The sequence below is a fragment of the Streptomyces sp. NPDC055962 genome (assembly GCF_042270185.1).
Taxonomy (GTDB): Bacteria; Actinomycetota; Actinomycetes; order Streptomycetales; family Streptomycetaceae; genus Streptomyces.
The window spans coordinates 72463-129848 of sequence record NZ_JBHJYN010000009.1; the positions used below are offsets into that span (position 1 = coordinate 72463).

A 57386-nucleotide genomic window follows, 5' to 3' on the forward strand; every position below is an offset into this window, starting at 1 on the left:
TGACGAACGTCCGCGATTCCGTCGAAGCCGAGACGGGGCAGTGCGCGCTGCACAGCCTGTCCCTGCGGGTCGAGGATCTCCGGCTTGAGCATGACGTCGACTACGACGCGTGCCACTGGCACTCCCGATGTGGTGTGGTGCGGCTGTGTCTCCGAGGGGTTCCCCAGATCCCCGCGGGTCCACTCAGCGTACCTGCCCTGAAATTCTACGCGGGTAGATATGCGACGGCCCACATCACGGCCCGATATCGGTACGCAAGAGCGCCGGGAAAAGTCCTGGGAAAAAAATCTTCGCCCTGATTGCACCCGGGCACACGGAGGCAACACGCGGACGCAATTGGCCGGGCTTCACAATGCGGCTCTTGCCGCTGTACAAATGAATACCGGGGAAAGCACGATTGCCCCGGAACAGTCGACACCAGTCGATCCGTATCCGCCCAGCCGCCGGAAGGCCGGCATCAGCGCATGTCAGGCGCGACGGTGCCGCAGGAAAGGACCGATATCCGTGGCTCAGCGCGTCGTAGTCACACTCTCCGACGACATCGACGGGGGAGAAGCGGCGGAAACGGTCACCTTCGCCCTGGACGGGAAGTCGTACGAGATCGATCTCAATCCCGCCAATGCAAAGAAGCTGCGCAAGACGCTGGCGCCGTACGTTTCGGCCGGCCGAAAGCAGACAAATACCGGCAAGCGCGGCAGGACTCAGGTGGCGTACCGCCACACCTCCCTGGCACCCGACCCGGCGGCCGTGCGCGCCTGGGCCCGCTCGCACCGGATGGAGGTGCCGGCCCGCGGCCGGATCCCCAAGAAGGTCTACGAGGCGTTCGACGCCGCCAGTTGAGGGCGACGCCCGGAATGTTCCATTCCGGTAAGGCGCCCGCAGGTGCCGCGCACGCCACCTCGGGGAGCCGACTTGCACAACACCCCTGCAGGTCGGCTAGAGTCTGGAGCACGCCGAAGGGCAAGGCCGAAAAGCCGGGTCCGACGCAGCGTGCGGGTGTAGTTCAGTAGTAGAACATCCCCCTTCCAGGGGGAAGGCGCAGTGTGCAATTCCTGTCACCCGCTCTGCACTGCCTTACCGGGCCACTCAGTGGATCAGGTAGAGTAGTGACCGCTCCGCCGGTGAAAGCCGAGTGGCAGCAATGCGGACGTAGCTCAGTTGGTAGAGCGCAACCTTGCCAAGGTTGAGGTCGCCAGTTCGAACCTGGTCGTCCGCTCATCGCGCAGAGGCCCCGGTCGATATCGACCGGGGCCTTTGACGTTTCCTGATGCCGACGGGCTTTCCGGCTGCCGACCCATGACGTTTGTCATGAGCAGTGATGACACCGCGCACTGCCCGCGCGCTCCGCCGGGCGGAAGCCTTGGACCATGACCGACGACAACTTCTCCCCGGCCGGCAGCGGGACGCCCGGCGCCGTGATCGAGGCGACCGAGGCCCGGCGGCTCTACGCCGGAGGCTTCGAGGCGGTGCGCGGGGTCTCGTTCTCCGTGGGACGCGGTGAGCTCTTCGCCCTGCTCGGGACCAACGGAGCCGGCAAGACCTCCACGGTCGAACTGCTGGAAGGACTGGCCCGCCCCGACAGCGGCTCGGTCCGCGTGCTCGGCCACGATCCCTGGCGCGAGCGGGCGGCCGTCCGGCCCCGCACCGGCGTGATGCTCCAGGAGGGCGGCTTCCCCTCCGATCTGACCGTCACCGAGACCCTGCGGATGTGGGCCGGCTGCACCGGTGGGGCCAGGCCTCCCGCCGAGGCGCTCGACCTGGTGGGCCTCACGGCGAGGGCACGGGTCCGGGTCAAGCAGCTCTCCGGCGGCGAACGCCGTCGTCTCGACCTGGCACTCGCCCTGCTCGGCCGGCCCGAGGTCCTCTTCCTGGACGAGCCGACGACAGGTCTCGACGCCGAGGGCAGGCGCGAAACATGGCGGCTGGTGCGGGAGTTGCGGGACGGTGGCACGACCGTCCTGCTGACCACGCACTACCTGGAGGAGGCCGAGGCGCTCGCCGACCGCCTGGCGATCATGCATCAGGGTCGGGTCGTCACCTCGGGCACGATCGCGGACGTGACGGCGGCCCGGCCCGCCCGGATCCGGTTCGGACTCCCGGAAGGGGTGTCGGCCCATCAGCTCCCTCCGGCGCTGCGCGGGGACGCCGACGGACGGCACGTCGACATCCGCACGCGGACGCTCCAGCAGTCGCTCCACGAACTGCTGCGCTGGGCGCACGAGTCGGGCGTGGAACTGCTGGGGCTCGACGCACGCTCCGCCTCCCTGGAGGAGGCGTTCCTCGAGATCGCGAAGACGCACACGGAGACGGAGAGGGTGACGGCGGCATGACGGGAACCACGGTCGCAGGGCGGCTCGGCGCACTCGGACGGGCCGAGGTGACACTCCTCGTGCGGAACAGGACGGCGGTGTTCGTCGCCCTGCTGATGCCGGCGGCGCTGATCCTCGTGATGAAGTCCACGCTGGAACAGATCGATCTCGGCGGATCGGGGCTGACCGTCGCCGGGGCGTCCCTGAGCGGTGGCATCGGCATGGTGTTGCTCCAGGTCGTCTACATGAACCTCGTCGCCGCCTATGTGGCCCGGCGCGAGGAGCTCGTCCTGAAGCGGCTCCGCACCGGGGAGGTCTCCGACCACGAGATCCTCACCGGCACGGCCCTCCCGGCGGCGCTGCTGGCCCTCGTCCAGTGCGTGCTGATCGTGGTGGCCGGCACGTTCGCCTTCGGTCTCTCCGCGCCGCGACGGCCCGGGCTGCTGGTCCTCGGCCTGCTGCTGGGGCTCGTGCTGATGGCCGTGCTGGCCGCGGCGACGTCCGTCCTGACCCGTTCGGTGCAGACGGCCCAGCTGACCACGCTGCCGCTCTTCCTCGTCTCGCTGCTGGGCTCCGGGCTCTTCGTGCCGCTGGAGATCCTCCCGGACCTGGCCGCGTCGCTGTGCGAACTGCTGCCGCTGACCGGGGTGATGACGCTCGTACGCGCGGGCTGGCTGGGCGGCGTTGCGGGCGGGGAGGTGTTCGGCGCGGTCATGACGGCCCTGGCCTGGACGGGGATCGCGGTGTTCGCCGTCCGGCGGTGGTTCCGATGGGATCCTCGTGACTGAGCCCGACGGGGCCGGGGAGGATACGGAGAATGTGGGTGTGGGGACAGGTGCGGCGCTGGAAGGGCCGCAGCGGGTACGACAAGATCGACCTCTACACGCGCGGCACCCTGCACACCCTGACGTGGATGTCGCTCGTGTGCCCGGTGCTGCTCTCGGTGACACGGCCGGTGCGCCATTCCGGCGCGCCCGTCGCGCTGATCGCCGGAACACTCCTGGCCGGGATCGCCCAGGGCGTCTGCTCGGTGCGCCTGATGGGCGGGTCCCTGGAGAGCTATCTGGGGCGCCGTCCGCTCGGACGGACCTGGCCGGCGCTCGGTGCCGGCCTGATGCTCACGAACACGGCGGGCCTGCTGGCACTCGGCACGTACACCGGGCCGGAAAAGTTTCCCGAGCTGACACTCGCCCTGGCCGCCGCGACCATGCCGCTCTTCGCCTCCCTCGCCCTGATCACACCCGTGTGGGTGTCGTCGGGGGCGCTGGCCGTCCTGGCGGCGGCGATGAGCGGCGGTGTCCGGCTGACCGGCGGCAGCGCGCCCCTCGTGCTCCAGACCTTCCTCGGGGTGTGTTTCAGCGCCGGTCTGTTCGCCGTCACCGCACGGCTCTCCGCCTGGACCCTGGACGTGATGGCGAAGCTCCGCGACGCCCAGGACGTGGAGACCCGGCTGGCCGTCGCCGAGGAACGGCTGCGGTTCGGACGGGACATGCATGACGTACTGGGCCGGAACCTGGCGGTGATCGCCCTGAAGAGCGAGCTGGCCGTCGAACTCGCGCAGCGCGGAAAGCCCACGGCCCTGGACCAGATGGTCGAGGTGCAGCGCATCGCGCGTGCCTCCCAGCAGGAGGTCCGTGACGTCGTACGGGGCTATCGTGAGGCCGACCTCGGCACGGAACTCCTGGGCGCCCAGGGCGTCCTGAAAGCCGCCGGTATCTCCGTCGCCGTCCACGGCGACGGCGGGCAGCAGCTTCCCTCCGCGGTGCAGTCCGCGCTCGGGTGGGCCGTGCGGGAGGCGGCCACCAACGTGCTGCGGCACGGGGATCCCCAGCGGTGCGCCATCCGGCTGGAGACCGGCCGGGACGAGGTCCGCCTGGTGGTGGAGAACGACGGGGTGACCCCCGGGCGGACCGTCCTCCCCGGTGGCGGCTCGGGTCTCACGGGGCTCCGGGAGCGGCTCGCCGCCGTCGGCGGCTCGCTGGAGGCGGGACCGACGGGGGACGGCCTCTTCCATCTGACCGCCGAGGTCCCGCTGCCCCCGCCGCGGAAGCCCGCACACCCCCCGCTGGAGACATGATGACGCCCGCTCCCGAGACCGTCCGCGTGCTGCTCGCCGACGACGAGCACCTGATCCGGGGCGCGCTGGCCGCGCTCCTCGCGCTGGAGGACGACATCGTGCTGGTCGCCGAGGCCGCGACCGGCCCCGAGGCGCTCGCGATGGCGCTGGCCCACCGTCCCGACGTGGCCGTCCTGGACCTGGAGATGCCGGGCGCCGACGGTGTGAAGGTCGCCACATCGCTGCGGGACGCGCTGCCCGGCTGCCGGACCATGATCGTGACGAGTCACGGGCGGCCGGGGAATCTGAAACGGGCGCTGGAGGCGGGCGTCCGCGGGTTCGTGCCGAAGACCGTCAGCGCCCGACGGCTGGCCGAGATCATCCGCACGGTGCACGCGGGGAACCGGTATGTGGACCCGGAGTTGGCGGCCGACGCGATCTCCGCCGGGGACTCCCCGCTGACCGCCCGTGAGGCCGAGGTGCTGGAACTGGCGGCGGACGGGGCGCCGGTCGCGGAGATCGCGCAGCGGGCGTCGCTCTCCCAGGGAACAGTGCGCAACTACCTGTCGGCCGCCGTCTCCAAGCTCGGTGCGGAGAACCGTCATGCGGCGGTGCGTCTCGCACGCGAGAGAGGTTGGGTATAGTAGGCAGCGCGCTGCGGCGCACGCGGACGTAGCTCAGTTGGTAGAGCGCAACCTTGCCAAGGTTGAGGTCGCCAGTTCGAACCTGGTCGTCCGCTCCAGAGAGAAGGCCCCGGTCCTCAGGACCGGGGCCTTCTTCCGTCACACTCCCTGGGCGGGCCAGCCGGTGCCGGTCAGAAGCTCGTACGCGTCCACGTACTTGGCCCGGGTGGCGTCGACGATCTCCTGCGGCAGCGGCGGGGGCGGCTGCTCGCTGCGGCGGTCCCAGCCCGAGGCCGGTGAGGTCAGCCAGTCCCGCACGAACTGCTTGTCGTACGAGGGCTGCGCCCTGCCGGGCTCCCAGCTCCCGGCCGGCCAGAAGCGCGACGAGTCCGGCGTCAGCACCTCGTCCGCGAGGATCAGCTCCTCACCGCCGTCCGCGGTGGGAGCGAAGCCGAACTCGAACTTCGTGTCGGCGAGGATGATGCCGCGCTCCCGGGCGATGTCGCGGGCGCGGCCGTAGACGTCCAGCGTCGTGCGGCGCAGCACGGCCGCCGTCTCGGGGCCGACCTCGCGGGCGACCTCCTCGTACGAGACGTTCTCGTCGTGATCGCCGACCGCGGCCTTCGTGGCCGGGGTGAAGATCGGGGCCGGGAGCTCGGAGCCGTCGACGAGACCCTCGGGCAGGCCGAGGCCGCAGACCGTGCGGGTCGCGTCGTACTCGACCAGGCCGGAGCCGGTCAGATAGCCGCGCGCCACGCACTCGACGGGGACCATCCGCAGCGAGCGGCAGACGAGGGTGCGGCCGGCCCAGTCGGCGGGGGCCCCGGCGGGGAGCTCCGTCGACAGCACGTGGTTGGGGACGAGATCGGCGAGCTGGTCGAACCACCACAGCGACAGCTGGGTGAGCACGCGGCCCTTGTCCGGGATCTCGGTGGGCAGGACCCAGTCGTACGCGGACATGCGGTCGCTGGCGACCATCACGAGGTCGCCCGCCTCGTTCCGGTACAGGTCGCGCACCTTGCCGGTGTGCAGGTGGGTGAGCCCCGGCACCTGCACGGGCTCGGGCTTTTCTACGAAACCGGACACGCTGCCTCCGCGTAGGTTGATCCAGGAGTCGTTCCGATTGTCCCGCATACGGAGGGGGCTCGACGACAGGGGTCGCCCGCATCGGGCGAGGGACGCCCCCGGGCCCCATCCGGTCCGCCATCGACGGCGCAGGCCTCCGTCTCCGCGGACGACACCGTTCCGTGCCGACGGGCAAGCGGGCCGGGGCAGTTGGATGCGGCCCGCACGCCTGTTCCCGCGGCCGGTGCGTGACAGCACCGAGGCCACGGCTCAGTCGCGCTTGCAGATCCGGTCGAGCAGGTTGGCCGTGGCCCTCTGGATACGGGGGTCGACGTGACCGGGGCGGTCCAGCGCAGGGGACCAGGCGAAGGTGCCGGAGGCGAAGACGAGCGCTCCGGACGGGGCGCGGTACAACGAGGTCTCCTGGTGCCGGGTGGCCCCGTCGCCGTCGGCGTAAGGGGAGTGCGCGAGCAGCATGCGGCTCTCGTGCTCGGGCAGCGCCGTACGCGGGAAGTAGCGGTCCGCCTCGCCGGCGACCAGCCCGTCGATCTCGTCGCCCTCGGCCGCACCGGTGGCCTCCCAGAGCCAGTGCGAGGCGTTCCGTACGACCAGGGGGTGGGGGTCGGGGACCCGGCCTGCGTACTGGATGCCGAGGAGCTGCTGCTCGGGCCGGTCGATCTCGCGCCAGAGCGCGGCTCTGCCCGGCCCACGGCGCTTGCGGCAGGTGAGCAGCCGGTCGGGGACGCCGGAGGCCGACGGGCCGAGGCCGACCTGCCAGTACATGGTGTTGGCCGAGAGGAAGACGAGCGAGGTGCCGGTGTCCCGGGCGAGCTCGGCCGTGCGGCGCATTGGCACCGACCAGTACTCGTCGTGGCCGGGGAAGACGAGGCCCCGGTAGCGGCTGGGGTCGACGCGCCCGGCGTGCAGGTCGCGGGCGTCGGCGTACGCGAGGTCGTAGCCGTAGCGCTCGGCCCAGCGGATGAAGTCGTAGGCGTGGCCGACGTGGAGGGGCAGGCCCGCACCCGCGTAGGGGCGGTCGAAGGAGAGGGTGACGGCGGCGTCCTCCTCGCCCAGCAGCCGGCCCTGCTCGTCCCAGGCGTGGTAGAGGCTCGCGCCGGTGCGGCCGTCCTCCGGGTACAGGTTGTACGCCTGCCAGGTCACGTCCGGCAGCAGGAGCAGCAGGTCCGCCGGGTGGTCGTCGCGGACGGTGAAGGGGACGTGGGAGCGGTGGCCGTCGGCGGTGGTGAGGACGGCGACATAGGCGCCGACCGACCAGTAGCTGGGGATCTGCAACCGCCAGGAGAGCCACCAGTGATGGCAGGAGACCGTCCGCTCCGCGGCCAGCGGCGCCGGCTGGACGATGCCGGAGAGGCGCGGACTCGTGGTGATCTTGGCGGCGCCGTCGCCCCCGTAGTGCCCGATGCGGTAGACGTCGACGGAGAACTGCTGGGGCGGGTCCACGGTGATGTGGAAGTCGATCGCCTCCCCGGGGGCCGCGGCACCGGGGGACACGAAGCCCTTGATCTGCTGGCGCACGTCGTCGGCGGTCCGTGTGCCGCCGCCGACTCCGCCGCGGCCGAGGTCGGGGTCGGCGTACCAGGGGACGACATGACCGGTGTCGTCGAAGTAGTTCTCACTGCCTCGCAGCCAGGGCAGGGGGCCCTGCCCGAAGGGGTCGCTGACGGCGTGCGCGAGGGCACCCGATTCCCATCGCCGGATCTGCTCCGCCCCCATCCCGCACCCCTCCCTCGTCCCCCGACACATCCGATCGCGCCGGACGCCGACGCCACCCCCAGCACATCACATTACGCACGCACACCGTCACCGTTCGTCGCGAATTGACGTGAACGGAGCCTGATCTTCCGCGCATTGAGGGGATATACGGGACATTTCACCATTCACGTGAACGCACGACCGTGCAACTCACGGAGTCCCCCGCCCCGGAGGCACCGTTCAGCCCAGGCGTACGGGTTTGTCGGTGCGGACCCCGACCGCGGTGAGCCAGGAGAGCAGGGGCTCGGCGTCCCCGTCCTCGACGAGCGTGAGCACGGGGGCACCGAGGTCGGACCTGCGGCCGCCGTCGACCAGCAGCGCGGGGCCGTCGAGCCAGTCGAGCCCGGGCGCGGCCCCCGCCGTGTCCACGGCCGCGCAGCACACCATCGCCACGACATGGTCGGTGAGCAGCTCGGTGCCCGTACGCGGCGGCTGGAGGGGGAAGAGCGGCAGCGGGACGGGCCCCCAGAGGTCGAGCGGGTCGGTGCCCGCTGCGGCCGGCCCGCCCTCCGGAGCGGAAGCGCCGCCCGTCCGGGGCCGTGGTGCCGCCTTCTCCTCGTCGTGGGCGAGGGCGGCGCCGATCCCCGCCGCGAGCGCCTCGCTGTCGGCGCCCGGCGTGGCCAGGTGGTCGATGACCCGCGCCAGGGTCGGGACCGCGGAGCCGTCGGCGCCCGCCGCGGCGCCCTGCGCCCCCACGGAGACGCTGGTGGCCACCCCCATGGCGTCGAGCACCCGGTGCAGCCGGGCGGCCTCCGTACGCCACTTCCGGTCCACGACCTCCTCCGGGTACTGCTGCCAGTCCACGGGGGACCAGCCGGGGCCTGCCTCCGCCGGTCCGCCGTGGAAGAGACGGGCGGCCAGCAGGGACGCCGCCTCGTCGGCCGCGCCCGGCTCCTCGATCAGATCGCAGGCGGGGCGCTCCCCCAGCCGGGAGGTGAAGCCCTCGGCGAGCCGGTCGCGCCGGGAGAGCTCCGTGAGCGCCGAGACGACGCCGGCGTCCAACCGGGAGGGCCAGCGCCCCATCCGCCAGGCGGGCAGCGCGACCCGGGTCAGCAGCCGGTCCCAGCCCGCGTAGGCCAGCCCGACCTGCTCCTGGGCGACGATCCGCAGCCCGTAGTCCACCTCCTGGGCGCGGCCCGACGCGGCGGCGGCGGCACAGCGCTCCATCTCCGCAGCGTGGCCGCGGCAGCCGCGCAGCATCACCCTGGCGACCCGCCCCACGAAGGCCGAGGAGATCCGGCGTACGACGCCCTGTCCGGGCAGGGCCGCGTCGGCGACCGCGGCGTCCAGACCGCGGACGAACCGGCGGGCGGCGGCTATGTCGGGATGGGCGGACGGCCCGGTGCCCGCGACGACCGGTGCCAGCACCGCGCGCAGCTCGGCGACCCTCATCCACCACAGGAAGGGGGAGCCGATGACCAGGACGGGCGCCGCGGGAACCCGGCGGCCCCGGCGCGCCCCGGCCAGCCCCTTGAGCACCTCGGCCCCCGGCTGGGCGGCGGGATGCGTACGGTCCTCCAGCCAGCTGTCGCAGTCCGGAGTCAGCGCTATGGCCGACGGCGCCGGGACCTCGAGACGGTCGGCGAGGTCCCTGACCAGCCGGTAGAGATCGGGAGCGGCGGCCTCGGTGAGGGGCACCGTCGGGCTGACGGCGGGCCTCGCGCGCGCCACCGCGACGGCCACCGCCGCGGCGACCAGCAGGACGACGACCGCGCAGGCCGTCACCACCCAGCTGACCGTGGACCACACGCCCGGGCCGATGTGCCCCTGGGCGGCCGCGACGAGCAGCACGACGGCCACGCCCGCCGGCAGGATCGCCAGGGCCGTGGCTCTGCTGCGGACGCGCAGCAGGGCCGCGGCTCTTGCCTGCGCTGCGTGCGCACCCAGCTCCTCAACCGAACCGGTACCGGACACGGCTGGACGTCACCCCCTCTGCCCCCGCGACGGTGTTGGTCACTCCCCCACTGTGGCACCCGACACCGACATCGCAATGCCGGTGGGCCAAGTGCCGGAACGCCTGCGCCGCACCCTAGTTGGGGCCCCGGCGGGCGTCATCCGGATGGCCGAGCCGTCACCCGATGGAATGGCTTTGGGCAAAGCTGCTGACGGGTGGGCCCACAGCCGTTCGGTGATACGGCGGCCCTCCCCTCCCGCCGGCGGGACAGACGCGGGCATCGGGACCCCCGGCGCCCTCCAGGGGCTCCGAGGCGTCCCGGACACACCTGTGCCCGGCACCTCCGGGAAGGTGCCGGGCACGGGGACGAGGGGGTCTCAGGCCTCGTCGGCGGCCTTACGGGCGATGTCCGTACGGTGCTGGGAACCGTCGAGCCGGATCCGGCCGACCGCGGCGTAGGCGCGCTCACGGGCCTGCGTGAGGTCCTTGCCGGTCGCCGTGACGGAGAGGACGCGCCCTCCGGCGCTGACGACCGCGTCGCCGTCCCGCCGGGTGCCGGCGTGCAGGACGAACGCGTGCGGCGCATCCTGTGCCTCCACATCGGCGAGGCCCTCGATCGGGTCCCCCGTCCGGGGCGTGTCCGGATAGTTGTGGGAAGCGATGACCACGGTGACGGCGGCGTCGTCGCGCCAGGTCAGCGCGGGGACGGCGTCCAGGGTGCCCTCGGCGGAGCCGAGCAGGACCCCGGCCAGCGGCGTCTTCAGGCGCGCCAGGACGACCTGCGTCTCCGGGTCGCCGAAACGGGCGTTGAACTCGATGACCCGGACACCGCGCGAGGTGATCGCGAGGCCCGCGTACAGCAGGCCGGAGAACGGGGTGCCGCGCCGGCGGAGCTCGTCGACGGTCGGCTGCAGGACGGTCTGGAGAACCTCGTCCACCAGCTTCGGGTCCGCCCACGGGAGCGGCGAGTAGGCACCCATGCCACCGGTGTTCGGGCCCTCGTCGCCGTCCAGGGCGCGCTTGAAGTCCTGGGCCGGCTGCAGGGGCAGCACCGTGGTGCCGTCGGTGATCGCGAAGAGGCTCACCTCGGGGCCGTCGAGGAACTCCTCGATGACCACGCGGTCGCAGGCCAGGGCATGGGCACGCGCGGCCTCGACGTCGTCGGTGACGACGACACCCTTGCCGGCCGCGAGGCCGTCGTCCTTCACGACGTACGGAGCGCCGAAGGCGTCCAGCGCCTCGTCGATCTCCGCGGGGGTCGTGCAGACGTAGCTGCGGGCGGTCGGGACGTTGGCACCCGCCATGACGTCCTTGGCGAACGCCTTGGAGCCCTCCAGCAGGGCGGCCTCGCGCGAGGGGCCGAAACAGGGGATGCCGGCCGCGCGCACGGCGTCGGCGACACCGGCGACGAGCGGTGCCTCCGGGCCGACGACCACCAGCTCGGCGCCCAGCTCGGTGGCGAGGCGCGCGACGGCTTCGCCGTCGAGTGCGTCGACCGGGTGCAGTTCGGCCACCTCTGCGATTCCGGCGTTGCCGGGGGCGCAGTACAGAGCGGTGACATCGGGGTCGAGGGAGAGAGAGCGGCACAGGGCGTGTTCGCGGGCGCCGCCGCCGATGACGAGGACCTTCACGGGGTGCAGCCTAGCCGCCGGGGGCCGGACGCCTCGACGGGCGCCGGTCCGTGGACAGCGGGGGGGGGCGCTCCCGGCCCCGCGCTCCCGCCCGTGTCCCGTCCGGCTCCCGGGCCGCGCTCCGGGCCGGGCTCCGGGCCGGGGCGGAGCCGGACGGGCCGGAGCCGGACGGGACGCGGGCACAGCGGGGCGGGGACGCAGCTGGGCGGGGACGCAACTGGCCAGGGGCAGAGGCGGGCGGGGCCGGGGCGGGCGGGGCTGGGGCGGGCGGGGCTGGGGCAGTCGGGGACCGCTACTCGTTGGTGAATTCCTCGACGACCGTGGCGCCCAGCTCGCGGACGATCAGGTCGTGGCCGGAGAGCGCGGAGTCGACCAGGTCGGGATCGTCCGCCTCCGCGGTGTCGTCCTCGGGTGCGACGTTCCGCTGCGGCTCGGGGGCCGCCCTGTCGTACGAGGACGGCTCGGACCGCCCGGACCGCTCCGGCGGGGGCTGTGGCGAGGGCGGCGGAGTCTGCTGGACGGGGGCCGCGGGCCCGGGGTCGTACGACGGGGCCGGCGGAGCGGACGGGGGCTGGTACGGGGCGGCCGGAGGCCGGCCGCCGCCTCCGCCGGCCTGGGAGGGCTGACCGCCGCCGCCCGACGGGTCGACGATCGCGTCGACCCGCCACTTGGCGTTGAACTGCTCGGAGAGCGCCTGCTTGAGCACCTCCTCGCTGCCGCTGCTCGAGAACGTGTCCCGGGCGCCGGCGTTGAGGAAGCCGATCTGCAGGGTGCTGCCGTCGAAGCCGGTGACCTGGGCGTTCTGGCTGAGCAGGATCCAGGTGAACCGGCGCCGGTTCTTCACGGCTTCGAGGATGTCGGGCCACATGTTCCGCACCTGTGCGGCGCCCTGCGCCATGTCCTGTCCGCCAGGCGCGGGCGCCTGCGCGGCGGGGGCCGGTGCCTGCGCGGCGGGAGCGGGAGCGGGAGCGGGGGCCTGCGGCACCCCGCTGCCGGGGGTGGACGCGGTGGGCCAGCCGCCGGGACGGCGCGCCGTGCCGCCCGCGCCGCTGCCGGCTCCGGCCGCGGCGGGCCAGGCTCCGGGGCGCTGGCCGGCGGGCGCGGGCGGCTCCTGGACGGGTGGCGCTTCGTACGCCGCGGCCGGCTGGGGCTGCCCGGCTGCCGGAGGAGCCACGGGCTCCGCGGGCGCGGGTGCGGGAGGGGCGACGTCGGCGGGAGCGGCGCCCGGCACCTCGCCCCGGACCGCTGCCCGGGCCGCGGCAGGGCCTCCGGCGCCCCCGGCGGGCATCCCGACGCCGGCCCCATGGGCTTCGGGTCCCGGCACGTATCCCAGGGCGGGACCGGGCCCGGCCGCAGCGAAGGACGCCCCCCGCTCCAGACGGTCGAGCCTGGCCTGGAGCGAACGCTCGTCGTCGAAGGCGGCGGGCAGCAGCACCCGGGCACAGATCAGCTCCACCTGGAGCCGGGGCGAGGTCGCCCCGCGCATCTCGGTGAGCCCTTCGTTGACCAGGTCGGCGGCGCGGCTCAGCTCGGCGGCTCCGAACACGGAGGCCTGGGCCTGCATCCGCTCGACCACATCGGCGGGCGCGTCGATGAGCCCCTTCTCCCCGGCGTCCGGCACGGCGGCCAGGATCACCAGGTCACGGAGCCGCTCCAGGAGGTCGGCGACGAAGCGGCGGGGGTCGTTGCCGCCCTCGATCACCCGGTCCACGACCTCGAAGGCCGCCGCCCCGTCGCCCGCCGCGAAGGCGTCGACGACGGAGTCCAGCAGGGACCCGTCCGTGTAGCCGAGGAGCGACGTCGCCATGGCGTATGTCACACCGTCGTCGCCCGCGCCGGCCAGCAGCTGGTCCATGACGGACATCGAGTCACGCACGGAACCCGCACCGGCCCGCACCACGAGGGGCAGCACGCCGTCCTCGACGGAGCTGTTCTCCTTGCCGCACACCTCGGCGAGATAGCCGCGGAGCGTCCCGGGGGGAACCAGCCTGAAGGGGTAGTGGTGCGTACGCGACCGGATCGTGCCGATGACCTTCTCGGGCTCGGTCGTCGCGAAGATGAACTTGAGGTGCTCCGGCGGCTCCTCGACCACCTTCAGCAGGGCGTTGAACCCTGCCGGGGTGACCATGTGCGCCTCGTCGATGATGTAGATCTTGTACCGGCTCGACGCGGGCCCGAAGAACGCCTTCTCCCGCAGGTCACGGGCGTCGTCCACGCCTCCGTGCGATGCGGCGTCGATCTCGATGACGTCGATGGACCCCGGCCCGTTGCGCGCCAGGTCCTGGCAGGACTGGCAGACACCGCAGGGGGTCGGCGTGGGCCCCTGCTCGCAGTTCAGGCAGCGGGCGAGGATGCGCGCGCTGGTCGTCTTCCCACAGCCTCGCGGCCCGCTGAACAGGTACGCGTGGTTGACCCGGTTGTTCCGCAGGGCCTGCTGCAACGGGTCAGTGACATGCTCCTGACCGATGACCTCGGCGAAGGACTCGGGGCGATAGCGGCGGTACAGCGCAAGGGACGACACACATACGAGGTTATCGGGGCGGACCGACAACCGGTCCCGCCCCGGGACCGGGCGCCCGGTGGGACACCACACCCGGACACGCAAGGGCCCCCCACGCACCCGCCAGAGCCGACCTACCCTTGCTGCCTTCCGGCCCTGGGGGAGTTCAGTCAGATAGCGCCACGTGAGGGGCTGACGCCCACCTTAGCCGATACCCGCCCCCCGCCGTCCACCCGCTGCCCGCCCCGGGGAGGGTCGGGAACGATCTCCGGGGAACGTGTTCGCGAGCACCCTCAAACGTCTTGTATTGTTTGCCGCGGAGGATTCGCCTAGTGGCCTAGGGCGCACGCTTGGAAAGCGTGTTGGGGGCAACCCCTCACGAGTTCGAATCTCGTATCCTCCGCCAGTGCCTCACCGGGCACGATGTCGAAGGGCCCCACTGCTTGCGGTGGGGCCCTTCGACGTGTGTGGTCTCAGTTGCGCAGCGTGGCCAGCTGCAGAAGCTCAGCAAAGGGGGCCCAGCCAGGCACAACAGCGTCATAGCATCAGGACGGCTCAAGACCCACTCACAGCAGCGGATCCACGTCCACGCGGAGGTTCAGCTTCATGGTGCCCAGCGACGCAGGCAATGCGATCGACCGGTTGCGCAAGCACCTGACCGGCGCCACGCGCGTGGACTCGCTGTCGGAGTCGTTCTCTCTCTTCGTTTACGAGGCGCTCCAGGACGAGCTGACCGATGTCGACCTGCGTCTGCTCCTGCACGGCCCCAGTCTGACGGATTTCCCCCTCAACGGGCTCGAGCAAGAAAACCTGAAACGTGCACGTCTGGATCAGCATCGCATCGCCCGTGCGTTCGCGAGCTGGGCCGAGGAGCACCTTCAAACCAGGGCACTCAAGCGGCGCGCTCGTGGCACCTGGACGAGCGTCTCCGGCCCGTTCCCCTACGTCGTCGACGGCGCGGGTTTCGAGGCTGAGAGTCTCGGTCTGGTAGCGCCCCAGAGCCTCTACTTCCCCCAGGAGTCCACGGACGCGGACAAGGTGGCGCAGAGCGTCGTCAACTTCGAGCGGATGTGGCACGACGATGCAACGACCGGCACCATCCAGAAGGAGTTCCTTGGCGCTGCCCGGGCCCTCTTCGAGGACAAAGCTCCAGAGTCTGTCTATCTGCGTGTGCTGACCTCCCTGTTCCGGGACTTCATCGAAGAGTCCGGCGAGGAGACTGCCGAGCGCGGCAGGACCGGCTTCTACGACTCCGTCGTGTGGAACAAGCTCTACAAGTTCCAGCGTGACGGAGTGCTCGGCGCGATCGAGAAGCTTGAGCGCCACAACGGCTGCGTCATCGCCGACAGCGTGGGCCTTGGGAAGACCTTCGAGGCTCTCGCGGTCATCAAGTACTACGAGCTCCGAAACGACCGCGTCCTCGTTCTAGCGCCCAAGCGACTGCGGGAGAACTGGACCATCTACCGCAGCAACGACAACCGCAACCCTCTGGCCGCCGACCGCTTCCACTACGACGTCCTCAATCACACCGACCTCAGCCGCACGGGCGGACAATCCGGGGACATCGACCTGGCCAACATCAACTGGGGCAACTACGACCTCGTCGTGATCGACGAGTCCCATAACTTCCGGAACAACCCACAGGTCAAGGGGCGGATAACGCGGTACCAACGCCTCATGGACGAAGTCTTCAAAAACGGCGTCAAGACCAAGGTCCTCATGCTCAGCGCCACGCCAGTGAATACCCGCCTGGCCGACCTCAAGAACCAGGTCCTGTTCGCCACCGAGGGAGACGACCAGGCACTGGCCGCAGACGGGATCAAGAGCATTGAGACCACTCTGGCCAAGGCACAGAAGCAATTCAACGAATGGCAGCGCACACCTGCGGCTGCCCGGAGCACCAAGTCCCTGGCCGGCACCCTCGGCATGGACTACATCCGCCTGCTGGACCTGGTGACGATCGCCCGCTCGCGCAAGCACATCCAGAAGTACTACGGAACCAAGGACGTGGGGGAGTTCCCCGAGCGTCTGACCCCGATTAACCTCACCCCGCCCATAGACGCGGCCAATGCCATGATCCCCCTGGAGCAGATCAACCAATCAATTTTGCGCCTGAACCTGGCGGCCTACAAGCCCACTTCCTACGTCAGCGTGAAGCACGAGAACAAGTACGCCGCCCTCTACGACCAGAAGGTACGTACGGGCGGCCATCGCGTGTGGAGGCAGACCGACCGCGAGAACAATGTCGTCCATCTGCTGCGGATAGGACTTCTCAAGCGCCTGGAATCCTCGGTCAACTCCCTAGGCGAGACTCTCGGCAAAATCCTGGGCACCATCGACCGTGCCATCGCCAGCGTCGACGCTTACGAGGCGACCGGAGGCGAGGGGACCTCCATCGACAACTTCGCGGACCTGGATAGCATCGACCTGGATGACCCCCAGTTCGAGGACACCGTCGGCGGAAGCGTCAAGGTCTTCCTCGCCGACATCGATCGGATCAGATGGCGGCAGGAACTCCAGCAGGACCGGGACACCGTGGCCACGCTGCTGGCCGAGGTGTACGCGGTCGACGCCACCCGCGACGCCAAACTCGCCCAACTCAAGCAGTTCCTTCGCGAGAAGGCCGAGCACCCTACCAACGAAGATAACCGCAAGGCCCTGGTGTTCACCGCGTTCAGCGACACCGCCGAATATCTCTATAGGCATGTGGCCGGCTGGGCCAACAACGAGCTGGGCGTGCACGTCGCGCTGATCACGGGGCAGACCACCCGGACCACGCTCCCCATGCAGCGCACCCACATGATCGACGTGCTCACCGCGTTCTCCCCGCGCTCCAAAGGCGGCGACCAGGCTTTCCCGCAGATCGACATCGTGATTGCCACCGACACCATCTCCGAAGGCCAGAACCTTCAGGACTGTGACACGGTGATCAACTACGACATCCACTGGAACCCCGTACGCATCGTCCAACGCTTCGGGCGGGTGGACCGCCTGGGCACCACCAACACCAGTGTCCAGCTCGTCAACTTCTGGCCCAACATCGCCCTGGATGCCTACATCAACCTCGAGACACGCGTGTCCAGCCGCATGACCCTCTTGGATGTCTCCGCAACCGGCGAAGAGAACGTCCTGGACGTCACCTCCGGTGACATGAACGACCTGGATTACCGGCGCAAGCAGCTTCAGCAGATGCAGAACGCCGCCCCCACCATGGAAGACCTCGCCGGCGGGCTGAGCATCACCGACCTGACCCTCTCCGACTTCCGTATGGACGCCGCTGCCCGCCCGCATGAAGAGGTCCGGGAGATCACCAGCTGGCCTTTGGCCCTGTTCGGCGTCACACGTTTCGACAAGACACTGGCCGACGATGGGCTCGCTCCCGGAGCGGTCTTCCTTCTGCGCGTGCGGGACAACGCATTTACCTTCTCCAAGGCGTACCCTCTGGCCCCGTACGTGCTCGCCTACGTGACCGACGACGGCAAGCTCGCCCACCCCATTGAGGAGCCCAAGCTGGCTCTAGACGTCCTGCGCCACCACTGCCTTGGCAGCACCGAACCGGACAGCACCGTCTCGGCTGAGTTCGGCAAGGCGACCAAGTCTGGCAGATCCATGAAGCACTACCGCGATCTGCTGGACGTCGTGGTCCGCGAGGCGTCCGGCAAGACCGCGGAGAGCATGGTGGCCTCCCTGTTCTCCGCGGGCCCTTCTCAGCTCGGAACCGACGCCAGCGCGCCCGGGCTGGAAGCTGTGGATGTGGTCGCCTGGCTGGCGGTCATCCCGTGAACGACACCCCGCACAGGCTCGACGGTGCCGGCTTGCTCGGCTTGCCAGAGGCAGCACGGCAGCAGCACCGAATCACGAAGAAGATGCTCGCCGCACAGTTCGAGGATCAGGCTCCTGTCGATGCACGCCTGGTCACCAAAGCTGTGGCCTCAGCACAGCTCATCGGGATCCTGCGCCCGGAGACCATCCAGGTGCCTGAGCACCGGGGCACCGAGCGCACCGTCGTCGATATCCCAGTCTTGGAGGTCGTCCTGGCCGACACAACGACTGCGGCCGACCGCACCCGCGTGACCGAGCTCATCCACCGCAGCATGGCCAAGCCTGTCGTGCTGTTCGCGCTCATGCCGGACGGCGCTACGACACTCTCATTAGCACTCACCCATGTCGCCCGCACGGACCCTACCCGGTCGACTTCTGTGATCGACGCGCACGTCCTGGTGCCAGCCGGGCAGATCGAAGCCGGTGCCCTGCGCCTAGATCGGCTTGACCGGACAGACATTTGGGCGCTGTACCGCGACCTCGTACGCACCGCTGCGGCAGACGGACGACCTGCCAGCTCGGCCCTGCAGGCAGATGACGCCATCACTCTGCGGCGAGGCCTGACCGGCTTGGAGGCGGAACTGACCGTTGTCGTACGGGACGCCAAGCAGGCGAAGAACCAGCAACGTCGGATCGAGCTCAATACACAAGCACGGACGCTGCGCGCACAGATCGAGCGTGCCAGAGGCGTGCTCTACAGTCCCGATCGCGACCACGGCGTCACCTGACAGACGGCTCCCGGCTCGCCCCTCCCAGAGAAGAAAGACACCCCTTGTGACCCTGGACTTCGAACCGGTCAACGACCTGACTGGCCCCGGCGAGGTCAAGTCGAACCTCGACCTTCTGGCCCATCTCTTTCCCGATGCTGTCGTGGATGGCACTGTCGATGTCGACGTGCTCCGTGACCTGCTGGGTGAAGACGCTGCCCCCAGCACCGCCGAAGCCTTCGGTCTCCGCTGGCCCGGCATGGCAGAGGCGCGTCGTCTGTCTACCCTTCCGGCGACGAGCACACTCCTGCCCAAGCCCGGGGAGTCCGTGGACTGGGACACCACCCGCAACATCGTGGTTGAGGGCGACAACCTAGAGGTTCTGCGCCTGCTACGCCGCGGGTACACCAACAAAGTCGACGTGATCTACATCGATCCGCCCTATAACACCGGCAACGACTTCGTATACGACGACAAGCGCACCACCTCACAGGTCGAGCACGAGACTGCGGCAGGGCAGCGCGACGACGAAGGGGCACTTCAGACTGGCGACGGATCCGACCGAGCCCAGGATCGGAAGGCTGGCGCCTCGTTGCACACGAAGTGGCTATCAATGATGTACCCGCGCCTTCTCGTGGCCCACCATCTACTCAAGGAGACCGGCACAATTGTTGTCGCCATTGACGATACCGAGCATGCGCGGCTAAAGCTTCTGATGGACCGAGTCTTTGGCGCAGAAAACTTCATCGCAAATATCGTTTGGCAAGGCGGCCGAAAGAATGACTCGCGGTATGTTTCGGTTGGGCACGACTACATGCTCGTCTATGCAAAGAATGAGGGTGTCCTGCGCCAGGGGGAGGTTCGATGGAGAGAGAAGAAGCCTGGCGTTGATGAAATTCTAATTCGAGCTTCGGAGATCTGGTCTTCTCACGAAGACAAGAAGGTCGCCAATGAGGCGTATAGGAACTTCCTCAAGACCATGGAGAAGAAGGGCGCAACAGCAGGTGTTCTGCGGTTCGCAAATCTCGACGAGTCGACCGGACGCCCGTACAATGCCGACCGCGACCTGTCTTCACCGAATCTTCGAGCAAGCGGAATCTACGACATTTATCATCCAGTCACTGGAAAAGCTGTCACTCGCCCCCAGCGCGGATGGGCCATGACAGAGGATTCTGCTCGCCAGATGATCTCCGAGGGCCGCATCGCTTTCGGCGATGACGAGACAAAGATCCCTCGCGGAAAGATCTTCCTGGACGAAATGACCGATCAGGTGGCGGAATCAGTCTTCACTCAGGAGCGTACCGCCGCCGGAAAGGCGCTGGTAAAGCTCCTAGGCGACGACGCTTTCCCATTCCCCAAGGACGTAAATATCGTAGCCCGATGGCTCGATATCGTGGCCGGTCGAAACCCAAATGCAGTCATCCTTGACTTCTTTTCGGGGTCCGGCTCCACTGGTCACGCGGTGATGGCCCTCAACGCTGCTGATGGCGGTAACCGCCGATACATGCTGGTCCAGCTCGATGAGCCTGTCGACAAGAGCGGCTACGAAACGATCGCAGACATCACGCGCGAGCGGCTACGCCGCGCCGGACAGCAAATCGCCGCCAAGCAGACCCTCGACGCAGCGGACATCGACACCGGCTTCCGGTCCTACCGCTTGGCATCCAGCAACGTGAGGGCTTGGGACGGCACGCCCGACCAGCTCGATCTGCTCGGGGCCGTGGACAACCTTGTCGCTGGGCGCACCACGGACGACCTGCTGGTCGAGATGATGCTGCGCCTGGGCGTGGATCTGACCACGCCGCTGGAGACGCGCGAGGTCGCCAGCAGCACTCTGTACAACCTGGCTGGCACGTTGTTCGCGTATTTCGGCACCGACATTACGGTCGAGCGTGCGAACGAGGTCGCCAAGGTCCTGGTGGCGTGGCGAGACGAAGCCCCCGGCGACGCCGACACCACGGTCGTACTACGTGACACGGGCTTCGTCGACTCCGCCGCCAAGCTCAACTTCGCCGCTGCTGTCGAGCAGGCCGGCTTCACCACGGTGCGGAGCATCTGAATGAAGTTCTCCTTCGACGCGGACCTCGACTACCAGCGTCAAGCAATCGACGCGGTCACGGGCCTGTTCCGGGGCCAGGAGGTCATGGCCTCCCAGTTCACCGTGCACGCCCACCCCGCCGCCCATGCCGGCTTCGAAGGGTTCTCCGACCTGGGCTACGGCAACATGCTGCGCTTGGATCCCGAAACGATTCTGGCCAACCTGCATGTGGTGCAGAACCGCACCGGTCTCGTTCCCGAGCAGTCACTAGACTCGATGAACTTCACCATCGAGATGGAGACCGGCACCGGCAAGACGTACGTCTACCTCCGCACCATCTACGAGCTCAACCAGCTCTACGGGTTCACCAAGTTCATGGTGGTAGTGCCGTCGGTGGCCATCAAGGAAGGCGTCGAAACGTCCATCCGGATGCTGCGCGAGCACTTCGGAGCCCTGTACGGCAACCCGCCGATGAGTTTCTTCCAGTTCGACGGCAGCAACCCGTCCCGCGTACGCTCATTCGCGACCTCGTCGGGCATCGAGATCATGATCGTCACCATCGCGGCGATCAACAAGAAGACCAACAAGGTCTACCAACCCGCCGAAGACCTCGATTCCGAGGTACCAGCTGAACTGATCCGTGCCACGAACCCAATCATCATCGTCGACGAGCCGCAGAGCGTGTACGGGGACACGGGCACTGGCAAGAAGAAGGGCGCCGGTCGCAGCGCGCTGGAGGACTTCAAGGCCCTGGCCACTCTGCGCTATTCGGCCACTCACCCCAAGGGCGACAAAGTCAACCTCGTCTACCGCTTGGACGCCATCGCCGCCTACGAAAACGAGCTGGTCAAGCAGATCGAGGTCGACTCCCTGGTCACCTCTGCTAGCGGGACAACCCCGTACGTCAAGCTGCTCGGCGTGACACGAGGTAAGGCCGGCGCGATCACGGCACGCGTCGAGGCAGACGTCGAGCAGGGCAACGAGATCAAGCGCAGGGCCGTCACCGTAGACACCACGTCGCGCAACAACCTCGCGGATATCACCGGCCGTGACCTGTACAAGGACCTCACCGTGGTCGCTCTCAACGCGATCCCAGGGCAAGAGAGCCTCTCCTTCGACACCGTCGCACAGCCGCTGAAGGTCGGGGACAGTATCGGCGCCGAGGTGAGCGTCGGTGAGCGAGCCCGCCAGATGATCACCCAGACCATCCGGCAGCACCTGCTCAAGGAACAAGAGTTCGCGGTCCACGGTCGCGACATAAAGGTGCTCAGCCTCTTCTTTGTCGACTCCGTAGCCAAGTACCGCGAGTACGGCCCCGACGGCGAGGCACTTCTCGGCGAGTACGCGCAGATCTTCGAGCAGGAGTACACACGCATCGCCTCCGAGCTGCAGTTCAACACGCTGCTGGGCGACTCCGCTGCCGACAAGATCGCGAAGGAGGCCCACCAGGGGTACTTCTCCGTGGACCGCCGCAAGGGAGGTGCCGAGGTACTGGTGGAAACCAAGGAGACCACCGACAAGGGGCGCCAGCAGGCCGGCTGGGCCTACGAGCAGATCATGCGGGACAAGGTCGGGCTGACCACCCCCGGCACTCCTCTCCGCTTCATCTTCAGCCACTCCGCGCTGCAGGAAGGCTGGGACAACCCCAACGTCTTCCAGATCTGCGTTCTGCGCAACATGGGCACCGAGCGGTGGAGGCGCCAGTCCATCGGCCGTGGCCTACGCCTGTGCGTGGACGGGTCAGGCAACCGGGTCCACGGCTTTGACATCAACCGCCTCACCGTGATTGCGAACGAGTCCTACGAGGAGTTCGCCGACCGGCTGCAGCGCGAGATGGCCGACGATCTGGGCATCCAGTTCGGCCTCATCACCGTGGACAGCTTCGCGCGCCTGTCCTTCAAGGCGGAGGACGGGACGGTCGTTCCTGTAGGCTCGGCCGCTGCTCAAACGCTGTACCAGGCCCTGTTCTCCGAGGGGTACATCGACGTCAAGGGCAAGGTGCAGGACAGCCTGCGCCAGGCCGTGCAGACCGGCGACAAGAACCTCACAAAGCTTGTCAGCGATTCCGTCGAATCCGAGGCCGCAGCCAAGGCGGTGCTCGGACTCATCAAGCGCCTGGCCAAACCTATGGACGTCAAGAAGGCCGGCGAACGCGTCGCGGTGCCCCTCGTCCAGGAACGCCTGGAGAGCCCTGAGTTCCAGGAGTTGTGGGAGCGCATCCAGCACCGCACGGAATACCGTGTCGAGGTAGATGAAGGCAGCCTGCGCGCAGCGATGGTTAAGGCTCTGCGCGGCATGCTTCCAGTACCGAAGCGTCGCGGAGAGTGGGTCACACACCGTGTGGAACGCATCGACCAGAGTGGCCTGACCACGGAAGCCGCTGCGGCGCGCCGTGCGGACGTCACTTACGCCGACAGCGAGGACCTGCCCGACATTCTGTCTGTCCTTGCAGACCGCACTCAGCTGACCCGTGCCACACTCGCTCACGTGCTCACCGAGTCCGGCACCCTCGGGCAGTTCCGGGACAACCCACAGGCTTACATCGACCAGGTGGGCAGACAACTCAACGTTACCAAGGCCGACTTCCAGGTCAAGGGGCTGCGCTACGAGCTTGTGGATTCCTCCCGCCCCGAAGCAGACCGGCGGTATGCCCTCAGCCTGCTGCGCGAGGCCGACCTCGCCGGGTACACCGGCCCCGGAGGAAACATCGTCAGCGACGCAGACGGCAACGCCATCTCGTTCGAGCAGAAGTCTGTGTACAAGTATCTGGTCGTCGACTCGAACACGGAAAAGGACTTCGCGCTCGCGCTCCTGCGGCGTTCTGAGGTCAAAACCTTCGTGAAGCTTCCGGCCTCGTTCAAGATCCCGACCCCTCTGGGGAGCTACAACCCCGACTGGGCCCTGACCGTTGAACGTACTGATGGCAGCCGCTACATCGTCTTTGAAACCAAGGGCACCAACGAACTCCAACTGCTCCGTCCCATGGAGCAGGACAAGATTGCATCCGCCCGCATTCACTTCGAAACGGTTAAGGACCGAGTCGGGATCAACGACCTCGAGTACGAGGTCGTCAACGGCATCGAAACTGCGACTGCCGTTATGGAGCGAGATTCCCAGCTGTAACCTCATCCTCTCCGCGTCTGGTCGGGGCCTCCTCCAAGTGGTCGAGGCCCCGACCAGGCACGGGTTACTCGCCGATCAACCGATCTCCGCGTTGCGACACCTACTGCGAGGACATCGACTCACTACCACTCGTTGCTGTCGCCATACTTTCCCGGGTTCTGGGCTCGGTCCACAGCCTGTGCGCATGCCTCAGCGAAGGCCGCCGCCACGGCAGCCTTGTCCGTGCCTCGCACCTGGGCCTCGACTTCCTGGCCCGTTCCGGGTCGTCGAGCCGTGCGCCAGGCCGAGGCGCGGTCGGTGTAGCAGTCGGTCTCGAAGTCCCAGGCCGGCACCGACCACTGCTCCGGGACCCCGATCGCCGCATGTTCCCCGCCGGGGAGGAGCAGGGCTCGGGCGTGGAAGACCACGGTTCGTTCCGGTACGCGGTCGCGGATGGCGTCCGCGCCGCCGGGGCCCTGGTGATCCCAGCGCCAGCGGTCCCATGCCTCGACCTCGGCGGTGTGGTCGGGCCAGTCCTCGCTCCAGCGAGCGACGACCTCGTCGGCATGCTCGCGGTGGAGGAAGGGAACACGTCGTTCGCCGAGGCGGGCGATGTGAACCTCTAGCTCGGTTGGGACGGGGCTCTGGCCGGCGTCCGGCGCGGCACTTTCCGCTGCCTGGTCCGTACCCCAGAGGAGCCCGCCGACCTTGGCGGCGGTGTCTTTGAGGACGCGGCTTGTCAGGTGCTGGTAGCGGCGGCGCATCCGGGCGGACTTACCGGGCTCCCAGCCCATGATGGCGTCGACGACCGCGTCGGAGACGCCGAGGATGAGCAGGACCGTCGCCGCGGTGTGCCGGGCGTCGTGGAGGCGGGCGTCGCGGACACCGGCAGCTTTCAGGAGGTCCTTCCACTTGTGGTAGTCCGTGTTCGGGTTCAGGGGCTCGCCGGTGGGCGAGGTGAACACGTACCCCTTCTCCGTCCACAGGTCACGACCCTGTGTGCGTTCGCGCGCCTGCACCTGGCGGTGCTGGCGCAGGAGCTGGAGGAGTTCGTCAGGAGCGCCGATGGGGCGCTGGCCCGCGCGGGACTTTGCATTCTTGGTCTCGCGTCGGGTGTTGACCTTCTGGGGGCAGAAGCCGGGCTTGCGGCCGCAGCGGTCGCCGCAGCCGTGCTTGTAACGGGGCCGCAGCCGGCCACGGCGCACGCGGATAACGCCGAGGTCGAAGTCGACGTCGTCCCACTGCATGCCGAGGACCTCGCCCTGACGCAGGCCGAGGGCGAGCGCGATCACCCAGCGCGCGGTGTTGCGGTACTTGGCGGCCTCAGCGAGAAGGTGTTGAACCTCCTCGACCGTGTACGGCTCGACCTCTTCCTCTTCGATCTTGGGGGCTTTGGCGATGGAGGACGGGTTCGTCGTGAGGTGCTGGCGCCGTACCGCCTCGTTCAGCGCGGTGCGGAGAGTCCGGTACGCCTGCTGGGCGGTGCCAGCACTGCTGCCTCTATCCTGCATCTTCTTGTAGAAGCGCTCCAGATGCTCGGGGTGCAGCTTCTCCAGTCGGTGGGCACCGAGGCCGGGGATGAGGTGGTGGTAGACGGCGACGCGATAGCCGTCGATCGTGTTCTCCGAGACGTGCGCTGCAGCGATGTTCTCGACCCAGTGGGTGAGCCAGGTCTTCACGGTCCACCACTGGCCGGCCTTGCGGACCGCGCCTGTGTCGCGCTGGCGCTCCAGCTCGCGGACGACCTTGGTGACCTCGGGGCGGGTCTTGCGGCTGACGTGGCGCCGGTCCGGGGTGCCGTCGTCCTTGACGCCGACGGTGACACGGCCGTGCCAGCGTCCGTCCTTGCCGAGGTAGATGGACGAGGAGCCGTTGGGCTGGCGGGACTTCGGTGCGGAGGCGCGAGTCACGCGGCGGCTCCGAAGTCGGTCGCCGACAGGCGGCGGGCCAGGAAGTCGCTCACCGCCTCCGCTGGGATGCGGCGCAAACTCCCGATCTTGACGGAGGCGATCTCGCCGGAGGAGACGTACTCGTAGAGCTTGGTGCGGCCGATGCCGATTCGACGGGCAGCCTCGGTGACGGTGAGAGCGACAAGGGTCGTGTCCCCCGTGGGACGGCGCTCGGCCATCAGCGTGCGCAGGGCGTCTTCGGGGACATCAAGCGTGTTGGGGGCAACCCCTCACGAGTTCGAATCTCGTATCCTCCGCCATTGCTCTCACCGGGCAATACGTCGAAGGGCCCCGCAGCTTGCTGCGGGGCCCTTCGACGTCGGCGCCCTCATCCGTCCCTCTGGACGGCGGGGCGCAGGAGGGTGCGGCGCGGAAGATGCCGGTCCGCGCCGCTCGGGCGCGGACCGGCGGGCCGGTGGGGGCGCCGTGAGGCGGTGCTCCTGCGGCTCAGGCCGCGAGCGGGACCTCTGTGCCCGGGGCGGCGCCCGGGTAGGCCTCGACGACCAGGTTGAGCTGGCGCTGCATGTACCAGGTGTTCATGCCGAAGACGAAGGTCAGCCACATGCTCGTGGCGGGGCTGCACGTCACCGGCAGGCCGGCCGCGCGCTGGGCGTCGGCGATGGCCTTGCCGGTGTTGCGGAAGGAGATCAGCGGTGCGATCAGGGTCCACCCCAGGAATATGAGGACCAGCACGCTGCCGCCCGGGCTCAGGGGCCTGCGCCGGTCGAACTCCTGAAGCTCCTTGTGGATCTTGAAGTACCAGACCAGCTGGTAGATCCCGAGGGTGATGAGGGTCAGGCCGAGCCACACGGCGACCGGGCCGCGGCGCTTCATGGCCAGACCGGTCAGCCTGACGGCGGGTGCGCCGGCCGCGCTGGGCTCGACGACGCCTCCGGCCGGACTCTGAACGCCCTGTACGGACGCGGTGTTGGGCTGAGTGTCAGCCATGTGAGGTGCTCCATCTGCTGGTTCTGGTTTCAGCCGGAGCAGCATGACAGCAAGTGAAGACCCTGTGAAGGAAATTGAGTGTTCGGTGTTGATCCCGTCACACTTTTGTGATCCCCCGCTCCCGGCCCGCCGTCCGGTCCGGATCACCGCCCCCGCATCGATCAGGCGCTACAACCATCGGGCGTGGCCGTGAGTCTGGCCCTGAGCCGGAGAGCCACAGGCCTCGTCCGGTGCTCGGGAAAAGCTCGGGAACAGCGCCAACTCACCCTGAAGGAAAGCCCACTGATGCTCGTACGGCACCTCATACGCTCCGCGGCCGTCTCGTCGGCTCTCGCCTCCACCCTGCTCATCGCCGGCGGGGCGGGCGCGGCGGAGACACCCGGCTGGGAGGTCTCCCTCTCCGGGGAGAGCCCCGCCGGTTCCCTGCTGTCCGTCTCCTCCGTCGACGACGACCTCGCGTGGGCGGTCGGCAGCAAGGGCGGCGCGGGCGTCATCATGCGCTGGGACGGTGAGCGGTGGGCCGAGGACACCGCTCCGGGGCTTCCCGACGTCTGGCAGTGGTCGGCGGTGAGCGCGGTCTCGGCCGACGACGTCTGGGCCTACGGCACGGTCGGGAGGAGCCAGGCGCTCGTGCACTTCGACGGTGAACGCTGGAACAGCGTCACCGCTGCGGGGCCCGCCGACGACTCCTGGCCCGAGGTGCCGATCGACGCCGTCCCCGGACGGCTCTTCAAGGGCGGGAACGCGCTCTACACGTACTCCGGCGGCACCTGGAAGACGTTCAAGCTGCCCGCCCTCGTGGACATCAGGGACATCGACGCGATCTCGGCGGACGACGCCTACGCCACCGGGATGAAGTACCCGGTCACGACCGGCCACCCTGTGACGTACCACTGGGACGGCACCACCTGGACGCTGATGGAGCAGCCGCCCCTGCGCACCGGCACGGACACCGCCGAGATCGCTGCCGCGTCCTCCGACAGCGTCTACGTCGCCGGACGGGCCGACGTCCCCGACACCACCGCGCCCGTGCCGGGCATCGCCCACTGGGACGGCTCCGCCTGGGAGGACATCACCGGCGAGCTCTCGGCCTTCTACGTCCGCGCCCTCCTTCCCGACGGACGGGGCGGCCTCTGGGCCAGCGGCAACGACCAGGCAGAACCCGCCCACGCTGATCCGGTCTTCTGGCACTACGACGGCGCCACCTGGACGAAGGAGGCCGGGGCACCGGCGTCCGACGGGGACACCCGATGGCCCTCGTACACGTTCAACGACCTGGCCCCGGCGGGCGGCTCGGGCGGTTTCTGGGCCGTCGGCGAGTACTCCACGCCGCTGGACTCGCACGGGGACCAGACCGTCAACGGCCTGATCGAGCGGTCCACGGTGTCCCCGGAGGCGACGGGCGACTGACGGCGTCCGCACCGAGGGTCCTCGTCAAGGACGAGGACCCTCGGTGCGGGGTCCGCCCGTCAGGGCTGCGGACACGTCGTGCTCAGCGCACTTCCTTGATGCGGATCTGGTTGCCGGCCGGGTCACGGAAGGCGCAGTCGCGCACGCCGTACGGCTGCAGGGTCGGCTCCTGGACGACCTCGGCGTCGCCGGCCTGGAGCTTCTCGAAGGTGGCGTCCAGGTCCGGGGTGGACAGGAGGATCCAGCCGTAGGTCCCCTTGGCCATCATCTCGACGACGGTACGGCGCTCGTCCTCGGTGATGCCCGGGTCGGCGGCCGGCGGCGCCAGGAGGATCGAGGTGCCCGGCTGCCCGGCCGGGCCGACCGTGATCCAGCGCATCGTGCCGGATCCGACGTCGCTGCGGACCTCGAACCCGAGGGTGTCGCGGTAGAAGGCGAGAGCTGCGTCCGGGTCGTCGTGCGGGAGGACGCTCGTGTGAATGGTGATGTCCATGCTGGTCACGCTAGCGGCGGTTCGGCAGGGCGGGCTTCTCGATTCCTGACCGGTCTGGTCACCTGTTTCGCCACGCACGGGGGCACACCCGCCGCTCCGCTCTCCGCCTGGCGCTTGTAGGCGCTGGGCGGCATGCCGACCAGTTCGGTGAACCGCGTGCTGAAGGTGCCCAGTGAGGAGCAGCCGACGGCGAAGCACACATCCGTGACGCTGAGGTCGCCGCGGCGCAGCAGTGCCATCGCGCGCTCGATGCGCCGGGTCATGAGATAGCCGTACGGCGATTCGCCGTAGGCGAGCCGGAACTGGCGGCTGAGGTGCCCGGCCGACATGTTCACGCCCCGGGCGAGCGCCTCGACGTCGAGCGGCTGCGCGTACTCGCGGTCCATCCGGTCACGAACACGGCGCAGCAGCGCCAGATCGCGCAGGTGCTGCGCCTCGCCGGGTCTGCTGGTCACCTGCGCGATCGTGCCACGCGCGGCGGTGCCGTGCGGCATGTTCGTCCCGGAAACCGGGCGGGCGTGCGCCCGGGCGGGCGGGCGAGGACCGGCCGTGCCCCGGTCAGTCCGACGCCTTCTCCCACGTGAAGCCGTCCGGGTCGGTGAAGGGACCGATGTCGCTGCCGATCACGATCCTGTGCGAACCGGTGCCGTCGGGCGCGACCCCGGCGTCCTTGGCCAGGGCGGCACGGCCGTAGAGGCCCAGGGATACGGGGCCCGGCTTCGTGTCGAACTCGACGTACTTGCGGCCGAAGCTCTTGCCCACGGTGAGGCCGCGCTCGACGTAGAACCGCTTGGTCGCGATCACGTCCTCGACGCCCAGGAGGAGGACGAAGCGGTCGATCTGCCGGGTGGCGGGGCCCTTGTCCTTCTTCGCCGAGGAGGCGATCTTCCAGAGGGTGCCGTCGGGGGCCTGGACGACACCGCCGTAGCCCCAGAGCGACTTGGAGGCCGGCTTCACGGAGGTGGCCCCGGCCTCCAGGGCGGAGTCGACGAGCCTGTTGACGGTGGACGGCTGGGAGACCGTGAGCGACAGCGTGAAGCCGCGGAAGCCGGTCGTCGGAGCCTGTGCGGCCCGTACACGGAGCTGGGTGCCCAGTCCGAAGGCGTCGGCGTAGAAGCGTTCGGCGGCTGCGGGGTCGTCCACCTCGAGGGTGACGGATGCGAGGGAGGTCATGGAACGAAGCTATGGCCGCTTCGCGCTGCGCGCTTCTCGATTCCTGACCGACCCGGCGGAGGGGGCCCGGCCGGGAAGGGGCAGCCCGAGGAGGACCGGCGGACGTCGCCCGGCGAAGGAGGTCCTGACCGGCCCGGCCGAGGAGGGCCGGGCCGTCCGGGTCCGCCGGGAGGAAGGCCCGGTCGTCAGGACGTGGTGGCAGGAGAGGCGAAGTAGTGACCCGCCTCCAGGTCCTGGAGCAGGCCGGGCCGCGTCGGGTGCCAGTCGAGCAGTTCGCCGGTGAGGGCGTGCGACGCCGGGGCGTCCACGGCCAGGAAGCCGGCCAGCCACCCGAAGTGCTCCCCCGCGGCGGAGGGGTCGACGGAGGCAACCGGCACGCCGAGGTGGCGGCCGATCACCTCGGCGATGTCGCGGATGGCGACGCCCTCCTCGGCGACTCCGTGCAGCACCGATCCGGCGGGGGCCTTCTCGACCGCGAGGCGGAACAGCCGAGCGGCGTCCAGGCGGTGGACCGCCGGCCAGCGGTTGGCGCCGTCGCCGATGAAGCCGGAGACCCCCTGGGCCCGGGCGACGGCCACGAGAGTCGCCGTGAAGCCGTTGTCCCCCTCGCCGTGGCAGGTGGGCGACAGCCGCACCACGGAGGAACGGATGCCGCGCGGGGCGAGGTCGAGCACCGCCCGGGACGTGGCCGCCCGGACCGAGACCGGTGAGCCGTCGATCGTCGGCAGGTCACGCTCGGTCGCCACCCGCCCGGGGAGGAGACCGGCGACGCCCGAGGCGATGACGAGCGGGCGGCCGGTGCCCTCCAGGGCGTCGCCGAAGGCGTCGACCGCGCGGCGGTCCGCCTCGGCGGCACCCAGGAAGTCACCCGAGAAGGCGATGTCGTGCTTGAACGCGAGGTGGATCACCCCGTCCGCCGCGGCCGCCTCGTCCCGCAGGACGCCGAGGTCGTCGACGGTGCCCCGCACCACCTCCGCCCCGGCCTCGGTGAGAGCGGCGGCGGAGGAGTCGGAACGGGCGAGCCCGGCCACCTGGTGGCCCGCGTCGATGAGCTCGGGGACGACGGCGGATCCGATCCAGCCGGACGCGCCGGTCACGAAGATGCGCATGGGAGACTCCGGAACTCTCGATGTCAGTGACTGACATCCACCGTAACACCTGATGTCAGTGACTGCCGTCGCGTAGGATCGGCCCATGGGTAGATGGGAGCCGAACGCGCGCGGGCGCCTGGCGGAAGCGGCGCTGGAGCTCTACAGCGAGCGGGGATTCGAGCAGACCACCGTCGCGGAGATCGCCAGACGGGCCGGGCTCACCGAGCGGACCTACTTCCGGCACTACGCCGACAAGCGTGAGGTGCTCTTCGGCGGCACGGAGCTCCGGGACCTGCTCGTCGGGGCGGTGGCCGGCGTCCCGCAGGACGCGGCCCCGATCGACGCGCTGGCGGTGGGCCTCGACGCGGTGTCGGAGATGTTCGACGACCGGCGGGAGCATGCGCGGAAGCGGCAGGCCGTGATCACCGCGAACGCCGAACTCCAGGAGCGCGAGCTGATCAAGCTCGATTCGCTGTCGACGGCGCTCGCCGCCGCCCTGCGCGAGCGCGGCGTTCCTGAGCCGGCCGCGAGTTTGAGCGCCGAGACGGGGATCGCCGTCTTCAAGGTCGGTTTCGAGCGGTGGATCGCCGAGGGCGAGGAGCGCGCGATGTCACTGGTGATGCGGGACGTGCTGGACGAGCTCAAGACCCTCGCGGCGGGTGGACACCCCGCGTAGGACCTCGCGGCGGGCGGACACCACCCGTAGGACCCCCGATCGGCCGGTGCACACCACCCGAAGAACCCCGATCAGCCGGTGCACACCACCCGAAGAACCCCGATCAGCCGGTGCACACCACCCGAAGAACCCCGATCCGTGCGCCGGCCCTCAGCCGCCGAGGGCGAGGTCCCTGGTCACCCGGGCCGCCGTCGACAGCAGGCTCTCGCGGACCTGGCTGGTGCGGTACATCCGGTCCGCGCGGAAGGAGACGCCGAGCGAGCCGAGCTTCTCGCCGCTGTGTACGGGCACCGCCACGCACACCGTGCCGAGGTCGTACTCCTCCCGGTCCATGACCACCGGCGCCGGGAGCGAGGCCTCCAGCTCGCGGATCAGCTCCTCACGGTGCGTGATGGTGCGGGGCGTGAGGTCGGGGAGGGTGTGCCGCGAGAGGTAGTCGCCGCGCGCTTCGGCGTCCAGTTCGCGCAGCACGCACTTGCCGAGCGCCGTGGCGTGCCCGGCGTCCTGGAATCCCACCCAGAGGTCGACCCTCGGTGTCTTCGGGCTGTCGACGATCTCGGCGATCCGGATCTCGCCCTCCTCGTAGAAGGTGAGGTAGGCCGCGGCCGACACGTCGTTCCGCAGGGTGGCGAGCGCGGGACGGACCCGGCTGACCAGGTCCTGCGCGGAGTGCCCGTCGTGCACCTTGTCGCCCAGGACGTAACCGCCGTCCCCGAGCATGCGCAGGTAACCGTCCTGCGTGAGGGCCCGCAGCAACTCCTCGGCGATGTCCGGGGGCAGCCCCGCCAGCCGCGCCAGCTGGTGCGCGGGCGCGCCGCCCTCGTGTGCCGCCACGGCTTCCATCAAGCGGAACGCGTGCTGCACGGAGGGGCTGGGCGCGTGGCCCGCTCGGTCACCCATTCCACCAGCTTGGACCCGCTGCCCGCGGGCAGCAAGGCAGGACGGCCCGGCTCCGGCCGGGGCAGCTCCCCGGCCGGAGCGACGCTCAGTCCTCGCCCTCCAGGTCGCCCTCGGTCTCCAGGAACACCTGGCGCAGCGCTTCGAGCACCGCGGGGTCGGGCTTGGCCCACATGCCCCGGGACTCCGCTTCCAGGAGGCGCTCGGCGATGCCGTGGAGGGCCCACGGGTTGGCCTGCTGGAGGAACTCGCGGTTCGTCGGGTCCAGGACGTAGGTCTCGGTCAGCTTGTCGTACATCCAGTCCGCGACCACGCCGGTCGTCGCGTCGTACCCGAAGAGGTAGTCGACCGTCGCGGCCAGCTCGAAAGCGCCCTTGTAGCCGTGGCGGCGCATCGCCTCGATCCACTTCGGGTTGACCACACGGGCGCGGAAGACCCGGGAGGTCTCCTCGACCAGGGTGCGGGTGCGGACCGTCTCGGGACGGGTCGAGTCGCCGATGTACGCCTCGGGGGCGGTGCCCTTCAGCGCGCGTACGGTCGCGACCATGCCGCCGTGGTACTGGAAGTAGTCGTCCGAGTCCGCGATGTCGTGCTCACGCGTGTCGGTGTTCTTCGCCGCCACCGCGATCCGCTTGTACGCGGTCTCCATCTCGTCCCGCGCCGGGCGTCCGTCCAGCTCGCGCCCGTAGGCGTAGCCGCCCCACACGGTGTACACCTCGGCGAGGTCGGCGTCCGTGCGCCAGTCCCGCGAGTCGATGAGCTGGAGCAGCCCCGCGCCGTAGGTGCCGGGACGGGATCCGAAGATCCGAGTGGTGGCGCGCCGCTCGTCGCCGTGCTCGGCGAGGTCGGCCTGGGTGTGGGCGCGTACGAAGTTCCGCTCGGCGGGCTCGTCGAGCGAGGCGGCGAGGCGCACGGCGTCGTCGAGCAGGCCGATGGTGTGAGGGAACGCGTCACGGAAGAAGCCGGAGATCCGCAGCGTCACGTCGATGCGGGGGCGCCCCAGCTCCTCGTACGGGATCGGCTCCAGGCCCGTGACCCGGCGGGAGGCGTCGTCCCAGACGGGGCGGACGCCGAGCAGGGCGAACGCCTCGGCGATGTCGTCGCCGGCGGTGCGCATCGCGCTGGTGCCCCACAGGGACAGGCCGACGGAGGTGGGCCACTCGCCGTTGTCGGCGCGGTAGCGCTCCAGGAGCGAGTCGGCGAGGGCCTGGCCGGTCTCCCAGGCGAGGCGGGAGGGTACGGCCTTCGGGTCGACCGAGTAGAAGTTACGGCCGGTCGGCAGGACGTTGACGAGGCCGCGGAGCGGGGAGCCCGACGGGCCGGCGGGGACGAAGCCGCCGTTCAGCGCGTGCACCGCGTGGTCGAGCTCGTCGGTCGTCGCGGCGAGCCGGGGCACGACCTCGCGCGCGGCGAAGTCGAGGATGTCGGCGACGGCCTGCGGGTGTCCCGCGGCGACACCGGCGACGGCGGCCGGGTCCCAGTCCGCGTCGTCCATCGCCTGGACGAGGGCGCGGGCCGCCTCCTCGGTCGCGTCGGCCGCGGTGCGGGTGGCTGCCGACTCGTCCAGGCCGAGCGCCTCGCGCAGACCGGGCAGCGAGGCCGTGCCGCCCCATATCTGGCGGGCGCGCAGGACGGCGAGGACCAGGTTGACGCGGTCGTTGCCCGCCGGGGCGCTGCCGAGGACGTGCAGGCCGTCGCGGATCTGGACGTCCTTGATCTCACAGAGCCAGCCGTCGAGATGCATGATGAACTCGTCGAAGCCCTCGTCCTCGGGCCGGTCCTCCAGGCCCAGGTCGTGGTCGAGCTTCGCGGCCTGGATGAGGGTCCAGATCTGGGCGCGGACGGCCGGGAGCTTGGCCGGGTCCATCGCGGCGATCTGGGCGTGCTCGTCGAGGAGTTGTTCGAGACGGGCGATGTCGCCGTAGCTGTCGGCCCGTGCCATCGGCGGCACGAGGTGGTCGACGAGCGTCGCGTGCACCCGGCGCTTGGCCTGGGTGCCCTCGCCGGGGTCGTTGACGAGGAACGGGTAGACCAGCGGCAGGTCGCCGAGGGCGGCGTCGGGGCCGCAGGCGGCCGAGAGCCCGGCGTTCTTGCCGGGCAGCCACTCCAGGTTGCCGTGCTTGCCCAGGTGGATCATCGCGTCGGCGCCGAAGCCGTTGTCGTCGGCGGACGCGGCGATCCAGCGGTAGGCGGCCAGGTAGTGGTGCGAGGGCGGCAGATCGGGGTCGTGGTAGATCGCGATCGGGTTCTCGCCGAAGCCGCGCGGCGGCTGGATGAGGATGAGCAGGTTGCCGCGGCGCAGGGCCGCGAGCACGATGTCGCCCTCCGGGTTGCGGGACCGGTCCACGAACATCTCGCCGGGCGGAGGCCCCCAGTGCTCCTCGACGGCCGCGGTGAGTTCGGCCGGCAGGGTCGCGAACCAGCGGCGGTAGTCGGCGGCGGGGATGCGGACCGGGTTGCGGGCCAGCTGCTCCTCGGTCAGCCACTCCTGGTCGTGGCCGCCGGCCTCGATGAGCGCGTAGATCAGCTCGTCGCCGTCACCGGAGACCAGGCCCGGGATCTCCTCCTCAGGACCGAAGTCGTAGCCCTCGGCGCGCAGCCTGCGCAGCAGGGCGACGGCGCTGGCGGGGGTGTCGAGGCCGACGGCGTTGCCGATGCGGGAGTGCTTGGTCGGGTACGCCGACAGGACGAGCGCGATCCGCTTCTCGGCGGCCGGGATGTGGCGGAGCCTGGCGTGCCGTACGGCGATCCCGGCGACCCGGGCGGCGCGCTCGGGGTCGGCGACGTAGGCGGGGAGGCCGTCCTCGTCGATCTCCTTGAAGGAGAACGGCACGGTGATCAGCCGCCCGTCGAACTCGGGCACGGCGATCTGCGTGGCCGCGTCCAGCGGGGAGACGCCCTCGTCGTTCTCCTCCCAGGCGGCGCGCGGGCTGGTGAGGCAGAGCGCCTGGAGGACGGGCACGTCGAGGCCGGTGAGGGCGCCCGCGTCCCAGGACTCGTCGTCGCCGCCCGCGGAGGCCGTGGCGGGCTTGGTGCCGCCGGCGGCGAGGACGGTCGTCACGATCGCGTCGGCGGCGCGGAGTTCGTCGATGAGCTCGGGTTCGGGCGTGCGGAGCGAGGCCACGTACAGCGGGAGGGGGCGGGCACCCGCGTCCTCCACGGCCGTGCAGAGCGCCTCGACGAACGCGGTGTTCCCGCTCATGTGGTGGGCGCGGTAGTAGAGCACGGCGACGGTCGGGCCCGCGACGTCCCGGGCGGTCCGCTCCAGCGGGCCCCACGCGGGGGCCGGGGCGGGCGGCTCGAAGCCGTGGCCGGTGAGCAGCACGGTGTCGGAGAGGAAGCGGGCCAGCTGCTCCAGGTTGGCCGGGCCGCCGTGCGCGAGGTAGGCGTGCGCCTCGGCCGCGATGCCGATGGGCACGGTGGACGCGGCCATCAGCTGGGCGTCGGGGGCCTGTTCACCGGTGAGGACGACGACCGGGCGGCCGGTGGCCAGCACCTGGTCCAGCCCTTCCTGCCAGGCGCGCACACCGCCGAGGAGGCGTACGACGACGAGGTCGGTGCCCTCCAGGAGCTGCGGCAGGTCGTCGACGGAGAGCCGGGACGGGTTGGCGTAGCGGAAGCCGACCGGGCCGCCGGAGGCACGGGCGCTGAGCAGGTCGGTGTCGGACGTCGACAGGAGCAGGATCATGCGGCGTCAGGCCTTCCTCGGGGTGTCCACGCCCCGGGCGGTGTCGGACGGCTGGAGTTCCTGACTCGCGCGGCCGGTGGCCGGGCTCACAGTGGCGGGACCGCGCCGGGTTCTCACCGGGCTTCCTCCGTGTCGCCGTCTGGCGGTGGCGGGCCGAACGGACCGCCGCTAGGCATAGTAGGCGGGGGGTGGGGGGGCCTGACCAGACGGCCCCCGCCCGGCCGGGCCACCGGGTGTCCCGTAGGTCACAGCGATCGCAGGGGTGCCCCGCGGTCACGGTCGGTATGCTCGCCGCCATGCCCGCCTCCCCCCGTTCGCCCCGGTCTCCGCGCGACGCCTGCGCACGGAGCAGCGGTGACGCCTGCCCGGGGGCACTGCGTCTGCACGAGGCGGACGACGGTGCGCTTGCGCGGATCCGCATACCCGGCGGGGTGCTGACGCCCCCTCAGGCCGAGGTCCTCGGCGGCGCCGCCGAGCGACTCGGCGACGGTGAGCTGCATCTCACCTCACGCGGGAACGTGCAGATGCGCGGCCTCGCACCGGACTGCGGTACGGAACTCGCGAGCCTGCTGGACGGTGCCGGGCTGCTGCCCTCCGCACGGCATGAGCGGGTGCGCAACGTGGTCGCGTCCCCCCTTTCCGGGCTCGACGGCGCCGGGGCGGCCGACGTCCGGCCCTGGCTGACCGCGCTGGACGGCCTCCTCTGTGCGAGTGACGGCGCGACAGCACTCTCCGGACGCTTCCTGTTCGCGCTCGACGACGGCCGCGGCGACGTGGACGCGCTGGGCGCCGACCTCACCCTCCTGGGCCTCGGTGCCGGCGAGGGGCTGCTGCGCGTCGGGCACGGCGACACCGTCCTGCGTGTGCCCGCCCCCGACGCTCCCCGCGCCGCACTGACCGCCGCGGACGCCTTCCTGGACTCGGCGCGCGGGGCCGGCGCCTGGCGGGTGAAGGACCTGCCGGACGACACGGCGGCGGCGTTGCCCGCCGAGGTCGCCCGCCGGCTGCGGGAGGCCGGCGTCCCCGTCGCACCCGAGCGGCGCTCCCGCCCCCTCGAAGCGCTGCCCCCGGCCCACGGCCGCGTCCCGGGCGGCCTGCGCGAGACCGCGCTCTCCGTCGGCGTACCGCTGGGACGGCTGGCCCCGGAGCAGTGGCGGCTCCTGTCGGGCGCCGGCGGACTGCGGCTCACGCCGTGGCGCGGAGCCGTGGTCACCGGGATCGCACCCGGCCGCGCGGACGGCCTCCTCGAAGAACTCTCCGCAGCCGGGCTGATCACCGGGCCCGGCTCCCCGTGGACCGGTGTGGGTGCCTGTATCGGGCAGCCCGGCTGCGCGAAGTCGCTGGCCGATGTGCGGGCCGAGGCGGGGGCTGCCGTCGGACCGCCCGGGCGGCTCCCTGTGTACTGGTCCGGGTGCGAGCGCCGCTGCGGTCATCCGCACGGGGAGTGGATCGACGTGGTCGCCACCCCCGACGGCCACCGGATCTCCCACGTGCGCGGGGAGTCGGCAACCGGGACGACGACGGTACGGGACGACCCGGCGGCGCTCGCCGCAGCCGTGGCGGAAGCCCGGGGCGCACACTCCCAGGACGCGCCCACCCGGGACGCACGCGCTCCGGACACCCGGGGCTCACGCTCCTGACCACCCCTCATCACCCCCTTTCGGCATGTTCGATGAAGAAAGCGACAGCACTGTGCATCAGTACGAGAAGGACGGACCGGCGATCTACCGCCAGTCCTTCGCCACCATCCGCGCGGAGGCGGATCTGGCAGGGCTGCCCGCCGACGTGAGCCAGGTCGCCGTCCGCATGATCCACGCCTGCGGCATGGTCGACCTCGTACGCGATCTCGCCTTCTCACCGGACGTGGTCGCCGACGCCCGCGCCGCCCTGCGCTCCGGCGCACCGATCCTGTGCGACGTGGCCATGGTCGCCAGCGGGGTCACCCGCAAGCGGCTGCCCGCGGACAACGACGTGATCTGCACCCTGTCCGACCCGGCCGTACCCGGGCTGGCCGCGAAGCTCGGCACCACCCGCAGCGCCGCCGCCCTGGAGCTGTGGCGGGACCGGATGGAGGGCGCGGTCGTCGCCGTGGGCAACGCGCCCACCGCGCTCTTCCGGCTGCTGGAGATGATCGAGGAGGGGGCCCCGCGCCCGGCCGCCGTCATCGGAGTGCCCGTCGGCTTCATCGGCGCCGCCGAGTCCAAGGAGGCCCTGGCCGCCCATCCGTCCGGGCTGGAGCACCTCGTCGTACGGGGCAGGCGCGGTGGCAGTGCCATCGCGGCCGCCGCACTCAACGCGATCGCCAGCGAGGAGGAGTGACCATGTCCGAGCAGCAGCGGACCGAAGGCACCGCGGGCGCGGGCCGGCTGTACGGCGTCGGGCTCGGCCCGGGCGACCCCGCCCTGATGACGGTGCGGGCCGTGCAGGTCATCGGCGAGGCCGACGTCGTCGCGTACCACTCCGCCCGGCACGGCCGCTCCATCGCCCGCTCGATCGCGGCGCAGCACATCCGCGCCGACCACATCGAGGAGGCGCTGGTCTACCCCGTCACGACGGAGACGACGGACCACCCCGGCGGCTACCGGGGGGCGCTGGACGAGTTCTACACCGAGGCCGCCGCGCGCCTCGCGGTGCACCTCGACGCGGGGCGCACCGTCGCGGTGCTGGCCGAGGGGGACCCCCTCTTCTACGGCTCGTACCAGCACATGCACAAGCGTCTCGCGGACCGCTACGTCACCGAGGTCGTCCCGGGTGTCACGTCGGTCAGCGCAGCCGCCGCCCGCCTCGGGACCCCGCTGGTGGAGGCCGAGGAGGTGCTGACGATCCTTCCCGGCACCCTGCCGGAGGAGGAGCTGACGGCACGTCTGGCGGCCACGGACTCCGCCGTGGTGATGAAGCTCGGGCGGACCTTCCCCGCCGTGCGCCGGGCGTTCGAGGCGTCCGGGCGGCTGTCGGAGGCCCGGTACGTCGAGCGGGCCACCATGGCCGGGGAGCGGACCGGGAACCTGGCGGACACCGACGCGGACTCCGTGCCGTACTTCGCCGTCGCCGTGCTGCCGAGCCGGATCGACGCGCCGCGCCCCGAGCGGAGCACCGGTACCGGTGAGGTCGTCGTGGTGGGGACCGGCCCGGCCGGACCGCTCTGGCTGACGCCCGAGACGCGCGGTGCGCTGGCCGCGGCCGACGACGTCGTCGGCTACACGACCTATCTGGACCGGGTGCCCGTCCGTCCCGGTCAGCAGCGCCACGGATCCGACAACAAGGTGGAGTCCGAGCGCGCGGAGTTCGCCCTCGACCTCGCACGTCGTGGGCGCCGTGTCGCCGTGGTCTCCGGTGGCGACCCCGGGGTCTTCGCCATGGCCACGGCGGTGCTGGAGGTGGCCTCCCAGGACGCGTACGCGGACGTCGCCGTGCGGGTGCTGCCCGGGGTGACCGCGGCCAACGCCGCCGCGGCCAGGGCCGGGGCGCCACTGGGCCACGACTACGCCACCCTCTCGCTCTCGGACCGCCTCAAGCCGTGGGAGGTCATCGCCGAGCGGCTGCGCGCGGCGGCCTCGGCCGACCTGGTGACGGCGCTGTACAACCCCGGCTCCCGCAGCCGGACATGGCAGGTCGGCAAGGCCCGCGACCTGCTGCTGGAGTACCGCTCCCCGGACACCCCCGTGGTGCTCGGCCGTGACGTCGGTGGCCCGACGGAGAGCGTGCGGACCGTGCGGCTGGCCGATCTGGACCCGATGGACGTCGACATGCGGACGATCCTCATCGTCGGCTCCTCGCAGACCCGATGGGTGGACCGGGGTGACGGACGTCAGATCGTCTGGACCCCGCGCCGCTACCCGGAGGCCTGACCGGACGGGCGGCGGGAAGCCGCCCGGGACGGCGGACCGGGACCGCGGTCCGTGCCAGGATGTCCGCCATGGCCGATCGCGCGCTGAGTTTCGGGCCGGCCGCTCAGGCGTACGAGCGGTTCCGGCCCGGGTACACCGTGGAACTCGTCGACAGAGTGCTGGAGTACGCGCACGGGCCGGTCCGGACCGCCCTGGAGATCGGCGCCGGGACGGGCAAGGCGACCCGCCTGTTCGCCGGCCGGGGCATCGCGGTCACCGCGACCGAGCCCGACGAGGCCATGCTCGCCGAGCTGCGTCGGCATGCCCCGGCGGGGGTCAGGACCGTACGGTCCGCGTTCGAGGACCTGCGCACGGGGGCCCGGTACGAACTGGTCTTCGCGGCGGCCGCGCTGCACTGGACCGCCCCGGCGGGCCGGTGGCCGCGCATGGCCGGACTGCTGGAGCCGGGCGGTGTGTTCGCCTCGTTCGGCGGGCCGGTCCAGCTCTCCGACGCGGCGGTGCGGGAAGCCGTACGCGCGGCCCGGGCCCCCTTCATGGGGAGCGACGAGGTGCCGTCCCCGGACGGGACACCGCCGCAGGACGCCATGCAGTGGCCGGGCACGGAGCTCCGGGGATCCGAGTGGTTCACGGATGTCCAGCAGTCCGTGGTCGAGCACCGCCTGACCATGGGAGCCCGCGACTACGTCGGCCTTCTCTCGACGGTCTCGGCCTATCTCGTCCTGCCCGCCGCCCGGCGGGAGCAGGTCCTCGGACGGATCATGCGGGTCCTTCCCGGAACGGTCGAGGTCACGGCCGACGTCACCGTGCATCTCGCCCGCCGCGTGGCGGAGCACGTGCTTCCGGCCCGGTGAGCACCGTGAGCACCGGTATGCAGGGGGGCCTGCACACCGGTGCAGGCCGCTGTCGGGCCGGCCTTCCGGCGGGTCACCGTCCCGTGAGGGTCCGCAGCAGGGCGAGCGCCTCCTCCGGCGTCCCGGCCACCGGCACACCTGGAGGGACCGGCGGCCTGGCGACCACGACCACGGGGATCCCGGCCTCGCGGGCGGCGGTGAGCTTGGGCGCGGTCGCGTCGCCGCCGCTGTCCTTGGTGACCAGGACGTCGACACGGTGACGCCGGATCAGCTCCCGCTCGCCCGCCAGGGAGAACGGGCCCCGGTCGAGCAGGACCTCCGTCCGCGCGGGATGGGGGGCGTCGGGGGCGTCCACCGAGCGCACCAGGAACCACAGCGCGTCCAGGGCGGCGAACGCCCCCAGGCCCATGCGCCCGGTGGTGAGGAAGACACGTGAGCCCAGACCCGGCAGCAGCTCCGCCGCGCCCGTGAGGGAGTCGGTGAGGTGCCACCGGTCCCCCTCCACGGGTACCCAGCCGGGCCGCCGGAGGGCCAGCAGGGGAACATGGACAGCGGTGGCCGCCGAGGCCGCGTTGAAACTGATCGTTCCGGCGAAGGGATGAGTGGCATCGATGACCGCATCCACGTGGTGTGCGCGGAGCCACTCGGCCATGCCCTCGGCACCGCCGAAGCCGCCGACGCGCACCTCACCGGGCGGCAGCCTCGGCCGGGCGACCCGGCCGGCGAGCGAGCTGGTCACCCGGAACCCGTCCACGGCCACCAGGGACTCCGCCAGCCGGCGGGCCTCCGTCGTGCCGCCGAGGACGAGTACGTGCAAGGGCATCCGATCGGTCCATCCATGAGCAGTGAGGCGCAGGGCGGGCGCGCCGCCCAACTCAAGCACACCGGTCTGCGGCCGGGATGGACGACCGGGGCGTGCGCGACGGCGGCGGCCACAGCCGCGTACACCGCCCTGCTGACCGGTGAGTTCCCCGATCCGGTGACCATCACCCTGCCCAAGGGCCAGACCCCCGCCTTCGCCCTGGCGGTGGAGGAGCTCGGCGACGGGCAGGCCACGGCCGGGGTGGTCAAGGACGCGGGCGACGATCCCGACGTCACCCACGGCGCCCTGGTGCGGTCCACCGTGCGGCTGCTGCCCGCCGGGTCCGGCGTGGTGTTCCGGGCGGGACCCGGCGTGGGTACGGTGACGCTCCCCGGGCTGCCGCTCGACGTCGGGGAGCCCGCGATCAACCCCGTCCCCCGCCGGATGATGAGGGAGCACATCGCGCGGGTGGCGGAGGAGCACGGCGGCACCGGCGATGCCGAGATCACCGTCTCGGTGGACGACGGCGAGGAGATCGCACGTTTCACGTGGAACATTCGCCTGGGCATCCTGGGCGGGATCTCGATCCTTGGCACGACGGGCATCGTGGTGCCGTACTCCTGCTCGGCCTGGATCGACTCGATCCGCCGCGGGGTGGACGTGGCGCTCGCGGCCGGACACCGCCATGTCGCGGGGTGCACGGGTTCGACCTCGGAGAAGACGGTGGTGGCCGAGTACGGACTGCCGGAGATCGCCCTGCTGGACATGGGGGACTTCGCGGGCGCCGTCCTGAAGTACGTGCGCCGGCACCCCGTGGAGCGGCTGACCGTCTGCGGCGGGTTCGCCAAGCTGTCGAAGCTGGCCGCCGGGCATCTGGACCTGCACTCGGGCCGTTCCCAGGTCGACAAGCCGTTCCTGGCGCGTCTGGCGCGCCAGGGCGGCGCGAGCGAGGCGCTGGCGGGGGAGATCGAGGTCGCCAACACCGGCCTCGCGGCACTTCAGTTGTGCATGGCTGCGGGGGTGCCGCTCGGCGACCTGGTCGCGGTGGCGGCCCGCGACCAGGCACTGTCGGTCCTGCGAGGAGCACCGGTCGCGGTGGACGTCATCTGCATCGACCGGGCGGGAGCCGTCGTCGGGCGCAGCGAGGTGCGCTGAGCGCGGGCGGGAGCGTCCGTCCCGCCCGCGGCCCCGCGCGACGACCCGACCGCCGTCCCGCGGCGCAGAACCCAGCCCGCTGCCCCGCGCGAGGACCCGACCGCCGCGCCGCGCAACGACCCGAACGCCGCCCCACGCGAGGACCCGAACGCCGCCCCACGCGAGGATCAGCCCGCCGCCCCGCCCGAGGACCGAACGTCAGCAGCTGTGGCGGTCCCGCGCCGGGGAGTAGAGGTGGCTGTCGCGGAACTGCTCCGCGCCCAGCGTCCGGCCGACCATGATCACCGCGGTCCGGATGACCCCTGCCTCCTTCACCTGCCCGGCGATGGAGTCCAGCGTCCCGCGCAGGACGATCTCGTCCGGGCGCGAGGCCATGGCTACCACGGCGGCGGGGCAGTCCGCCCCGTAGTGCGGCAGCAGTTCGTCGACCACGCGGTCCACGTAACGCGCGGCGAGGTGCAGCACGATCAGCGCGCCGCTGCGGCCGAGCGTGGCCAGGTCCTCGCCCTTCGGCATGGCCGTGGCCCGCTGGGCGATCCGGGTGAGGATCACGGTCTGGCCGACCGTGGGCACCGTCAGCTCCCGCTTGAGCGCCGCCGCGGCAGCAGCGAAGGCGGGCACCCCGGGCACCACCTCGTACGGCACGCCGGCCGCGTCGAGGCGGTGCATCTGCTCGTTCACGGCGCTGAAGACCGACGGGTCGCCGGAGTGCAGCCGGGCCACGTCGTGGCCCTCCTCGTGGGCCCGCACCAGCTCCGCGGTGATCTGGTCGATGTCCAGCAGGGCCGTGTCCACGAGCCGCGCGCCGGGCGGGCAGGCGTCGAGCAGCTCGCGGGGGACCAGGCTTCCCGCGTACAGGCACACCGGGCTGGCGGCGAGGACGCGGGCGCCGCGCACCGTGATCAGGTCGGCGGCGCCGGGTCCCGCACCGATGAAGTACACGGTCATCTGTCGTCTCCTGGGGCGTGCGAGGGGTCGGGAGCGTGCGAGGGGTCGGGAGCGTGCGAGGGGTCGGGGGCGTGCGAGGGGTCGGGCGCGTGCGAGGGCTTCTGTACGGACCACTGGGTGACGGGCATGGCCTGACGCCAGCCGGTGAACCCCCCGACGGGCACGGCGTGGGCCACGGCGAGGCGGACCAGTTCGCCGCCGAGCCGCCGGTACCACGCGGCGAGGAGCGCCTCCGACTCCAGTGTCACCGTGTTGGCGACCAGCCGGCCGCCCGGGGGCAGCGCCTCCCAGCAGGCGTCGAGCAGCCCGGGTGCGGTCAGTCCGCCGCCGATGAACACCGCGTCGGGCTCCGGCAGTCCGGCCAGGGCGTCCGGTGCGCGCCCGGTGACCACGCGCAGCCCGGGGACGCCGAGCCGGTCGGCGTTGCGGGCGATGCGCGCCGCCCGTGCCGGATCGCGTTCGACGGTCACGGCTCGACAGGACGGATGGGTCCGCATCCACTCCGCGGCGATGGACCCGGAGCCTCCGCCGACGTCCCAGAGGAGTTCACCGGGGGCGGGCGCGAGCACGCCGAGCGTGGCCGCCCGCACATGGCGCTTGGTGAGCTGCCCGTCGTGTTCGTACGCCTCGTCGGGAAGCCCGGGCACGGCTCCGAGGCGCAGGGTCCCCGGGGTGCGCCGGCACTCCACCGCGACGATGTTGAGCGGATCGCCGGGAGGGTGCTCCCAGGTGTCGGCGATGCCGTCCAGGCAGTCCTCGGCCGGGGAACCGAGCTGTTCCAGCACCCGCATCCGGCTGGGCCCGAAACCCCGGTCGCGCAGGAGCGCGGCCACGGCGGCGGGCGTGGCCGCGTCCGCGGACAGCACCAGCAGCCGGCGCCCGTCGTGCAGCGCGGAGGCCAGCCGGGCGGTGGGCCGCCCGACGAGGGTGACGGTCCCGGTGTCCTCCACCGGCCAGCCGAGCCGGGCGCAGGCGTACGACACCGAGGAGGGGTGCGGCAGGACGTGCAGCGCCCCGGCGCCCAGCTCCTCGGTGAGGGCCCGGCCGATGCCGTAGAACATGGGGTCGCCGCTGGCCAGCACCGCGGTCCTGCTCCCCGCGTGGGCGGCGATCAGGCCACGCACGGCGGGCCGCAGAGGCGACGGCCAGGGCTCCCGCAGGCCCCGGCATTCCGGTGGGAGCAGAGCCAGTTGGCGTTCGCCGCCGATCAGGACCTCCGCGTCCAGGAGCACCGCGCGGGCGCTCTCCGGAAGACCGGCCCAGCCGTCGGCGCCGATCCCCACGACGCTCACGGCGGACGCGGACGCCGGGACGGCGGGCGGTGGTGACACGGGTGACACAGCCGGTACCTCGGGGTTGGTGGGACGACGCAGCCGAACTCTACGGGGGCGGCATCCGGACCCGCGCGGCGGAGTGATTCCGGAAAACTTCCCGCGTGGTGTCGAGGACCGGCCGACGGCTCCGACGTCCCCTGTGAGAGTCGCCCACGAGGGGCGGCGACCGGGAAGCCGAGGAGGACACCATGAAGTACCTCGTGATGGTCCAGGGTTCGCAGGCCGACTACGAGGCCATGAGCGGCAAGCCGTCGGCCGGGAGCCCCGCCTGGAGCAAGGAGGACGTGCAGGCGATGTTCGCCTTCATGGGAAACCTCAACAACGACCTGGCCGAGTCGGGTGAGCTGGTCGAGGGCCAGGGCCTGACCGAACCCGCCAGGACCCGCTCGGTGCTGCCGGGCGCGGACGGCAGGCCGGTGGTCACGGACGGCCCCTACGGCGAGACCAAGGAGCAGCTCGCCGGGTACTGGGTGCTCGACTGCGCGAGTCTGGAGAGGGTCACCGAGATCGCGGCGCGCATCCAGGAGTGTCCGCAGCCCGAGGGCGCGCCCGTCTACCCGGTGCTGATCCGTCCGATCGACGACGGCGCCCCCGCGTAGGACGCCGACGCTCCGCCGGGAGGGACCGCGTGAACGGCACGCCGGCCGGCATCGAGGACCTGCTGCGCCATCACGCGCCGCAGGTCCTCGGCGCGCTCGTCCGCCGCTACGGGCACTTCGACACGGCGGAGGACGCGGTGCAGGAGGCGATGCTCGCGGCGTGCCGGCAGTGGCCTGCCGAGGGGGTGCCCGGCAATCCGCGCGGCTGGCTCATCAGGACCGCGTCCAGGCGGCTGACGGACCAGCTGCGCAGCGACTCCGCGCGGCGGCGGCGTGAGGCGACGGCCGCGGCACTCACCCCGCGCGACGCCTTCACCGCCCCGCCCCCCGGGGAGAGCCGGGCGCCGTCCGCCGACGACACGCTCACCCTGCTCTTCCTCTGCTGCCACCCCGCGCTCTCCCCCGCCGCCCAGGTCGCGCTGACGCTGCGCGCCGTCGGCGGACTGACGACGGCCGAGATCGCCCGCGCCCATCTGGTGCCCGAGGCGACGATGGCGCAGCGGATCAGCCGCGCCAAGCAGAAGGTCCGGGGCGAGCCGTTCCGGCAGCCCGGCCCCGCCGACCGCGACCAGCGTCTCGGCGCGGTGCTCCAGGTGCTCTACCTGATCTTCAACGAGGGGTACACCGCGACGTCCGGCAGCGACCTGCACCGCGCCGACCTGGCCCGGGAGGCGATCCGGCTGACCCGTGCGGTACGCGGGCTGCTGCCCCGGGACGGGCGGGTGACCGGGCTGCTGGCGCTGATGCTGCTCACCGAGGCCCGCAGCGGGGCGCGCACCGGACCGCAGGGTGAGCTGATCCCGCTCGACGAGCAGGACCGCGCCCGCTGGGACCGCGCGGCCGTCGCGGAGGGCACCGCCCTGGTGGAGGAGGCCCTGTCCCGGGGTCCGGCCGGGGCCTACCAGCTTCAGGCGGCGATCGCCGCGCTGCACGACGAGGCGGCCCGGGCCGAGGACACCGACTGGCCCCAGATCCTCGCGCTGTACGACCTCCTCGTTCACCGGTCCCCGGAGCCGATGGCCGAGCTGAGCAGGGCGGTGGCCCTGGCCATGGTGCAGGGACCCGAGGCGGGGCTGGCAGCCGTCTCCGCCCTGGAGGACAGGTTGGCGGGACACCACCGGCTGGACGCCGTGCGGGCCCATCTGCTGGAGAGGGCGGGGGACCACGAGGCCGCACACGCGGCCTACCGGCGGGCGGCGGGCCGCACACTGAGCGCACCCGAGGCCCGCTACCTGCGGATGAGGGCCGCCCGGCTCCTGCCGCCGGCCGGTGGGAGCCCCGCGTAGGCGGACCACCGCCGCCGTGGTGACCGAGTCGCCGATCCCGGACTCCCTCGCGATCATCGAATACATGACCACGAGCGACAGCGGCAAGGCCCGCACCGTACGGATCGCCCAGGAGCCCGACGCGGACGCGCTGCTGGGCCGCAGTCCGCTGGCCGCCCTCGTCGGCATGCTGCTGGACCAGCAGGTGCCGATGGAATGGGCGTTCACCGGGCCTCTCACACTGGCCCGGCGCATGGGCGGGGACGATCTGGACGCCCGGGAGATCGCCGCCCACGACCCCGAGGCCTTCACCGAGCTGTTCACCGCGAAGCCGGCCCTGCACCGGTACCCGGGCTCCATGGCCAAGCGGGTGCAGCAGCTCTGCCAGTTCCTGGTGGCGGAGTACGACGGGCGGGCGGAAGCGGTCTGGGCGGACGCCGCCACAGGGGCCGAGCTGCGGAAACGGCTCAATGCCCTGCCCGGTTTCGGGGCCCAGAAGGCGCAGATCTTCCTGGCCCTGCTGGGCAAGCAGTTCGGCGTGCGTCCGACGGGCTGGCGGGAAGCCGCAGGAGCGTACGGCGAGGAGGGCTCGCACCGGTCGGTGGCCGACATCACCGGCCCCGACTCGCTCGCCGAGGTGCGGGCCTTCAAACAGCAGGCGAAGGCGGCGGCCAAGGCGGCAGGCCGGTCCGCATGACCGCGAACGGCCGGGCGGCCCGGCCGAGCCGGGACGGCGTCCGGTCCGCACGACCGCACCCTGCATCCGTGCCACGGCCCGTACCCCCACCCGTACAGAACCAGCCATGCACCCGGTCAGGAACGGCCACACCTGTTCACAGACACCGGCCGGATCGCTAGCTTCCCCCCACATCCGTTCACACCGGAAGGACTCCTGTGCACGCACACCGTCGCAGAGCCGTGGCAGTCGTGGCCGCCACCGCCTTGGCCGCACCGCTTCTCCTCGCCGCGTCCCCGGACCACGGACACGGGTCGCAGGACCCGGCCAAGGACGCCGCCAAGCTCTCCCGGCAGCTGGTCAAGAACTCCTCCGCCAAGGACGCCTACCGGCATCTGGAACGGTTCCAGGCCATAGCCGACTCGGCGGACGGACACCGCGCGGCCGGTTCGCCCGGCCACGACGCCTCCGCCGCCTACGTCCACCGGCTGCTCCGGAAGGCCGGATACCGGGTCGGCTACCAGGCGTTCGACTTCCTCTACACCGAGACCCTCGCCGAGAAGCTCGCCGTGGTCTCCCCCACCCCCCGGGACATCTCCATCCGGGCGATGACGTACACCGCCTCCACCGCCGAGGGGGGCATCACGGCCGCTCTCGCCGCCGTCCCCGTCGACGACACCACCGGCTGCGAGGCGGCCGACTACGCCTCCGCCGCGTTCACCGGGAAGATCGCCCTCATCAAGCGGGGCGGCTGCTCCTTCGCGGAGAAGCAGGCGGCGGCCGCGGATGCGGGCGCGGCCGGTGCGGTCGTCTACAACAACACCGAAGGAGTCCTCTCCGGGACCCTCGGGGACGCCGAGGCCGGAAGGATCCCCACAGGCGGACTCACCCAGGACGAGGGCGAGAAGCTGGTCGCGGACCTGGCGCAGGGCGAGGTGACGGTCTCCTTCGAGATCCGCGAGTTCCAGGAGGAGCGCACCACCCGCAACGTCGTGGCCGAGACGCCCGGGGGTGACGCGTCGAAGACGGTCATGCTCGGCGCGCACCTCGACTCGGTCACCGACGGTCCCGGCATCAACGACAACGCCTCCGGCTCGGCCGGACTCCTCGAAGTCGCCCTGGAACTGGCCGAGTCCCACCGGACACCCGTCAACAAGGTGCGGTTCGCCTGGTGGTCGGCGGAGGAGAACGGGCTGCTGGGCTCGGAGGCGTACGTCGCGAAGCTCTCCGAGGCACAGCGCGGGAAGATCGCGCTCTACCTCAACTTCGACATGATCGCCTCCCCGAACGGCGCGCAGTTCGTCTTCGACGGCGACGACTCCGACGGCACCGGAGCGGGACCCGGCCCCGAGGGGTCCGCCCAGCTGGAGCGCGACATCAACGCGTTCCTGGACAGCAGGGACGAGCCGCACACCGGCACGGACTTCACCGGCCGCTCCGACTACGGCCCGTTCATCGAGGCCGGCATCCCCGCCGGCGGCACCGACACCGGCGCCGAGGGCATCAAGACGGCCGAGCAGGCCGAGACGTACGGCGGAGAGGCCGGCCTCGCGTACGACCCCTGCTACCACGCGGCCTGCGACGACCTCGACAACGTCGACATGAAGCACTTCGACACCAACATCGACGTGATCGCCCACGCCGTGGGCACCTACGCGCACGACCTGAGCTCCCTGAGCCGGCCGGTGCCGGCCGCTCCGGCCTCCGGCGAGGCCAGGAACAGCGGCGGGCTGCGGGAGGGCCACGCGCACGGCGTCACCGGCTGACGCACCTCGCTCTCCGCGGGCTCCGGACCCCACCCGTCCCGCGGGGAGCGACGCACCCGGGCTTCACCGGGCCGTCACCGCGCAGCCACCAGGGCACCGACACGAACATGCCCCGCAAACATGACAGACCGAACGGCGATTCATCCCGTTCTGTAGCGTTTCGAACGGCATTCCGGTCGTGTTCCGTGGCTGCGCCCGGAGCCCCTTGCCCGGTAGGCTTTCCGTGTGATCTTCAAGCGCATCGGAAATGGGCGGCCATATCCCGACCACGGCCGGGAAAGCACCCGACAGTGGGCGGATGTCGCGCCGCGTCCGGTCCGCCTGGACCAGCTCGTGACCACCAAGGGCCAGCTGGACCTCGAGACCCTGCTCGCCGAGGACTCCACGTTCTACGGCGACCTCTTCGCCCACGTCGTGAAATGGCAGGGCGATCTCTACCTCGAGGACGGGCTGCACCGCGCGGTGCGCGCCGCCCTCCAGCAGCGCCAGGTGCTGCACGCACGCGTGCTCGAGATGGGCTGAACGCGCCACACCCACCCGTGGAGCATTTCGGGCCTTTCGAGTGCTTTTATGCACGTTCGGGTGCCATAGGTTGATCGTTTAGTAGGCATCATCACCAGGTCGCACTACGCTGCGCCCATGAGCATGCTCACCCCTCCCGGCATGGGCGGAAAGTACCGCATCACGGGTAACACCTACCCCCGCATGCGCCGCCCCCGCAATCGCCGCAAGCTGGTGCTCTCGGCGGCCGCCGCCGTGGTGGCCCTCGGCCTGGCCGGTTGGGGCACGCTCCAGCTCATCGACGTCTTCACCGGCGGCGACAAGCAGGCCAACGCCGCCGCCCACCCGAAGGCCTGCCCCTCCCCGAGCGCCTCGGCGCCCGCGAAGGCGCTGCCGAAGCCGGCCGCCATCAAGGTCAACATCTACAACGCGACGCCCCGCAGCGGGCTCGCCAAGGCCGCGGCGGACGAGCTCAAGAAGCGTGGCTTCGCCATCGGCAAGGTGGACAACGCCCCGGCCGCCTACGACAAGAAGGTGCCCGGCACCGGGATGCTGCTCGGCGGTCCGACCGCCATGAACGGTTCGTTCCCGGTGCTCGCCACACAGCTGCCGGGAGCGGCGCAGAAGACCGACACCCGCAGGACCACGGACGTCGACCTGATCATCGGCACGAAGTTCAAGGCGTTCAGCACGCCCGCGGCCGCCGCGTCGGCGCTCACGGCGCTGGCGAAGCCGGCCCCGGCACCGTCCTCCTGCTGAGGCGGCCGGGGCTGTCCGGCGGCGCGTCCCGGCCGGGAGGCCGGGGCGGCCCTGTCTAGTCGACGGTGCCGTACATCCGGTCGCCGGCGTCGCCGAGCCCGGGCACGATGTAGCCGTTCTCGTTGAGCCGCTCGTCGACCGAGGCCGTGACGACCGTGACCGGCGTCCCCGCCAGCTCGCGCTCCATCACCTCGACGCCCTCGGGCGCCGCCAGCAGCACGACCGCGGTGACATCGTCCGCACCGCGCTTGATCAGCTCCCGGATGGCCGCGACGAGCGTGCCTCCGGTGGCCAGCATCGGGTCCAGGACGTAGACCTGACGGCCGGAGAGGTCCTCGGGCATCCGCGTCGCGTACGTCTCCGCCTGGAGCGTCTCCTCGTTGCGGATCATGCCCAGGAAGCCGACCTCGGCGGTCGGGAGCAGCCGCACCATGCCGTCCAGCATGCCGAGACCGGCGCGCAGGATCGGGACGACCAGGGGACGCGGATGCGACAGCTTCACCCCGGTCGTGGGCGTCACCGGGGTCTCGATGTCGACCTGCTCGGTCCGCACATCCCTGGTGGCCTCGTAGGCGAGGAGGGTGACCAGCTCGTCGGCGAGCCGCCGGAAGGTCGGGGAGTCGGTGCGCTTGTCGCGCAGCGTGGTGAGTTTGTGCGCCACCAGCGGGTGGTCGACGACGTGGATCCGCATGCCGTCAACAGTAACCGGGCCCCGGACCGGGTTCCCGCCGGTCCGCACTGGCATCAAGCACCTGTTCGGGGGGAAGGTGGGGTGCATACGGACCCGGGCTTGGGGTGGTGTGTCGATTGCGCGACGGGGAGCGGCGGGATCAGCGGCGGGCCGGACGCGACGCGCGCGACCTGCCCGAGGCTCAGGAGAACGTGCCGGACGCGCAGGAGAGTGATGCGGCGCGCCGCAGGCGCAGGGCGCAGTTCCTCCGTGAGCTCCACGAGGCGAAGCAGTTGCGCGACCGGGTCCAGCCGCGCCGGGCCCGCGCGGCCCGTATGCGCCAACAGATGCGGATGCGTACGTTCCGCTGGTGAGACCGTCCGCCGGGGCCGCCCGGCGGCCCCGGCGCGGCCCTGGTGAACACCGTCAGCCGGCACCCGCTCCAGGAACTGATGGCCGACGCAACGGTCGAAGAGGTCTCGCATCGCGCTCGTTTCTGCCACGATGCCGATTGGGCGGGACCCAGAGCAGCCGGATGACCGTCTGCCCTCCCGTCGGACCGATTCACCTATGACCAGTGGGAGAGTCACGGTGTACTTCGCCGCACTGCTCGCGCGCACCGAAGACGGGTGGGAAGCGAGCGATACAGAGCTCGACGATGTGGAAACCCTGTCCGACCTGACGGATCTGGCCCGTGAGGCCTCGGTGGACGAGGACACGGTCCTCGTCTACATCGAGCAGGAGGACGCCTGGTTCGGCGTCGTCCGGGTGGACGGTGAGGAGGACCCCCGTATCTACGTCTCGGACGCGTCCGCCGCCGCCCGCTCCTCGTACGGGGAGATCCTGCTCACCGATGAACTGCTCGGCCGCGAACCGGGGGCCGAGGACGAGATCGCCGCACTCGAGGAGCTCGTCGACCTCGACGGTACGGAGGACGGCGAGCCGGACGAAGCCCAGGACAGCGGTGACGGCCGGGCCGGCCACGCTGTCACCGAACCCGACCTGGAGGACGACCCCGACGCCGTACCGGCGGGGCCGCTGGGCGATCTCGGGGTCCTCGCCGACCTCGGGCTGTCCGAGAAGGATCTGCTGACCCTGCGCACCGACGCGCTGGCGGAGATCGCGGACGCGCTGGGAGCGGCCGAGGTCCTGGAGGCCGTCCGTTAGGGTCCGCGGGTGAACGCACCACCACCCACCCCCTCCTCACCGCCTCCCCCCGATCCCCTGCGGGACCCGTGGCAGGCATCCATGCGCCGAGCCCTGAGTGAGGCGGCGCAGGCGGCGTCGGCCGGCGATGTGCCGGTCGGCGCCGTCGTCCTCGGCCCGGACGGTGCCCTGCTGGCCACCGGCCACAACGAGCGCGAGGCGACCGCCGACCCGACGGCGCACGCCGAGGTGCTGGCCCTGCGCCGTGCCGCCGCGGCCCTCGGCTCCTGGCGGCTGACCGGCTGCACGCTCGTGGTCACCCTGGAGCCCTGCACGATGTGCGCGGGCGCGCTCGTCCAGTCCCGGATCGACCGGGTGGTCTACGGTGCCCGCGACGAGAAGGCGGGCGCCGCGGGTTCGCTCTGGGACGTCGTACGCGACCGCAGGCTCAACCACCGCCCCGAGGTGATCCACGGCGTCCTGGAGTACTCCTGCGCACAGCTGCTGACCGCGTTCTTCCGGGAGCGCTGAGCCGTCCCGGCGGGTGTCCCTGACGGGCGCGTGGAATCGGATTTCGAACCAGGGCCCGGCATGGTCTAAGCTCTCTCTCGGTAGCGTGTCCGAGCGGCCGAAGGAGCTCGCCTCGAAAGCGAGTGTGGCGTAACCCGTCACCGTGGGTTCAAATCCCACCGCTACCGCTGGTGAATGAAGGGACCGACCCTCTCGGGGGTCGGTCCCTTCACTGCGTTCCGCCCCGGTTCCCGTCTCAGCGGGCCCGGAACGTCCTGACGCCGCCGGGCTCGAAGTCGTGGACGTCCTGGCGGACGCGGAGGCCGTCGACGGCTCCGGTCCACGTGCGGTCATGGCCCTTGCCCACCGCGGCCGTGAGGACCGCCGCCCCGGGGCCGCCGTCGTCGAGTACCTCCTGCACGTCCTCCAGCGAGCACCTCGCGGCCTGGGCGCAGGCGGCGACCTCGTTGCCCGTGAGGTACCAGCAGCCGGTCGAGGTGGCGTCGATGAAGTCGCTCCAGCGGTTCGTCACCGGGGCTGCGCCCGGGACCCGGACCGGACCCGGACCCGGACCGGACCCGGACCGGACCCGGAAAATAATTTTGCAGGATGTGCATCTTTGCCTACTATGCACGTTGTGCCGAAGACCACGACATCCGCGCCAGGGCTGCGGGAGCGCAAGAAGCAGGCCACGCGCCGGGCCATCGCGGAGGCGGCCGTACGGCTGGCCGCCGAGCACGGTGTCGAGCACGTCACGGTCGAGGCCATCAGTGAGGCCGCCGGTGTCTCGCCCAGGACGTTCTTCAACTACTTCCCCAGCCACGACGACGCGTTCGTCCTGATCGACGACGAGCTGGGAGAGCGGATCAGGGAGTCCGTGCGCTCCGCTCCCGCCGACCGGCACCCGCTCGACGTCGTACGCGACGCCCTCGTCACCGAGCTCGACGGCTTCGAGAGCCGCCAGGAGCTGTGGGCCCTGCAGTCCCAGGTGCTCCAGCGCTCGCCGCACCTCATCCACCGCGGCCTCCAGGCGCACGTGGCGGACGAGCGGGCGCTCGCCGCCGCCCTCACCGACTGGCTCCACGGCACGGGCCCGGACGGCGAAGAGGACCCCGGCACCGCTCTCTTCGCACGGCTCCTCGCCGCCGTCACCCAGACCGCCCTGCGGGTCGCCCTGGAGCACTGGTGCGAACGCGCGGGCGAGACCGCGCTCGCGGACGCCTTCCACGAGGTCTTCACCCAGCTGGCCCAGGGACTCCCGCGCCCCACCGAGTAGCGGGGCCGGCCCGCACCGGCGGCCGCCCGCACTCCACCGACCCCGTTCTGCTCCCGTACCGAAGAAGGACACCGTGACCGCTACCGAGGCGCCCGAGCAGGCGCCCACCTCCATGTCCAACCGTCAGATACTCCAGGCGATGTCCGGCCTGATGGCGGGCATGTTCGTCGCCATCCTCGCGGGTACGGTCGTCGCCAACGCCCTGCCGCGGATCATCGCCGACCTCGGCGCGAGCCAGTCCTCGTACACCTGGGTCGTGACCTCCGAGCTGCTCGCCATGACGGCCACCGTGCCGCTGTGGGGCAAGCTCGCCGACCTCTTCAACCAGAAGCTGCTGCTCCAGCTGTCGCTCGGCCTGTTCGTGGTCGGCTCCCTGGTGGCCGGCTTCTCACAGGACGTCGTCACCCTGATCATCAGCCGGGTCATCCAGGGCGTCGGCGCCGGTGGCCTCACGGCGCTGGCCCAGATCGTGATGGCGGCGATCATCCCGCCACGCCGGCTCGGCAAGTACGCGGGCATCTTCGGCGCGGTCTTCGCCGTGGGCACGGTCGCGGGGCCGCTGATCGGCGGTGTCCTCGTGGACACCTCGTGGCTCGGCTGGCGCTGGTGCTTCTTCATCGGTGTGCCGTTCGCGCTGGCCGGGATCGTGCTGCTCCAGCGCACCCTGAAGCTCCCGACGGTGCGCCGCCAGGTCCGGATCGACTGGCTGGGCGCCTTCCTGATCGTGGCGGGCGTCTGCGCGCTGCTGATCTGGACGTCGCTCGCGGGCAACAGCTTCGACTGGGCCTCCTGGCAGACGGCCGCCCTGGTGACCGCCGGCGTGGTGCTGCTGGTCGCGGCGGTCTTCGTCGAGTCCAGGGCCGCCGAGCCGATCATCCCGCTGGACATCTTCCGTAACCGCACGGTGTCGCTCACGACCCTGGCGAGCTTCTTCGTCGGCATCGCGATGTTCGCCGGAACCGTGTTCCTGTCCCAGTACTTCCAGATCTCGCTGGGCAAGTCCCCGACCGTCGCGGGGCTCATGAGCCTCCCGCTGATCGGCGGCCTGCTGGTCTCCTCCACCATCGCCGGGCAGATCATCTCCGCGACCGGCAAGTGGAAGATCTACCTCGTCTCGGGCGCCGTCGTCATGACCGCGGGCCTCGGCCTGCTCTCGACCATCGACGCCGACACCCACTTCGGCCTGCTCAGCGTCTACATGGCCTTCATGGGCATCGGCGTCGGCATGCTGATGCAGAACCTCGTGCTCGCCGCGCAGAACGACGTGCCCGCCCACGAGCTGGGCGCCGCGACCTCCGTGCTGTCCTTCTTCCGCAGCCTCGGCGGCACCATCGGCACCAGCGTGCTCGGCGCGATCCTCGCGAACCGGGTGGCCGACGAGATGGCCAAGGGCCTCGCCGAGAACGGCATCCCGGTGGCGGGCGGCGGCGGACACGGCAGCGCCGTGCCCGACATGACCAAGCTGCCCGAGCCGATGAAGAACATCGTCGAGCACGCCTACGGCGTCGCGACCGGCGACCTCTTCCTCATCGCCACCCCGTTCGCCTTCCTCGGTCTGCTCGCGGTGCTCTTCATCAAGGAGAAGCCCCTCAAGACGACCAGCGGCATGGAGCGCCTCGCCGCGGAGGACGCCGCCGCGGCCGTCACCGTGCCGGCGCCCCGGGACGGTTCGGAGCCGGGCGCCCCGGACACCGCCCCCGGCGCGGCCGGCCTCCGCAAGGACTGACCCGCGGCAGGGACGCGGCACACGAAGGGCCCGGCGCGGTGCGCCGGGCCCTTCGGACATCAGGTCGGGGGAAGCGGCATCGGGGGGACAAGCCGCTTCCCCCGGTGAGAACGGGGACCGTAGGTCCTCGCCGCGGTCGGGGGGAAGTCACGCGGTGGGGACCTCGTGGAGGTCCCGTTCCTCGGCCCGCGCATTCCTGAGGGTGCGGCGGGCCCGCTTCCCATCCTCCTCCTCGACGTAAGCCGCAGCCGCCGACAAAGGGCCCGAATCAATAGGTCCTTCGACCCTGAAAGCCGCCCGAGTGATCGGAAACGGCCAGCGGATACGGCCATACGTGCGGCTAGAATCACCCGACTGCACAGGTGATCGAAGGGGAGAGGCGGGGCTGGCCGTGGTGCAAGCGAGGAAGATCGCGCTCTACATGATTGTGGTCTTCGTGCTGTACACGATCATCACCTCGCCCGAGCGGGCCGCCGACCTCGTCCAAGTAGGGTTCGAAGGTATTTCGAGCGCCGCGCAGGGCGTCGGAGACTTCATGTCCGAGCTCGTGAAGTAGGAGAACCCCATGATCCGCCACCTGGTCCTGTTCAAGCTGAACGACGGCGTCGAGCGGGACGATCCGCGGGTCGTCGCCGGCGCGGAGGCCTTCCGGGAGCTCGGCGGGAAGATCCCCGAGCTGGAGTTCTGGGAGTGCGCCTGGAACATCACCGACCGGCCGATCGCCTACGACTTCGCCATCAACTCGGCGGTCGCCGACGAGGGCGCCCTCAAGCGGTACGTCGAGCACCCCGAGCACCAGGCCGCCGCCGGCCAGTGGCGCGAGTTCGCCACTTGGGTGATCGCCGACTACCCCTTCTGACCCTTTCGGCCGCCCGGTCCCGCCGGCCCCTCCCCTACGGGGGTGGGGCTTTTCGGCATGTTTAAACCAAAACGCCCTCAACACGACTCCATGCGGTGCTTGCACACAGTGGACATGTCTTGTGATGCTATGACCGCTTTTGACGGATGAGTTGACCGTAGTTGACCGCAAAGGGGTGGCGACACCGTGCCGGCCAGTACAGCGCCTCAAGTCCCGCCCCAGAACGTCCAGACGGACGACATCCAGACCGAGACCCCCGATCCGAACACGCCCGCGCGGACCCGGGGCGCGGACACCAGAGCGCTGACCCAGGTGCTGTTCGGACGGCTCAAGGACCTCGAACCCGGCACCTCCGAGCACCACACGGTGCGTACGGCCCTGATCGAGGCCAACCTGCCGCTCGTGCGCTACGCGGCGGCCAGGTTCCGCAGCCGCAACGAGCCGATGGAGGACGTCGTCCAGGTCGGCACCATCGGACTGATCAACGCGATCGACCGCTTCGACCCGGAACGCGGCGTCCAGTTCCCCACGTTCGCCATGCCCACCGTCGTCGGCGAGATCAAGCGCTACTTCCGGGACAACGTCAGGACCGTGCACGTGCCCCGGCGGCTGCACGAGCTCTGGGTCCAGGTCACCGGCGCCACCGAGGACCTGACGACCGCTCACGGACGCTCCCCGACCACCGCCGAGATCGCCGAGCGCCTGAAGATCTCCGAGGACGAGGTCCTCGCCTGCATCGAGGCGGGCCGCTCGTACCACGCGACCTCGCTGGAGGCCGCGCAGGAGGGCGACGGCCTGCCCGGACTCCTGGACCGACTCGGCTACGAGGACCCCGCGCTGGCCGGCGTCG

At 71.0% G+C, this 57386-nt stretch carries 49 protein-coding genes, 5 tRNA genes, 1 other RNA gene, 1 pseudogene and 1 riboswitch (2 of these 57 only partly in view); of the genes and pseudogenes, 35 read left to right on the plus strand and 21 right to left on the minus strand.

Annotation, left to right across the window (positions count from 1 at the left end):
- On the minus strand, positions 1–116 hold the 5' portion of the coding sequence (purS, locus tag ACFC51_RS24395; protein WP_033296931.1) for a phosphoribosylformylglycinamidine synthase subunit PurS. It extends 136 nt beyond the left edge of the window; 116 of the gene's 252 nt are visible here — the first part of the coding sequence; its start codon is at positions 114–116; its stop codon lies off the left edge, out of view.
- Positions 117–504: 388 nt separating this feature from the next.
- Between purS and ACFC51_RS24400 the strand changes: the two genes are divergently transcribed.
- The 8 genes from ACFC51_RS24400 (at position 505) to ACFC51_RS24435 (ending at position 5107) form a co-directional block, all read left to right on the plus strand.
- Positions 505–840: an Lsr2 family protein gene (locus ACFC51_RS24400; protein WP_376530749.1), complete on the plus strand. Its 336-nt coding sequence runs from the start codon at positions 505–507 to the stop codon at positions 838–840.
- Between the two features lie 152 nt (positions 841–992).
- A tRNA-Gly gene (locus tag ACFC51_RS24405) sits at positions 993–1064 on the plus strand.
- A gap of 79 nt (positions 1065–1143) precedes the next feature.
- Positions 1144–1216 (plus strand) — tRNA-Gly (locus ACFC51_RS24410).
- A gap of 151 nt (positions 1217–1367) precedes the next feature.
- Positions 1368–2330 (plus strand): ABC transporter ATP-binding protein, encoded by a 963-nt coding sequence (locus ACFC51_RS24415; protein WP_376530751.1) that lies wholly within the window; start codon positions 1368–1370, stop codon positions 2328–2330.
- On the plus strand, positions 2327–3097 hold the full coding sequence (locus tag ACFC51_RS24420; RefSeq protein ID WP_376372037.1) for an ABC transporter permease: 771 nt from the start codon (positions 2327–2329) through the stop codon (positions 3095–3097). The genes ACFC51_RS24415 and ACFC51_RS24420 overlap by 4 nt, the downstream gene beginning before the upstream one ends.
- 29 nt (positions 3098–3126) lie before the next feature.
- Positions 3127–4386: a sensor histidine kinase gene (locus ACFC51_RS24425; protein ID WP_376530754.1), complete on the plus strand. Its 1260-nt coding sequence runs from the start codon at positions 3127–3129 to the stop codon at positions 4384–4386.
- Positions 4386–5009, plus strand: a complete 624-nt coding sequence (locus ACFC51_RS24430) for a response regulator (RefSeq protein WP_376372061.1) — start codon at positions 4386–4388, stop codon at positions 5007–5009. Before ACFC51_RS24425 ends, ACFC51_RS24430 begins: the two co-directional genes overlap by 1 nt.
- A gap of 22 nt (positions 5010–5031) precedes the next feature.
- Positions 5032–5107 (plus strand) — tRNA-Gly (locus ACFC51_RS24435).
- 40 nt (positions 5108–5147) lie between these two features.
- Here the strand turns inward: ACFC51_RS24435 and ACFC51_RS24440 are convergent.
- The 6 genes from ACFC51_RS24440 to ffs all read right to left on the minus strand — a co-directional run bounded on the left by ACFC51_RS24440 (position 5148) and on the right by ffs (position 14048).
- A complete protein-coding gene (locus ACFC51_RS24440; protein WP_376372042.1) occupies positions 5148–6074 on the minus strand; it encodes a phosphoribosylaminoimidazolesuccinocarboxamide synthase in 927 nt (308 codons plus the stop codon).
- 249 nt (positions 6075–6323) lie between these two features.
- Positions 6324–7787: a N,N-dimethylformamidase beta subunit family domain-containing protein gene (locus ACFC51_RS24445; RefSeq protein WP_376372045.1), complete on the minus strand. Its 1464-nt coding sequence runs from the start codon at positions 7785–7787 to the stop codon at positions 6324–6326.
- Positions 7788–8006: 219 nt separating this feature from the next.
- Positions 8007–9740, minus strand: a complete 1734-nt coding sequence (locus ACFC51_RS24450; RefSeq protein ID WP_376372048.1) for a hypothetical protein — start codon at positions 9738–9740, stop codon at positions 8007–8009.
- A 357-nt stretch (positions 9741–10097) separates the two neighbouring features.
- Complete coding sequence (gene purD / locus ACFC51_RS24455) at positions 10098–11351, minus strand: phosphoribosylamine--glycine ligase (protein ID WP_376530756.1); 1254 nt, start codon at positions 11349–11351, stop codon at positions 10098–10100.
- 292 nt (positions 11352–11643) lie between these two features.
- On the minus strand, positions 11644–13872 hold the full coding sequence (locus ACFC51_RS24460) for a DNA polymerase III subunit gamma and tau (protein ID WP_376530758.1): 2229 nt from the start codon (positions 13870–13872) through the stop codon (positions 11644–11646).
- A 79-nt stretch (positions 13873–13951) separates the two neighbouring features.
- An RNA gene (gene ffs / locus ACFC51_RS24465) (signal recognition particle sRNA small type) lies at positions 13952–14048 on the minus strand.
- A gap of 121 nt (positions 14049–14169) precedes the next feature.
- On the opposite strand from ffs, the gene ACFC51_RS24470 reads away from it, so the two are divergent.
- From ACFC51_RS24470 to ACFC51_RS24490, 5 genes are all read left to right on the plus strand, one after another.
- Positions 14170–14257 (plus strand) — tRNA-Ser (locus ACFC51_RS24470).
- A gap of 200 nt (positions 14258–14457) precedes the next feature.
- The gene (locus ACFC51_RS24475) at positions 14458–17634 is read left to right on the plus strand and encodes a helicase-related protein (RefSeq protein WP_376530761.1); all 3177 of its coding nucleotides are present in this window, start codon (positions 14458–14460) and stop codon (positions 17632–17634) included.
- A complete protein-coding gene (locus ACFC51_RS24480; RefSeq protein ID WP_376530764.1) occupies positions 17631–18401 on the plus strand; it encodes a DUF4391 domain-containing protein in 771 nt (256 codons plus the stop codon). Before ACFC51_RS24475 ends, ACFC51_RS24480 begins: the two co-directional genes overlap by 4 nt.
- A gap of 46 nt (positions 18402–18447) precedes the next feature.
- Complete coding sequence (locus tag ACFC51_RS24485; RefSeq protein WP_376530766.1) at positions 18448–20439, plus strand: site-specific DNA-methyltransferase; 1992 nt, start codon at positions 18448–18450, stop codon at positions 20437–20439.
- Positions 20440–23541, plus strand: a complete 3102-nt coding sequence (locus ACFC51_RS24490; protein WP_376530769.1) for a DEAD/DEAH box helicase family protein — start codon at positions 20440–20442, stop codon at positions 23539–23541.
- 122 nt (positions 23542–23663) lie between these two features.
- On the opposite strand, the gene ACFC51_RS24495 is transcribed toward ACFC51_RS24490, so the two are convergent.
- The 3 genes and pseudogenes from ACFC51_RS24495 to ACFC51_RS24505 form a co-directional block, all read right to left on the minus strand.
- On the minus strand, positions 23664–25430 hold the full coding sequence (locus tag ACFC51_RS24495) for a tyrosine-type recombinase/integrase (protein ID WP_376530772.1): 1767 nt from the start codon (positions 25428–25430) through the stop codon (positions 23664–23666).
- A pseudogene (locus ACFC51_RS24500) lies at positions 25427–25681 on the minus strand (helix-turn-helix domain-containing protein); the annotation flags it as partial. The gene ACFC51_RS24495 and the pseudogene ACFC51_RS24500, both read right to left, overlap by 4 nt.
- Before the next feature lie 235 nt (positions 25682–25916).
- Positions 25917–26417: a DUF4234 domain-containing protein gene (locus ACFC51_RS24505; RefSeq protein WP_376530774.1), complete on the minus strand. Its 501-nt coding sequence runs from the start codon at positions 26415–26417 to the stop codon at positions 25917–25919.
- Between the two features lie 285 nt (positions 26418–26702).
- Between ACFC51_RS24505 and ACFC51_RS24510 the strand changes: the two genes are divergently transcribed.
- Positions 26703–27827, plus strand: a complete 1125-nt coding sequence (locus tag ACFC51_RS24510; protein ID WP_376530776.1) for a hypothetical protein — start codon at positions 26703–26705, stop codon at positions 27825–27827.
- A gap of 82 nt (positions 27828–27909) precedes the next feature.
- On the opposite strand, the gene ACFC51_RS24515 is transcribed toward ACFC51_RS24510, so the two are convergent.
- From ACFC51_RS24515 to ACFC51_RS24530, 4 genes are all read right to left on the minus strand, one after another.
- The gene (locus ACFC51_RS24515; protein WP_376368482.1) at positions 27910–28320 is read right to left on the minus strand and encodes a VOC family protein; all 411 of its coding nucleotides are present in this window, start codon (positions 28318–28320) and stop codon (positions 27910–27912) included.
- 5 nt (positions 28321–28325) lie between these two features.
- The gene (locus tag ACFC51_RS24520; RefSeq protein ID WP_376368480.1) at positions 28326–28775 is read right to left on the minus strand and encodes a helix-turn-helix transcriptional regulator; all 450 of its coding nucleotides are present in this window, start codon (positions 28773–28775) and stop codon (positions 28326–28328) included.
- A 103-nt stretch (positions 28776–28878) separates the two neighbouring features.
- Complete coding sequence (locus ACFC51_RS24525) at positions 28879–29493, minus strand: glyoxalase (protein ID WP_376530779.1); 615 nt, start codon at positions 29491–29493, stop codon at positions 28879–28881.
- Between the two features lie 185 nt (positions 29494–29678).
- Complete coding sequence (locus tag ACFC51_RS24530; RefSeq protein ID WP_376368476.1) at positions 29679–30602, minus strand: SDR family oxidoreductase; 924 nt, start codon at positions 30600–30602, stop codon at positions 29679–29681.
- A gap of 85 nt (positions 30603–30687) precedes the next feature.
- On the opposite strand from ACFC51_RS24530, the gene ACFC51_RS24535 reads away from it, so the two are divergent.
- Entirely contained in the window at positions 30688–31260 is a 573-nt protein-coding gene (locus ACFC51_RS24535) for a TetR/AcrR family transcriptional regulator (protein WP_376530781.1), read from the plus strand.
- 150 nt (positions 31261–31410) lie between these two features.
- On the opposite strand, the gene ACFC51_RS24540 is transcribed toward ACFC51_RS24535, so the two are convergent.
- Together ACFC51_RS24540 and cobN are read right to left on the minus strand one after the other, a co-directional pair.
- Complete coding sequence (locus ACFC51_RS24540; RefSeq protein ID WP_376368472.1) at positions 31411–32160, minus strand: IclR family transcriptional regulator; 750 nt, start codon at positions 32158–32160, stop codon at positions 31411–31413.
- An 85-nt stretch (positions 32161–32245) separates the two neighbouring features.
- Entirely contained in the window at positions 32246–35845 is a 3600-nt protein-coding gene (gene cobN, locus ACFC51_RS24545) for a cobaltochelatase subunit CobN (protein WP_376368470.1), read from the minus strand.
- A 54-nt stretch (positions 35846–35899) separates the two neighbouring features.
- A riboswitch (cobalamin riboswitch) is annotated at positions 35900–35973 on the minus strand.
- 156 nt (positions 35974–36129) lie between these two features.
- Here cobN and cobG point away from each other — a divergent pair.
- The 4 genes from cobG to ACFC51_RS24565 all read left to right on the plus strand — a co-directional run bounded on the left by cobG (position 36130) and on the right by ACFC51_RS24565 (position 40544).
- Positions 36130–37485: a precorrin-3B synthase gene (cobG, locus tag ACFC51_RS24550; RefSeq protein WP_376530784.1), complete on the plus strand. Its 1356-nt coding sequence runs from the start codon at positions 36130–36132 to the stop codon at positions 37483–37485.
- Between the two features lie 52 nt (positions 37486–37537).
- Positions 37538–38164 carry a precorrin-8X methylmutase gene (locus ACFC51_RS24555; RefSeq protein ID WP_376530915.1) on the plus strand — a complete coding sequence of 209 codons (627 nt, stop codon included), beginning with the start codon at positions 37538–37540 and terminating at the stop codon, positions 38162–38164.
- A gap of 2 nt (positions 38165–38166) precedes the next feature.
- A complete protein-coding gene (gene cobJ / locus ACFC51_RS24560; RefSeq protein WP_376530786.1) occupies positions 38167–39693 on the plus strand; it encodes a precorrin-3B C(17)-methyltransferase in 1527 nt (508 codons plus the stop codon).
- A gap of 68 nt (positions 39694–39761) precedes the next feature.
- On the plus strand, positions 39762–40544 hold the full coding sequence (locus ACFC51_RS24565) for a class I SAM-dependent methyltransferase (protein WP_376530789.1): 783 nt from the start codon (positions 39762–39764) through the stop codon (positions 40542–40544).
- A 73-nt stretch (positions 40545–40617) separates the two neighbouring features.
- Here ACFC51_RS24565 and ACFC51_RS24570 read toward each other — a convergent pair whose 3' ends face one another.
- Positions 40618–41367 (minus strand): cobalt-precorrin-6A reductase, encoded by a 750-nt coding sequence (locus ACFC51_RS24570; protein WP_376530791.1) that lies wholly within the window; start codon positions 41365–41367, stop codon positions 40618–40620.
- A 15-nt stretch (positions 41368–41382) separates the two neighbouring features.
- Between ACFC51_RS24570 and ACFC51_RS24575 the strand changes: the two genes are divergently transcribed.
- Positions 41383–42501 carry a cobalt-precorrin-5B (C(1))-methyltransferase gene (locus ACFC51_RS24575; RefSeq protein ID WP_376368462.1) on the plus strand — a complete coding sequence of 373 codons (1119 nt, stop codon included), beginning with the start codon at positions 41383–41385 and terminating at the stop codon, positions 42499–42501.
- A 198-nt stretch (positions 42502–42699) separates the two neighbouring features.
- Here ACFC51_RS24575 and cobM read toward each other — a convergent pair whose 3' ends face one another.
- Positions 42700–43449: a precorrin-4 C(11)-methyltransferase gene (gene cobM / locus ACFC51_RS24580; RefSeq protein WP_376368460.1), complete on the minus strand. Its 750-nt coding sequence runs from the start codon at positions 43447–43449 to the stop codon at positions 42700–42702.
- On the minus strand, positions 43446–44789 hold the full coding sequence (gene cbiE, locus ACFC51_RS24585; RefSeq protein ID WP_376368458.1) for a precorrin-6y C5,15-methyltransferase (decarboxylating) subunit CbiE: 1344 nt from the start codon (positions 44787–44789) through the stop codon (positions 43446–43448). Before cbiE ends, cobM begins: the two co-directional genes overlap by 4 nt.
- Positions 44790–44971: 182 nt before the next feature.
- Between cbiE and ACFC51_RS24590 the strand changes: the two genes are divergently transcribed.
- The 6 genes from ACFC51_RS24590 to ACFC51_RS24615 all read left to right on the plus strand — a co-directional run bounded on the left by ACFC51_RS24590 (position 44972) and on the right by ACFC51_RS24615 (position 50349).
- Positions 44972–45382 carry a YciI family protein gene (locus ACFC51_RS24590; protein ID WP_376530794.1) on the plus strand — a complete coding sequence of 137 codons (411 nt, stop codon included), beginning with the start codon at positions 44972–44974 and terminating at the stop codon, positions 45380–45382.
- A 29-nt stretch (positions 45383–45411) separates the two neighbouring features.
- Positions 45412–46668, plus strand: coding sequence for an RNA polymerase sigma factor (locus tag ACFC51_RS24595; RefSeq protein ID WP_376530797.1), 1257 nt, complete (start codon positions 45412–45414; stop codon positions 46666–46668).
- A gap of 64 nt (positions 46669–46732) precedes the next feature.
- Positions 46733–47344: an HhH-GPD-type base excision DNA repair protein gene (locus tag ACFC51_RS24600; RefSeq protein WP_376368453.1), complete on the plus strand. Its 612-nt coding sequence runs from the start codon at positions 46733–46735 to the stop codon at positions 47342–47344.
- A gap of 197 nt (positions 47345–47541) precedes the next feature.
- Positions 47542–49089 carry a M28 family metallopeptidase gene (locus tag ACFC51_RS24605; RefSeq protein ID WP_376530799.1) on the plus strand — a complete coding sequence of 516 codons (1548 nt, stop codon included), beginning with the start codon at positions 47542–47544 and terminating at the stop codon, positions 49087–49089.
- 225 nt (positions 49090–49314) lie between these two features.
- A complete protein-coding gene (locus ACFC51_RS24610) occupies positions 49315–49611 on the plus strand; it encodes a type II toxin-antitoxin system VapB family antitoxin (RefSeq protein WP_014155093.1) in 297 nt (98 codons plus the stop codon).
- Positions 49612–49752: 141 nt separating this feature from the next.
- Positions 49753–50349, plus strand: a complete 597-nt coding sequence (locus ACFC51_RS24615; RefSeq protein ID WP_376368489.1) for a LytR C-terminal domain-containing protein — start codon at positions 49753–49755, stop codon at positions 50347–50349.
- Positions 50350–50404: 55 nt separating this feature from the next.
- Here the strand turns inward: ACFC51_RS24615 and upp are convergent, their stop codons facing one another.
- On the minus strand, positions 50405–51040 hold the full coding sequence (gene upp, locus ACFC51_RS24620) for a uracil phosphoribosyltransferase (RefSeq protein WP_073750868.1): 636 nt from the start codon (positions 51038–51040) through the stop codon (positions 50405–50407).
- A 116-nt stretch (positions 51041–51156) separates the two neighbouring features.
- On the opposite strand from upp, the gene ACFC51_RS24625 reads away from it, so the two are divergent.
- The 4 genes from ACFC51_RS24625 (at position 51157) to ACFC51_RS24640 (ending at position 52863) form a co-directional block, all read left to right on the plus strand.
- Positions 51157–51393 carry a hypothetical protein gene (locus ACFC51_RS24625; protein WP_376368449.1) on the plus strand — a complete coding sequence of 79 codons (237 nt, stop codon included), beginning with the start codon at positions 51157–51159 and terminating at the stop codon, positions 51391–51393.
- 217 nt (positions 51394–51610) lie between these two features.
- Positions 51611–52186 carry a hypothetical protein gene (locus ACFC51_RS24630; protein ID WP_376368488.1) on the plus strand — a complete coding sequence of 192 codons (576 nt, stop codon included), beginning with the start codon at positions 51611–51613 and terminating at the stop codon, positions 52184–52186.
- Between the two features lie 81 nt (positions 52187–52267).
- On the plus strand, positions 52268–52696 hold the full coding sequence (tadA, locus tag ACFC51_RS24635) for a tRNA adenosine(34) deaminase TadA (protein ID WP_376530801.1): 429 nt from the start codon (positions 52268–52270) through the stop codon (positions 52694–52696).
- Between the two features lie 79 nt (positions 52697–52775).
- Positions 52776–52863: transfer RNA gene (locus tag ACFC51_RS24640), tRNA-Ser, on the plus strand.
- A 68-nt stretch (positions 52864–52931) separates the two neighbouring features.
- Here ACFC51_RS24640 and ACFC51_RS24645 read toward each other — a convergent pair.
- Positions 52932–53207, minus strand: coding sequence for a hypothetical protein (locus ACFC51_RS24645; protein WP_376530804.1), 276 nt, complete (start codon positions 53205–53207; stop codon positions 52932–52934).
- Positions 53208–53303: 96 nt separating this feature from the next.
- Here ACFC51_RS24645 and ACFC51_RS24650 point away from each other — a divergent pair, with 96 nt between their 5' ends.
- The 5 genes from ACFC51_RS24650 to ACFC51_RS24670 form a co-directional block, all read left to right on the plus strand.
- Positions 53304–53951, plus strand: a complete 648-nt coding sequence (locus tag ACFC51_RS24650) for a TetR/AcrR family transcriptional regulator (protein WP_376368443.1) — start codon at positions 53304–53306, stop codon at positions 53949–53951.
- A 112-nt stretch (positions 53952–54063) separates the two neighbouring features.
- A complete protein-coding gene (locus tag ACFC51_RS24655) occupies positions 54064–55677 on the plus strand; it encodes an MDR family MFS transporter (protein WP_376530918.1) in 1614 nt (537 codons plus the stop codon).
- Positions 55678–56068: 391 nt separating this feature from the next.
- On the plus strand, positions 56069–56233 hold the full coding sequence (locus ACFC51_RS24660; protein WP_376368441.1) for a hypothetical protein: 165 nt from the start codon (positions 56069–56071) through the stop codon (positions 56231–56233).
- A gap of 9 nt (positions 56234–56242) precedes the next feature.
- Positions 56243–56536: a Dabb family protein gene (locus ACFC51_RS24665; RefSeq protein WP_376530807.1), complete on the plus strand. Its 294-nt coding sequence runs from the start codon at positions 56243–56245 to the stop codon at positions 56534–56536.
- 186 nt (positions 56537–56722) lie between these two features.
- A protein-coding gene (locus ACFC51_RS24670; protein WP_376368437.1) for an RNA polymerase sigma factor SigF crosses the window boundary here: on the plus strand, positions 56723–57386 show its 5' portion. 194 nt of this gene lie beyond the right edge of the window; only the first 664 of its 858 coding nucleotides appear in the window; the start codon lies at positions 56723–56725; the stop codon falls past the right edge of the window.

Excerpts from the sequence above, each read along its gene's own strand:
- ACFC51_RS24490 (WP_376530769.1), top strand. The coding sequence starts at position 20,440 with ATGAAGTTCTCCTTCGACGCGGACCTCGACTACCAGCGTCAAGCAATC.
- ACFC51_RS24655 (WP_376530918.1), top strand. The coding sequence starts at position 54,064 with ATGTCCAACCGTCAGATACTCCAGGCGATGTCCGGCCTGATGGCGGGC.
- ACFC51_RS24510 (WP_376530776.1), top strand. The coding sequence starts at position 26,703 with ATGCTCGTACGGCACCTCATACGCTCCGCGGCCGTCTCGTCGGCTCTC.
- cobJ (WP_376530786.1), top strand. The coding sequence starts at position 38,167 with ATGTCCGAGCAGCAGCGGACCGAAGGCACCGCGGGCGCGGGCCGGCTG.
- ACFC51_RS24430 (WP_376372061.1), top strand. The coding sequence starts at position 4,386 with ATGACGCCCGCTCCCGAGACCGTCCGCGTGCTGCTCGCCGACGACGAG.
- ACFC51_RS24665 (WP_376530807.1), top strand. The coding sequence starts at position 56,243 with ATGATCCGCCACCTGGTCCTGTTCAAGCTGAACGACGGCGTCGAGCGG.
- ACFC51_RS24425 (WP_376530754.1), top strand. The coding sequence starts at position 3,127 with ATGTGGGTGTGGGGACAGGTGCGGCGCTGGAAGGGCCGCAGCGGGTAC.
- tadA (WP_376530801.1), top strand. The coding sequence starts at position 52,268 with ATGCGCCGAGCCCTGAGTGAGGCGGCGCAGGCGGCGTCGGCCGGCGAT.
- ACFC51_RS24600 (WP_376368453.1), top strand. The coding sequence starts at position 46,733 with ATGACCACGAGCGACAGCGGCAAGGCCCGCACCGTACGGATCGCCCAG.
- ACFC51_RS24515 (WP_376368482.1), bottom strand. The coding sequence starts at position 28,320 with ATGGACATCACCATTCACACGAGCGTCCTCCCGCACGACGACCCGGAC.
- ACFC51_RS24535 (WP_376530781.1), top strand. The coding sequence starts at position 30,688 with ATGGGTAGATGGGAGCCGAACGCGCGCGGGCGCCTGGCGGAAGCGGCG.
- ACFC51_RS24475 (WP_376530761.1), top strand. The coding sequence starts at position 14,458 with ATGGTGCCCAGCGACGCAGGCAATGCGATCGACCGGTTGCGCAAGCAC.
- upp (WP_073750868.1), bottom strand. The coding sequence starts at position 51,040 with ATGCGGATCCACGTCGTCGACCACCCGCTGGTGGCGCACAAACTCACC.
- ACFC51_RS24575 (WP_376368462.1), top strand. The coding sequence starts at position 41,383 with ATGAGCAGTGAGGCGCAGGGCGGGCGCGCCGCCCAACTCAAGCACACC.
- ACFC51_RS24420 (WP_376372037.1), top strand. The coding sequence starts at position 2,327 with ATGACGGGAACCACGGTCGCAGGGCGGCTCGGCGCACTCGGACGGGCC.
- ACFC51_RS24650 (WP_376368443.1), top strand. The coding sequence starts at position 53,304 with ATGCACGTTGTGCCGAAGACCACGACATCCGCGCCAGGGCTGCGGGAG.
- ACFC51_RS24540 (WP_376368472.1), bottom strand. The coding sequence starts at position 32,160 with ATGGGTGACCGAGCGGGCCACGCGCCCAGCCCCTCCGTGCAGCACGCG.
- ACFC51_RS24615 (WP_376368489.1), top strand. The coding sequence starts at position 49,753 with ATGGGCGGAAAGTACCGCATCACGGGTAACACCTACCCCCGCATGCGC.
- ACFC51_RS24415 (WP_376530751.1), top strand. The coding sequence starts at position 1,368 with ATGACCGACGACAACTTCTCCCCGGCCGGCAGCGGGACGCCCGGCGCC.
- ACFC51_RS24445 (WP_376372045.1), bottom strand. The coding sequence starts at position 7,787 with ATGGGGGCGGAGCAGATCCGGCGATGGGAATCGGGTGCCCTCGCGCAC.
- cobG (WP_376530784.1), top strand. The coding sequence starts at position 36,130 with ATGCTCGCCGCCATGCCCGCCTCCCCCCGTTCGCCCCGGTCTCCGCGC.
- ACFC51_RS24590 (WP_376530794.1), top strand. The coding sequence starts at position 44,972 with ATGAAGTACCTCGTGATGGTCCAGGGTTCGCAGGCCGACTACGAGGCC.
- ACFC51_RS24565 (WP_376530789.1), top strand. The coding sequence starts at position 39,762 with ATGGCCGATCGCGCGCTGAGTTTCGGGCCGGCCGCTCAGGCGTACGAG.
- ACFC51_RS24570 (WP_376530791.1), bottom strand. The coding sequence starts at position 41,367 with ATGCCCTTGCACGTACTCGTCCTCGGCGGCACGACGGAGGCCCGCCGG.
- cobN (WP_376368470.1), bottom strand. The coding sequence starts at position 35,845 with ATGATCCTGCTCCTGTCGACGTCCGACACCGACCTGCTCAGCGCCCGT.
- ACFC51_RS24525 (WP_376530779.1), bottom strand. The coding sequence starts at position 29,493 with ATGACCTCCCTCGCATCCGTCACCCTCGAGGTGGACGACCCCGCAGCC.
- cobM (WP_376368460.1), bottom strand. The coding sequence starts at position 43,449 with ATGACCGTGTACTTCATCGGTGCGGGACCCGGCGCCGCCGACCTGATC.
- ACFC51_RS24530 (WP_376368476.1), bottom strand. The coding sequence starts at position 30,602 with ATGCGCATCTTCGTGACCGGCGCGTCCGGCTGGATCGGATCCGCCGTC.
- ACFC51_RS24505 (WP_376530774.1), bottom strand. The coding sequence starts at position 26,417 with ATGGCTGACACTCAGCCCAACACCGCGTCCGTACAGGGCGTTCAGAGT.